At 47.8% G+C, this 57,671-nt stretch carries 45 protein-coding genes and 1 pseudogene (2 of these 46 cut by a window edge); 40 read left to right on the top strand and 6 right to left on the bottom strand.

The window, feature by feature from the left end; translation table 11 throughout:
- A protein-coding gene (locus OCV62_RS09580; protein ID WP_262586337.1) for an alkaline phosphatase family protein crosses the window boundary here: on the top strand, positions 1-774 show its 3' portion. The gene continues 522 nt to the left of window position 1, outside the view; the window shows 774 of its 1,296 coding nt (coding positions 523-1,296); its start codon lies off the left edge, out of view; its stop codon occupies positions 772-774.
- 6 nt (positions 775-780) lie between these two features.
- Here the strand turns inward: OCV62_RS09580 and OCV62_RS09585 are convergent, their stop codons facing one another.
- The 3 genes from OCV62_RS09585 to OCV62_RS09595 are packed head-to-tail and all read right to left on the bottom strand — an operon-like array spanning position 781 to position 3,380.
- Entirely contained in the window at positions 781-1,296 is a 516-nt protein-coding gene (locus OCV62_RS09585) for a DUF4364 family protein (RefSeq protein WP_021915133.1), read from the bottom strand.
- Entirely contained in the window at positions 1,268-2,254 is a 987-nt protein-coding gene (gene mnmL / locus OCV62_RS09590) for a tRNA modification radical SAM protein MnmL/YtqA (protein WP_262586339.1), read from the bottom strand. Before mnmL ends, OCV62_RS09585 begins: the two co-directional genes overlap by 29 nt.
- On the bottom strand, positions 2,229-3,380 hold the full coding sequence (locus OCV62_RS09595) for an NAD(P)-dependent malic enzyme (RefSeq protein WP_262586341.1): 1,152 nt from the start codon (positions 3,378-3,380) through the stop codon (positions 2,229-2,231). The genes mnmL and OCV62_RS09595 overlap by 26 nt, the downstream gene beginning before the upstream one ends.
- Positions 3,381-3,827: 447 nt before the next feature.
- Between OCV62_RS09595 and rho the strand changes: the two genes are divergently transcribed.
- The 15 genes and pseudogenes from rho to OCV62_RS09670 all read left to right on the top strand — a co-directional run bounded on the left by rho (position 3,828) and on the right by OCV62_RS09670 (position 23,351).
- A complete protein-coding gene (rho, locus tag OCV62_RS09600; RefSeq protein ID WP_330667351.1) occupies positions 3,828-5,657 on the top strand; it encodes a transcription termination factor Rho in 1,830 nt (609 codons plus the stop codon).
- Between the two features lie 260 nt (positions 5,658-5,917).
- Complete coding sequence (locus OCV62_RS09605) at positions 5,918-6,652, top strand: TrmB family transcriptional regulator (protein ID WP_262586343.1); 735 nt, start codon at positions 5,918-5,920, stop codon at positions 6,650-6,652.
- 57 nt (positions 6,653-6,709) lie between these two features.
- On the top strand, positions 6,710-8,458 hold the full coding sequence (locus OCV62_RS09610) for a glycoside hydrolase family 13 protein (RefSeq protein WP_412280162.1): 1,749 nt from the start codon (positions 6,710-6,712) through the stop codon (positions 8,456-8,458).
- Between the two features lie 406 nt (positions 8,459-8,864).
- On the top strand, positions 8,865-11,507 hold the full coding sequence (locus OCV62_RS09615; RefSeq protein WP_262586347.1) for a cation-translocating P-type ATPase: 2,643 nt from the start codon (positions 8,865-8,867) through the stop codon (positions 11,505-11,507).
- A 202-nt stretch (positions 11,508-11,709) separates the two neighbouring features.
- On the top strand, positions 11,710-12,780 hold the full coding sequence (gene trpS / locus OCV62_RS09620; protein WP_021915126.1) for a tryptophan--tRNA ligase: 1,071 nt from the start codon (positions 11,710-11,712) through the stop codon (positions 12,778-12,780).
- A 63-nt stretch (positions 12,781-12,843) separates the two neighbouring features.
- A complete protein-coding gene (locus tag OCV62_RS09625) occupies positions 12,844-13,032 on the top strand; it encodes a hypothetical protein (RefSeq protein ID WP_262586349.1) in 189 nt (62 codons plus the stop codon).
- 98 nt (positions 13,033-13,130) lie between these two features.
- Positions 13,131-14,864 (top strand): ASKHA domain-containing protein, encoded by a 1,734-nt coding sequence (locus OCV62_RS09630; protein WP_262586352.1) that lies wholly within the window; start codon positions 13,131-13,133, stop codon positions 14,862-14,864.
- 100 nt (positions 14,865-14,964) lie between these two features.
- Positions 14,965-15,148: pseudogene (locus OCV62_RS18795) on the top strand (AAA family ATPase); the annotation flags it as partial.
- Positions 15,149-15,585: 437 nt separating this feature from the next.
- Complete coding sequence (locus tag OCV62_RS09640) at positions 15,586-17,205, top strand: ABC transporter substrate-binding protein (RefSeq protein ID WP_262586354.1); 1,620 nt, start codon at positions 15,586-15,588, stop codon at positions 17,203-17,205.
- A gap of 63 nt (positions 17,206-17,268) precedes the next feature.
- The gene (locus tag OCV62_RS09645; protein WP_262586357.1) at positions 17,269-18,276 is read left to right on the top strand and encodes an ABC transporter ATP-binding protein; all 1,008 of its coding nucleotides are present in this window, start codon (positions 17,269-17,271) and stop codon (positions 18,274-18,276) included.
- On the top strand, positions 18,273-19,250 hold the full coding sequence (locus OCV62_RS09650; RefSeq protein WP_330667353.1) for an ABC transporter ATP-binding protein: 978 nt from the start codon (positions 18,273-18,275) through the stop codon (positions 19,248-19,250). The genes OCV62_RS09645 and OCV62_RS09650 overlap by 4 nt, the downstream gene beginning before the upstream one ends.
- On the top strand, positions 19,247-20,164 hold the full coding sequence (locus tag OCV62_RS09655) for an ABC transporter permease (RefSeq protein WP_021914288.1): 918 nt from the start codon (positions 19,247-19,249) through the stop codon (positions 20,162-20,164). Before OCV62_RS09650 ends, OCV62_RS09655 begins: the two co-directional genes overlap by 4 nt.
- Positions 20,165-20,244: 80 nt before the next feature.
- Complete coding sequence (locus OCV62_RS09660) at positions 20,245-21,060, top strand: ABC transporter permease (RefSeq protein ID WP_262586362.1); 816 nt, start codon at positions 20,245-20,247, stop codon at positions 21,058-21,060.
- A 22-nt stretch (positions 21,061-21,082) separates the two neighbouring features.
- Positions 21,083-21,940: a glycerophosphodiester phosphodiesterase gene (locus tag OCV62_RS09665; protein WP_262586364.1), complete on the top strand. Its 858-nt coding sequence runs from the start codon at positions 21,083-21,085 to the stop codon at positions 21,938-21,940.
- A gap of 100 nt (positions 21,941-22,040) precedes the next feature.
- Positions 22,041-23,351 carry an alpha-amylase family glycosyl hydrolase gene (locus tag OCV62_RS09670; protein WP_021914285.1) on the top strand — a complete coding sequence of 437 codons (1,311 nt, stop codon included), beginning with the start codon at positions 22,041-22,043 and terminating at the stop codon, positions 23,349-23,351.
- A gap of 127 nt (positions 23,352-23,478) precedes the next feature.
- On the opposite strand, the gene OCV62_RS09675 is transcribed toward OCV62_RS09670, so the two are convergent.
- Positions 23,479-24,246, bottom strand: a complete 768-nt coding sequence (locus tag OCV62_RS09675; protein WP_262586368.1) for a copper homeostasis protein CutC — start codon at positions 24,244-24,246, stop codon at positions 23,479-23,481.
- Positions 24,247-24,737: 491 nt separating this feature from the next.
- Here OCV62_RS09675 and OCV62_RS09680 point away from each other — a divergent pair, with 491 nt between their 5' ends.
- The 5 genes from OCV62_RS09680 to OCV62_RS09700 all read left to right on the top strand — a co-directional run bounded on the left by OCV62_RS09680 (position 24,738) and on the right by OCV62_RS09700 (position 28,580).
- The gene (locus tag OCV62_RS09680) at positions 24,738-25,025 is read left to right on the top strand and encodes a hypothetical protein (protein ID WP_262586369.1); all 288 of its coding nucleotides are present in this window, start codon (positions 24,738-24,740) and stop codon (positions 25,023-25,025) included.
- 268 nt (positions 25,026-25,293) lie between these two features.
- The gene (locus OCV62_RS09685; protein ID WP_262586370.1) at positions 25,294-25,875 is read left to right on the top strand and encodes a cysteine hydrolase family protein; all 582 of its coding nucleotides are present in this window, start codon (positions 25,294-25,296) and stop codon (positions 25,873-25,875) included.
- A 149-nt stretch (positions 25,876-26,024) separates the two neighbouring features.
- Positions 26,025-26,243, top strand: a complete 219-nt coding sequence (locus OCV62_RS09690; protein WP_021914281.1) for a cation transporter — start codon at positions 26,025-26,027, stop codon at positions 26,241-26,243.
- A 76-nt stretch (positions 26,244-26,319) separates the two neighbouring features.
- Entirely contained in the window at positions 26,320-28,191 is a 1,872-nt protein-coding gene (locus OCV62_RS09695; protein WP_262586371.1) for a heavy metal translocating P-type ATPase, read from the top strand.
- 5 nt (positions 28,192-28,196) lie between these two features.
- Positions 28,197-28,580, top strand: coding sequence for an ArsR/SmtB family transcription factor (locus OCV62_RS09700; protein ID WP_262586373.1), 384 nt, complete (start codon positions 28,197-28,199; stop codon positions 28,578-28,580).
- Positions 28,581-28,678: 98 nt separating this feature from the next.
- Here the strand turns inward: OCV62_RS09700 and OCV62_RS09705 are convergent, their stop codons facing one another.
- Positions 28,679-29,524 (bottom strand): DegV family protein, encoded by an 846-nt coding sequence (locus OCV62_RS09705; protein ID WP_262586376.1) that lies wholly within the window; start codon positions 29,522-29,524, stop codon positions 28,679-28,681.
- 114 nt (positions 29,525-29,638) lie between these two features.
- Positions 29,639-30,820: a GntR family transcriptional regulator gene (locus OCV62_RS09710; RefSeq protein ID WP_262586378.1), complete on the bottom strand. Its 1,182-nt coding sequence runs from the start codon at positions 30,818-30,820 to the stop codon at positions 29,639-29,641.
- 544 nt (positions 30,821-31,364) lie between these two features.
- Between OCV62_RS09710 and OCV62_RS09715 the strand changes: the two genes are divergently transcribed.
- The 19 genes from OCV62_RS09715 to OCV62_RS09805 form a co-directional block, all read left to right on the top strand.
- The gene (locus OCV62_RS09715) at positions 31,365-32,324 is read left to right on the top strand and encodes an ABC transporter permease (protein ID WP_262586380.1); all 960 of its coding nucleotides are present in this window, start codon (positions 31,365-31,367) and stop codon (positions 32,322-32,324) included.
- Between the two features lie 18 nt (positions 32,325-32,342).
- Positions 32,343-33,233 carry a carbohydrate ABC transporter permease gene (locus tag OCV62_RS09720; protein ID WP_262586382.1) on the top strand — a complete coding sequence of 297 codons (891 nt, stop codon included), beginning with the start codon at positions 32,343-32,345 and terminating at the stop codon, positions 33,231-33,233.
- A 146-nt stretch (positions 33,234-33,379) separates the two neighbouring features.
- Complete coding sequence (locus tag OCV62_RS09725) at positions 33,380-35,167, top strand: type 2 periplasmic-binding domain-containing protein (RefSeq protein WP_262586384.1); 1,788 nt, start codon at positions 33,380-33,382, stop codon at positions 35,165-35,167.
- A 347-nt stretch (positions 35,168-35,514) separates the two neighbouring features.
- A complete protein-coding gene (locus OCV62_RS09730; RefSeq protein WP_262586385.1) occupies positions 35,515-37,788 on the top strand; it encodes a hypothetical protein in 2,274 nt (757 codons plus the stop codon).
- Positions 37,779-38,651 (top strand): glycyl-radical enzyme activating protein, encoded by an 873-nt coding sequence (locus OCV62_RS09735; protein ID WP_262586387.1) that lies wholly within the window; start codon positions 37,779-37,781, stop codon positions 38,649-38,651. Before OCV62_RS09730 ends, OCV62_RS09735 begins: the two co-directional genes overlap by 10 nt.
- A gap of 21 nt (positions 38,652-38,672) precedes the next feature.
- The gene (locus OCV62_RS09740) at positions 38,673-40,859 is read left to right on the top strand and encodes a pyruvate formate lyase family protein (protein WP_262586389.1); all 2,187 of its coding nucleotides are present in this window, start codon (positions 38,673-38,675) and stop codon (positions 40,857-40,859) included.
- Positions 40,860-40,962: 103 nt separating this feature from the next.
- Positions 40,963-43,806, top strand: coding sequence for an alpha-mannosidase (locus tag OCV62_RS09745; RefSeq protein WP_262586390.1), 2,844 nt, complete (start codon positions 40,963-40,965; stop codon positions 43,804-43,806).
- Positions 43,807-43,925: 119 nt separating this feature from the next.
- Positions 43,926-44,654, top strand: coding sequence for a LytR/AlgR family response regulator transcription factor (locus OCV62_RS09750; RefSeq protein WP_262586392.1), 729 nt, complete (start codon positions 43,926-43,928; stop codon positions 44,652-44,654).
- A gap of 2 nt (positions 44,655-44,656) precedes the next feature.
- Positions 44,657-45,919 (top strand): sensor histidine kinase, encoded by a 1,263-nt coding sequence (locus OCV62_RS09755; RefSeq protein WP_262586395.1) that lies wholly within the window; start codon positions 44,657-44,659, stop codon positions 45,917-45,919.
- A gap of 191 nt (positions 45,920-46,110) precedes the next feature.
- Complete coding sequence (locus OCV62_RS09760) at positions 46,111-46,260, top strand: cyclic lactone autoinducer peptide (protein WP_262586397.1); 150 nt, start codon at positions 46,111-46,113, stop codon at positions 46,258-46,260.
- Between the two features lie 10 nt (positions 46,261-46,270).
- A complete protein-coding gene (locus tag OCV62_RS09765) occupies positions 46,271-47,374 on the top strand; it encodes an accessory gene regulator B family protein (protein ID WP_262586399.1) in 1,104 nt (367 codons plus the stop codon).
- A gap of 14 nt (positions 47,375-47,388) precedes the next feature.
- On the top strand, positions 47,389-48,417 hold the full coding sequence (locus OCV62_RS09770) for a hypothetical protein (protein ID WP_262586401.1): 1,029 nt from the start codon (positions 47,389-47,391) through the stop codon (positions 48,415-48,417).
- A gap of 101 nt (positions 48,418-48,518) precedes the next feature.
- The gene (locus OCV62_RS09775) at positions 48,519-50,264 is read left to right on the top strand and encodes an ABC transporter ATP-binding protein (RefSeq protein WP_262586402.1); all 1,746 of its coding nucleotides are present in this window, start codon (positions 48,519-48,521) and stop codon (positions 50,262-50,264) included.
- Positions 50,261-52,039 carry an ABC transporter ATP-binding protein gene (locus tag OCV62_RS09780; RefSeq protein WP_262586404.1) on the top strand — a complete coding sequence of 593 codons (1,779 nt, stop codon included), beginning with the start codon at positions 50,261-50,263 and terminating at the stop codon, positions 52,037-52,039. The genes OCV62_RS09775 and OCV62_RS09780 overlap by 4 nt, the downstream gene beginning before the upstream one ends.
- Positions 52,040-52,056: 17 nt before the next feature.
- A complete protein-coding gene (locus OCV62_RS09785) occupies positions 52,057-53,025 on the top strand; it encodes an ABC transporter ATP-binding protein (protein WP_262586406.1) in 969 nt (322 codons plus the stop codon).
- Entirely contained in the window at positions 53,015-53,749 is a 735-nt protein-coding gene (locus OCV62_RS09790; protein WP_262586408.1) for an ATP-binding cassette domain-containing protein, read from the top strand. Before OCV62_RS09785 ends, OCV62_RS09790 begins: the two co-directional genes overlap by 11 nt.
- Before the next feature lie 71 nt (positions 53,750-53,820).
- On the top strand, positions 53,821-55,533 hold the full coding sequence (locus tag OCV62_RS09795; protein ID WP_262586410.1) for an ATP-binding cassette domain-containing protein: 1,713 nt from the start codon (positions 53,821-53,823) through the stop codon (positions 55,531-55,533).
- Positions 55,534-55,572: 39 nt separating this feature from the next.
- Positions 55,573-57,357, top strand: coding sequence for an ABC transporter ATP-binding protein (locus OCV62_RS09800; protein WP_262586412.1), 1,785 nt, complete (start codon positions 55,573-55,575; stop codon positions 57,355-57,357).
- On the top strand, positions 57,354-57,671 hold the 5' portion of the coding sequence (locus tag OCV62_RS09805) for an ABC transporter ATP-binding protein (RefSeq protein ID WP_262586414.1). It continues 1,500 nt past the right edge of the window; 318 of the gene's 1,818 nt are visible here — the first part of the coding sequence; the start codon lies at positions 57,354-57,356; its stop codon lies off the right edge, out of view. The genes OCV62_RS09800 and OCV62_RS09805 overlap by 4 nt, the downstream gene beginning before the upstream one ends.

The raw sequence follows: 57,671 nt of genomic DNA on the forward strand, positions 1-57,671 counted from the left end.
TGCGCGCTGGATACGATCTACAAATACAATCCGCAGCTGTTTTTGCTGCATCTGACGGATGTGGATGCGAACAGACATCTCTATGGCGTGGAGAGTAAGGAGGCAAAAGAAGCTCTTAAGCGCCACGATAAGCGTCTGGGCGAGATTGTAAGGGCACTGGAGGAAACCGGAGAGATGGAAAGCACGACGGTCGTGCTTCTGGGGGATCATTATCAGAAGGATGTGGACAAGGTTGCCTTTGTCAATCATGCACTGTGGAAAGCCGGCTTGCTGACGGTCCGCAACGGCAGGATCAAAAGCTGGAAGGCCTATGCAAAAAACTGTGACGGAAGCTGCTATATCTATCTGCATCCGTCTGTAGAAAACAATGCAGAAGTGCAAAAGCGTACAAGAAAAGTGCTGGAGACGCTGAAAGGACGGGAGGATTTTGGAATCGAAAGGATTCTGACCCGGGAAGAGGCAGCAAATATGGGCGCAGACGAAAACTGCTTTCTGATGCTGGAAGCAAAGGAAGGATGGTTTTTTCTGGACGAATGGGAACAGCTGACGGCAACAGAAAAAGACTGCGCACATGGCATGAAGGGGACCCACGGGTATCTGCCGGGTGAGGCAGACTATCAGACCTTTTTTGCAATGTCGGGATGCAGTGTAAGAGCTGGTGCCCGGGTAGAAAAAAATATCGCGCTCTGGGATGAGGGCGCGACATTGGCAGCACTTTTGGAGATAGACCTCGGAAAAACAGATGGCAGTGTGATCCGGGAGATGTTGCAATAACATACTTTAAAACAGGGCGGTTGTCAGATACTGATAAATCTCCCTGTTATTTTTTTGCCAGTTTTCGCAAATGGAAATTGCGAGCTCTTCTGTAGGAACCGTAAGGCGGATGGTCACCAGGTTGACGTCCTTATCCACTGCAGTCAGCTCTGTTTCGAATTCCCCGTTGACAGCCTTATAGTAGTTGCTCTGAATCGAAGATTCGTTGCGCATTTCCAGTTCATTTTTTTTAAGATATTCGCCGATGTCTGTCTTGATCGCGTCACTGATGCGGTTCTCAAAATAGGAAAGGGTATTGCGGCCCTCCTCCGTGATCTGCAGATGGGTGCGGTTGACCAGTGTTTTGGCAGTGATCAGACCGGCCTGCGCCAGCTCATTGATAACCTGCTGCAGTGTCAGATAGCTGGTATATTCTTTTTCCAGAATGAGATCGCTGACCTGCGCCATTGTGAGTGGGAAGGATACCTTGTTGAGCAGATAAAGAACGATCAGTTTATAGAGTGTAAGAGGTTCCTGGTTCATAATTATCCCCTTGTCTGAGATTTCGTTGTTTCATAAGGGCATGCAGCCCGTTTAAGACGTTTCGTTTCGAAAGACTCCACTGGGGCGCGATCAGGAGCTTGCGGGGACCGTCTCCGGTGACCCGGTGGAGGCAGATATCCGGAGAAAGTGCAGCGATACAGCTTGTCAGCAGATCGAGATATTCTTCCTGTGTCAGTACAGGAAGCTTTCCGGCTTCATAAAGCAGGGCAAGATCTGTTCCCTTTAAAATATGGAGAAGCTGCAGCTTGACACCAAAGGGATGCACCTGATTGACGGCACGGATGCTTTCCAGCAGGTCAAGCCGGGTTTCCCCGGGGAGTCCGAGGATCAGATGGACGATAAAGGGAAGCCTTCTGGCATGGAGCTTTGCTGCAGCATCATAAAATACGGAGGTCGGATATCCCCGGCGGATCCTTGCTGCAGTGTGGTCATGAATGGACTGCAGACCAAGCTCGATCCAGATAAACCGGTCAGGATACAGTAACTGGAGGCGGTCAAGTCCCTCCAGAATGATATCGGAAAGGCAATCCGGGCGCGTCGCAATGGAAATTCCTGCGACCTCCGGAGAGGAAAGTGCTTCTTCATAACAGGAAAGCAGTCTGTCCGGATCGCCATACGTGTTGGTATATGCCTGAAAATAGGCGATCAGAGACGGTTTGCCGGGTTCCGGTATCCATTTGGAGGACAGAAGTGACTTTGCCTGAGTTAACTGGTCTGTTACAGAAAGCTGCCGGGAAGCAGCAAAATCGCCGCTTCCGCCTGCAGAGCAGAAAATGCAGCCTCTTGTATCGAGGGTGCCATCCCGGTTGGGACAGGTACAGCCGATATCAAGCGCAGCCTTGTAAAGCTTTCGTCCGTATGTATTTTTACACCAGGCGTCCAGCGAATAGTAGGGCTTCTGGTGCCAGAGATCAACGGATGTTTTTCTTGACTGCATCTGCAACAACGTCCGCAACTCTGGGATCGAATGCTTCTGGCATGATATTGTTTTCGTTTAATTCTTCGTCAGAAACGAGGGCTGCGATGGCATTAGCGGCAGCCAGCTTCATTTTATCGGTGATCTGTTTTGCATGTCCTTCCAGAGCACCGCGGAAGATGCCGGGGAATGCGACAACGTTGTTGACCTGGTTCGGGAAATCGCTGCGTCCGGTGCCGACAACGCGTGCCCCTGCTTTTTTTGCGAGATCAGGCATGATCTCAGGAACGGGGTTAGCCATTGCAAACAGAATAGCATCGGAATTCATGGAAGCCACCATCTCTTCCGTCACAATACCTGGAGCGGAAACGCCGACGAAAATATCAGCACCCTTTAAAGCATCTGCAAGGGAACCGGTTTCGTGAGCCAGATTGGTGCGTTTTACCATCTTTTCCTGCATCCAGTTTAAGCCCTCTGCGCCATCGCAGAGAATGCCGGATTTATCGCACATAATGATATTGGAAAAGCCGTAGGTTATCAGCAGGCGGGTAATGGCAACTCCTGCGCTTCCTGCGCCGTTTACAACAACGCGGCAGTCTTCCTTTTTCTTACCGACTACCTTTAGGGCATTGATGATGCCGGCGAGTACAACAATAGCAGTTCCGTGCTGGTCATCGTGGAAAACAGGGATATCCAGGGTCTCTTTTAAGCGCTCTTCGATTTCGAAGCAGCGGGGTGCACTGATATCTTCCAGATTGATGCCGCCAAAAGCGGGAGCAAGCCAGGTAACAGCTTTGATGATCTCTTCCGTGTCCTGAGTATCCAGGCAGATGGGAACTGCGTTGACACCGCCGAATTCTTTAAATAAGACAGCCTTGCCTTCCATAACGGGCATAGCGGCCTTCGGACCGATATTGCCGAGTCCCAGTACGGCGGAACCGTCGGAAACAACAGCTACAGTGTTTGCTTTCATCGTATAGGTGTAAGCGGCAGCCGGGTCTTTTGCAATGACCTTACAAGGCTCCGCAACGCCGGGAGTATAGACAAGTGCAAGGTCTTCACGGGTGCGGACGGGTGTTTTGGAAACGGTTTCAAGCTTTCCCTGCAGCTTCGCATGCAGTTCCAGCGCTTTCTCCTGATTTGTCATTTGATTTGCCTGCTTTCTTTTTTATTTAATAAGGAATGATGATGTCGGGGCATACGCGCCATTCGTAGCTCTCTGTATATCATCATATCTGATTTATTTGAGTGAATCAAGGAAAAAATCTTCCTATTCTGTTTTGAGTGTGGTACAATGAGCGAAACAGAAGGAGACGTTTGACTTGTGTCTCCGATGTGTAATAAAATTCATTAAAATGACAGGCACTTTTGATTTCTGACAAAAGACCGCTGTTTCCCGGATCGGGATGTTCTGGCGCATTTCAAAAAGATCGTTTCATGTAGAATTCCGTATGAAAATCAGGGACGAATCACGATGGCAGTAAAGGGAGTAAAGATTGAAAAATAAAAATTTTCAATCGCGAGATTTGTGTCTGCGCGCACTTGACACAAACTCGACATGCGCAAAAAGCGTGCGCAGAAATGAGAGGAAAAAATGATAAGAGAAAAATATGAATCTCTGGCAGTGCATGATCTGAAGGAGATTGCAAAAGCAAGGGGGATAAAAGGACTTTCTACAATGAAAAAGGCGGAAGTCATTGATGCGATGCTGAGGTTGGATGCCCAGGAGAATGCAGAAATCAAAACAGAACGCAGCGTCCCGGAGAACCGCCCGGCAGAGCGCAAGGATGCCCCGGAGAAGGACGCGGCAGAGCGGGAGGATGCTCTAAAGAGGGACGCAGCAGAGCGCAAGGATGCGCCGAAGAGGGGCGCGGCAGAGCGCAAGGATGCCCCGGAAAAGAGCGCAGCAGAGCGGGAGGATGCTCCGAAGAGGGATGCGGCAGAGCGCAAGGATACCCCGGAGAAGGGCGCAGTGGAAAAGCAGGATCCTCATGACGGTGGGACAGAACCGGAGAGCAAAGCAGGGGATCGGGAGGAAAGACGGCAGCAGAGAACAGGAAAGCGCTTCATCAGCAATGGTTCTTATCATAATGGACGGACAGGAAGCCGCGACAACAATGGTGCGCGGGAAAATACTGCAGCTGCAGTGCCCCGTACTGCTGCGCCTGTGGCAGAAGAGGCACAGAACCGTGTGAGCGCGCCTGCACCTCGTTATAATGAGCGCTACAACAGTCCGTATAATCGCGGAACTGCACCGATCCAGAGTCCAGAGGACGACAAGTTCCCGACAGAGCTGGACAGCGGCATTACGGTAAAGGGTATCCTGGAGGTCATGGCTGAGGGCTATGGCTTTATCCGCTCGGATAATTATATGCCGGGAGATAATGATATTTACGTGGCACCCAGCCAGATTCGTCGGTTCAATTTGCGGACAGGCGATATTTTAGAGGGAAATACCAGAGTGCGGACACAGAATGAAAAATTCTCTGCCCTGCTTTATGTCAAGACGATTAATGGTTATACCACAGAGGAAGCATCCAGACGAAGCAACTTTGAAGATATGACGCCGATCTTTCCGAACAGCAGACTGAAAATGGAACGCTTCGGCTGCCCGGTGGCGATGCGGGTCATGGATTTGTTAAGCCCCATCGGTAAAGGACAGAGAGGTATGATTGTGTCCCCGCCGAAGGCTGGTAAGACAACCCTATTAAAAGAAGTGGCCATGTCGGTAAAGAAAAATTATCCGAACCTGCATCTGATCATTCTCCTGATCGATGAACGTCCGGAGGAGGTAACGGACATGAAGGAGACGGTGGCAGGGCCGAATGTTGAAGTGATCTATTCCACGTTTGATGAATTACCGGAACATCATAAACGAGTTTCCGAAATGGTTATTGAGCGTGCAAAGCGTCTGGTCGAGCATAAACAAGACGTTATGATCCTGTTAGACAGTATTACCCGCCTGACCCGTGCCTACAACCTGGTGGTTCCGCCCAGCGGACGTACCCTGTCCGGTGGTATTGACCCGGCGGCATTGCATATGCCGAAGCGCTTTTTTGGTGCAGCCCGCAATATGCGCGAGGGCGGAAGCCTGACGATTCTGGCCACTGCACTGGTGGACACCGGATCCAGGATGGACGATGTCATTTACGAGGAATTTAAAGGAACCGGTAATATGGAGCTTGTGCTGGATCGAAAGCTGTCTGAACGCAGAATTTTCCCTGCCATCGACATCCCCAAAACCAGCACGAGAAGAGAAGATCTGCTGCTGAGTGCAGAGGAGATGGAAGCAATCAACGTGGTGCGCCGCGCGTTGAATGGTATGAAATCCGATGAAGCTGTGGATAAGGTGCTGGATCTGTTTGCAAAGACGAAAACCAATATAGAGTTTGTGCAGACGGTGAGAAAGATGAGATACCTGTAAAAATACAGCGCATGCAATAAAAGTTACAGTTCACACGCGCCATTCGCAATACAATAGAATGCTCGCTCTGCGAACATTCTATTGTCATGAACCGCGTCTTCGACGCTCTCCGCTGCTTCGCAGCTCATTTTTTATCCGTTCATTGAAAAATCAGCACCGAATGTTCTTCTTTTTCAAGGAAATCAAAAAAATACTTGCATAGGGCAAAAGTTTATGCTATATATAGTTGCATAAAATATACAACGAAAGGAAAGCGAACGATGAAGCTGCAGGAAACACTGGAACATCTGAATTTTTCAAGGCTGGAAGCACAGATTTATATGGCATTGATCGGTTCTGAGCCCATGTCTGCCTATCAGCTGGCAAAAAAAATCGCAATTGCACGCCCTTCTATTTACAATGCGCTGGAGCACATGCTGGATAAGGGGATGGTGGAGCTGGTTCCGGATCAGACAGCACTGTATGCCGCCCAGGAACCGGAGGTGCTTTTGGGGCGGATGCAGGCGGAAATGACAGCAAACCTTTCTCTCGCCAGGCAACAGCTGAAAGAATATGAGACGGCGAAGCAGCCGGAGGTGCATTTCGTATTCCGGGGCTTTGAAACGGCGATGGCAAGGGCAGGGAAGCTTCTGGAGGATGCCCGGGAGGAGGTTTATCTGAATGCGGATTTTGATCTTTCCCGTTTTGCAGAGACCTTCCATCGGCTAAAGAAAAAAGGCGTGCGGATCGTTGCGTTTTCCTTTTATGATCTTGGACTGAACCGGGAGGATGTGGAGTTTTATACCCACGGAGGAATGCTGACAGCACATCAGCCCTCCCGTCTGATGCTTGTGACAGATAGGCAGATGACGCTGACAGCGGACTGCGGTGCATTTGCCAACTGGAGCGGTACGGTCAGCAACAATGGGCTGATGGTGAAAATTTTGTCGGAGCATATTCAACACGACATCACCCTGTTGCAGCTGCAGGAAAAGTATGGACTGGAAATGCATTGAAATGAGATCGGCTGCAGTTTAAAAGGATGCAGCCTGGAAAACGGAGGTCTGAACATGATTCATTTAGAAGCGGTTTATCATAGAGCGTCACAGCAGTTTTGCTATGCATTGAATGAGGAAATTTTGATGGTAGGGCTGCAGACCGGAGAAGAAGTGGAACAGGTTTGGATTCATTATGGCGACCCGTTTTCTACTGGTATTCTGGGCGGAAACGAGGCTTGGGAAGGCAGTCGGGAGGAGATCGTGACAAAAATGCGTCTGCCCCAGCACCTCTGGTGGGAAATTCCCGTGCAGCCTCCCTATAAACGGTGCCGGTATTTCTTCGAGCTGCAGGCAGGAGCAGAACGGGTCTTTTATTTTGAGGATGGCTTTCATTCGCCGGAGGATGTGAAAAACGGACAGCTGGGACAGTGCTTTACGTTTCCGTGGATGAATTCGGTGGATATCAACGTGACGCCAAAGTGGGTGCGGGAGACGGTCTGGTATCAGATTTTTCCGGAGCGCTTTTGCAACGGCAACAAAGAAAATGATCCGGACTGGGTAAAGCCCTGGGGATACCATACCGTAAGTAATCTCGATTTTTATGGCGGCGATCTGGATGGGATCCGTCAAAAGCTTCCTTATTTACAGGAGCTTGGTATTACCGGATTGTACCTGACGCCGGTGTTTGAATCTCCCTCAAGTCATAAATATGATACGACAGATTACCGGAAAATCGATCCGGGCTTCGGAGATGAAAAGACTATGAAGCTGCTCGTTAAGGAGGCCCATGACAGAGGCATCCGAGTGATGTTGGATGGTGTATTCAACCATTGCGGCAGTAACTTTTTACCGTGGCGGGATGTGATGGAAAAGGGGCCTAAGTCCCCCTATTATGACTGGTTTATGATCAATCGCTGGCCCTGTCGGGAGCAGGAGGGCAGCACCCGGGATGGACGCTATTATTCCTTTGCCTTTGCGGAGCGGATGCCAAAGCTCAATACGAGTGAAAAAAAGGTGCGGGACTATTTTTTGGATACCGTTCGTTATTGGATTGAGACATTTGACATTGATGGACTTCGGTTAGATGTTGCAAACGAAATTTCCCATCTGTTCTGCCGTGAGCTGCGGCAGATGACAAAGCAGTTAAAACCGGATTTTTATCTGCTGGGGGAAATCTGGCATGACGCAATGCCGTGGCTTGGCGGGGACGAATTCGACGCCGTTATGAACTATCCCTTTGCTGCAGCCATCCGGGAGTTTTGGTATCAGCCGGAAAAGACGAAATCGGATCTGGAAGAGGCGATCCATGAAAATCTGGTGCGTTATATGCGTCAGACGACAGAGGTTTTGTTTAACCTTCTGGATTCCCATGATACAGATCGGCTGATCCATCAGACAGGTGGAAATCAGGATCTCTTTTTCCAGCAGCTTGCAATGCTCTTTACAATGCCTGGAAGTCCCTGTATCTATTATGGAACGGAAATCGCGATAGAGGGCGGCGCTGACCCGGATTGCAGACGCTGTATGCCCTGGGATCAGATCGAACAGGGAAACTATGCAGAGATTACGGAGCAGGTAAAGCAGCTGATAGCCCTTCGAAAAGAGCCTGCGGCCCGCAGCATGGAAATCACATTTGAAAATAATAACAGCTCTGACCGGGTGGTGGAATATGTCAAAACCGGGGCAGAGGGCAGCAGGCTTCGGGTTGTGTTGAACGCATCCGGAAAAGAGACCGATGTGGAGACAGAGGGCAGCGTGCTGTTTGCAAGAGGTTATGAGAATGGGGTGCTGCGCGCAGGCGGCGCATTGGTGGAACGGCTGTAAAACAAGGATTTCCGGTCAAACCGCAGCGAAAGAGGACAAAAAATTTCACCAAAACTTTACCGGCATGTATATTGACAGAAGACTTTGCATATGATAACCTTACTGCTAAACAAAATTCCCTGTGAGGGAGTAGCGAGCGCAGCAAGTGCAGCTGCTGGGATGGAACAGAGCCGGCGGATCGCCTTTGCATCAGCGTAACAAGTCAACAACCCCGATCCTATGCCGATCTGGCTTGTTTTAAATTGCGAGACTCAGATACTGTTTTCTTTTTGAAAAGCAGTATTTGGGTCTTTTGTGATTTAAGACAATAGAGGATCACGAAGTGAGAGGTCTAGTGTATAAGACAATAGAGCGATCACGAAGTGTGAGATCTATTGTACGAAAAACACCATCGGGAGGAAAAAGAATGAAGTATTATTGTGAAGACTCACAACAGGTACTGCAGGAGCTGAACAGCCAAAAAAGCGGCCTGACGGAAAAAGAAGCGGCAGAGCGGCTTTTGCAGAACGGAGCAAATGAGTTAAAAGCGGCGAAGGGAAAATCCCTGCTGCGCCGGTTTGCGGAACAGGTGGCAGATCCGATGATCGTGATCCTGCTGGCGGCAGCGGCCATCAGCGGTGTGCTTGCAGTCCTGGAAAATGACAGCTTTGCGGATGTCATCATTATCCTGGCAGTGGTCCTGATCAATGCCGTGCTGGGTGTGTATCAGGAAAGCAAGGCGGAAAAGGCGATCGAAGCGCTGCAGGACATGGCAGCGGCCACCTCAAAGGTTGTGCGGGACGGGAAAATGTCCTCGATTTTGAGCAAAGACCTTGTGGTGGGGGATATCATCTGTCTGGAAGCAGGGGATGCGGTTCCGGCGGATGCAAGGATTCTGGAAAGCGCAAGCCTGAAAGCAGAGGAAGCTGCACTGACAGGAGAATCCGTGCCGGTCACGAAGCTGATCGATCAGATCTTTTTGGCAGACGGGGAACGGGATGTGCCCCTTGGCGACCGTAAAAATATGGTCTATATGGGAAGCACGATCGTATATGGACGTGCTGTGGCAGTCGTAACGGCCACTGGTATGGATACGGAAATGGGAAAAATTGCGGATGCGCTGTCTCAGGCACAGGAAGGACAGACACCGCTGCAGAGAAAACTGACACAGCTTTCGAAGGTGTTGACAAAGCTGGTGATCGGAATCTGCGTACTGGTTTTTGCGATTCAGATGATTCGGGCAGGCAGCCTGAATTTTGAGGTTGCGTTGAACTCCTTTATGATTGCGGTTTCCCTTGCAGTGGCGGCGATCCCGGAAGGACTTGCGGCAGTTGTGACAGTGGTACTTTCCATCGGTGTAACGAACATGTCAAAACGAAACGCGATCATCCGCCGGCTGACTGCAGTGGAAACCCTTGGCTGTGCCCAGGTGATCTGCTCGGATAAGACCGGAACGCTGACGCAGAACCAGATGACAGTTGTAGATTCCTTCGGAGCAGAAGAGAAGGAGCTTTCGGCAGCAATGGCACTGTGCAGTGATGCAGAGCTGGATGCAGACGGTAGCGTGACAGGAGAACCGACTGAGGCTGCCCTGGTTGTCTGGGCGAACCGGATCGGGCAGGATAAGAATCTTTTAAAACAGAGTATGCCCCGTGTGATGGAGGCTCCCTTTGATTCCGGACGGAAAATGATGTCCACAGTCCATAAACGCAAGGACGATTACATTCAGTTTACAAAAGGGGCGCCGGATGTGGTTCTCACCCGTTGTGCATTTTATCTGGAGGATGGACAGCTTCTGCCCATGACAGAAGAATATCGGAAAAAGGTTTTGCAGGCAAATAAGTCCATGGCAGATCGGGCACTGCGTGTGCTGGCATGCGGACAGAGAGTCTGGACGAAAAAACCGGAAAGCGAGGATGCGGATCTGCTGGAGCAGGAGCTTTGCTTTTTGGGACTGTGCGGCATGATTGATCCGGTGCGTCCGGAGGTAAAGGCAGCAATTGACGAATGTCGGGAAGCGGGTATCCGACCGGTTATGATCACGGGCGACCATGTGGATACGGCAGCAGCGATTGCAAAAGAGCTTGGTATTTTGCAGGATGGCAGCCTGGCAGTGACCGGAGCAGAGCTGGAAAAAATGGACGATGCAGAATTTGCAGAGAAGTTCCGGAACATCAGCGTTTATGCCCGCGTACAGCCAGAGCACAAGACCCGTATCGTAAACGCCTGGAGAAATGCCGGCTATGTGACGGCAATGACCGGTGACGGCGTTAACGACGCGCCCTCCATCAAGGCTGCGGACATCGGCATCGGAATGGGCATCACAGGAACGGACGTTACCAAAAATGTGGCAGATATGGTGCTGGCGGACGATAATTTTGCAACGATTGTCGGCGCGGTGGAAGAGGGCCGCAGAATCTATGACAACATCCGGAAGGCAATCCAGTTTCTGTTAGGCTCCAATATGAGTGAAGTGCTGAGTATTTTCTTTGCGACACTTCTGGGCTTTACGATTCTGCAGCCGGTGCATCTTCTGTGGATCAATCTTGTAACGGATTGCTTCCCGGCGCTGGCGCTGGGTACGGAAAAGGCAGAGCCGAACATTATGAAGCGCAAACCCAGAGATGCGAAGGCCGGGATTTTTGCAGATGGAATGGGCTTTGATATTGCTTATCAGGGACTTTTGGTAACAGCACTTGTCATGGTTTCCTATTTTATCGGACATTTCATGGAAACCGGAGAATGGACCATCACAAACAGCGCCCATGGCACTACGATGGCGTTTGTCACAATGTCAATGGCGGAAATTTTCCACAGCATGAATATGCGTTCCCAGAGAGGAAGTATTTTCAAGCTTGGCTCGAAAAACTGGCTTCTGCTTGGAGCGGCAGTGGTTTCGCTGCTTGCAACCACTGCAGTGTGTGAGATCCCGTTGCTTGCCGGGGCATTTGGCTTTACGAGTGTGGAGCCTGCAGAGTATCTCGTTGCACTACTTTTGAGTGTGCTGGTAGTTCCCATCGTGGAGCTTGTAAAGTGGATCCAGCGGCGCAGTGCGAAACACGAGGGCTGATCGGCGCAGGTTGAATCACAGAACTGTAACCTGTTTAGAGTCAACAGATGCGAATATACGCAACTGTTGACTCTGTGCTTTTTACGGGATATAATTGGAAAGAGCTGCAGCTGTTGAAACCAACAGACTTGCAGGTTTATCAGGATGCGGCAGGCTGCAGAGAGCACTGTAGTATCCCAAGAGAAGCGAGAGGGACAGACATATGAGCAAAAAGATTATTTTAACGGGGGATCGCCCCACAGGACGTCTTCATGTGGGCCATTATGTAGGCTCTTTGAAGGAGCGTGTAAGACTGCAGAATTCCGGTCAGTTTGACGAGATTTATATTATGATTGCGGATGCACAGGCGTTGACAGACAATGCAGAGCATCCGGAAAAGGTACGTCAGAACATTTTACAGGTAGCGCTGGATTATCTGGCATGCGGCCTTGATCCGGAAAAGGCAACGATTTTCATTCAGTCGATGGTTCCGGAGCTGACAGAGCTGACCTTTTACTATATGAATCTGGTAACGGTTTCCAGAGTACAGAGAAACCCTACCGTTAAAGCAGAGATCCAGATGCGTAATTTCGAAGCAAGCATTCCGGTTGGATTTTTCTGCTATCCCATCAGCCAGGCTGCGGACATTACTGCATTCCGTGCAACTGCCGTTCCGGTTGGCGAAGACCAGCTGCCGATGCTGGAACAGTGTAAGGAAATCGTACATAAGTTCAACAGCGTTTACGGGGACACCCTGACAGAGCCCGAGATCATCCTGCCCTCCAATAAGGCATGCCTAAGACTGCCCGGCATCGACGGCAAGGCGAAGATGAGCAAATCCCTTGGCAACTGTATTTATCTGTCCGACACAGAAGCAGATGTGAAGAAAAAGGTTATGAGCATGTTCACAGATCCGAACCATTTGCGTGTGGAGGATCCCGGCAACGTAGACGGAAACCCTGTATTTATCTATCTGGATGCATTCTGCAGACCGGAGCATTTTGCAGAGTTTTTACCGGATTACCAGAATCTGGACGAATTGAAAGCACATTATCAGCGGGGCGGTCTGGGCGACGTCAAAGTGAAGAAGTTCTTAAACAACGTTATGCAGTCTGAGCTTGCGCCGATCCGTGAGAGAAGAAAATACTGGGAAGAGCATCTGACGGATGTTTACGACATTCTGAAAAAGGGCAGTGAGGTTGCAGAAGCAAAGGCTGCGGAAACCTTAAAGGATGTCAAGGCAGCGATGAAGATCAATTACTTCGAGGACAGCAGCCTGTTAAAGGGCGAATGAAAAATGTCTGCGTGTTTCGCGGAAAAATAAAGGATTATCGGAAATAATCAGGGCGTGTGAAGGATGAGAAATCATTTTTTGCACGCCCTGATTTTATTCTGCGGCAACACTGCGACTGAGATGACAAATCCGCTTGCATCCATCGGTGCGATGGGATATCATTTTGGAAATACAGTCAATAAGGAAGACCTCAGGATTGTGGGAGTGCGCAGCACGGAACAATCCGCAGGCATCAAGGTCGGGGGCTTTTGACCCCGACATCATATGAAGCAAAGGACAAATAGGAGACCGGATTGTTGGCTGGCAGAAAACAGACGGTTCGGAGCCTGTTTGACAGGACAGAATAAAAAATGACAGATAACAGCGAAAAAATCCGTTTTTGGATCAATGGAGAAGCTCTTTTCGCAGAGCTGGGAACAACAGTCAGCAGTTTGCTGAAAAAATCACACGGAGTGGAAATGCCATGTGGCGGACGGCATGCCTGTGGAAAATGTATGGTGTATGCGGAAGGAAGTTTTGCAGCTCCGTCTGAGACGGAAAAAAAACTTCTTGGAGCCGAGCGTCTTGCGCAGGGAATCCGGCTTGCCTGCTTTCTGAAAGCAGTGCCGGACGGGAAAATCGATGCGCTGCGGCAGGAAGCAGACGGGGAGGAGACCATTTGTGTAAGCACGCCGTCTGCGCCGTCAGTTTCCAGCGCCGTCAGCATGTCGCCTGCTCCGACGTCAGAGCGCGCCGTCGCAGCGCAGCCGTCAGAGCGCACCAGCGCTGCGCCGTCTGCAGAAGCTGCGCCCGGCGCGCGGCTCTACCGTCACCTCGGAGCGGCGGTGGATATCGGTACAACGACAATTGCAGCCGTCCTCTATCGGGAAGGCAGGGCTGTCGGAACGATGGGCGCATGGAATCCCCAGTCCGTGTTCGGAGCGGATGTCATCAGCCGGATGGAAGCTTCTCTGGAGGGAAAAGCGGGTAAACTTGCGGCAATCGTCCGGGAGGCAGTGTCGCGCCTGCTTACGGAGCTGGCAGAACACGCAGGAGAAAGTGCAGAGGCCATTGAGACAGTTATCATTACCGGAAATACGTCGATGCTGTATTTCCTGACGCAGAAGGATCCCAGATGCCTGTCAAGAGCGCCGTTTGAAGCGGACGAGCTGTTTGGCTGGTGGACGATAGGAGAAGCACTGGATTTGAGCTGCCGGAAAGCAGACGTATATCTTCCGCGCTGCATGTCTGCGTTTGTCGGTGCGGATATTACGACAGCGATTCTTGGATCGGGTCTTACAGAAACGAACCGCATACCCGGAGCGGACGGCAGCCACAAAGAAGCTGCGGCAGCAATTGACACGAATGTCAGCTGCGGAGAATTGAATGGCGTCTCAGCCTCGCGCGGCGGCAGATCCCGGCTGATGGTGGATGTGGGGACGAACGGAGAGATCGTCCTGTTTCATAAGGAACGCCTGATTTGCTGCGCGACAGCGGCGGGACCGGCTTTTGAGGGCGCTGGGCTTTCCTGCGGCATGCGAGGTGTGGCAGGTGCCATTGACCATGTAAACTGGGAAAACGGCAGCTGGAAGGTACATGTGATTGGCGACAGGGAGGCTTCTACAGCAGAGGGCATCTGCGGCAGCGGCGTGATCGACGGTGTGGCAGGATTGCTGGAAAGCGGATTGCTGGAGGATACCGGTTATCTGGAAGAGGATGTATGCTTTGCAGGAAATGTCGGTCTGACTGCAGAGGATATTCGTGAGGTTCAGCTTGCCAAGGGAGCGATCCGGGCAGGAATGGAGACACTTTTGGCGGAGGAAAAAATAGATGCTGCCGGGCTGGAAGGCCTGTATGTGGCAGGTGGCTTTGGCTCCTATATGTCGGCCAAAAGCGCGGAAAGAATCGGACTTTTTCCCAAAATTGACCTGTCCCGTATTAAAATCTGCGGAAACGCGGCACTGGCGGGTGCGGTAAGGATTCTGCATGACCGCAGGATGGAAAAAGAAGCAACAGCACTGGCAGAGCGGGCAAAGACCATCAATCTTGGATCGAGTGCGAAATTTCAGGAATTTTATATGGAATATATGATGTTTGATGAATAGAAAGGAAGAAAGCGTTCGGTCTTGGATTCGGAGCGATGTGCTCGATTCCCTATCTGTTTATCGGGGGAATCCATACTGCAGTTATGTGAGGAACGATTCTATGGAACGATTTGTCTTAAAAAATTGCTGGCTTGGAAGAATTCTCCCTACCGCAAGCCTTTAATCTTGAAGGGTGTACGTCAGGTGGGTAAGACTTGGATTCTGAAAGAGTTCGGCGGACGCTGTTATGAAAATACAGCTTACTTTAACTTTGATGAAATGAAGAATATAAGAAATTTTTTGAAGTCATGCCCCGTTATTGGAGTCAGAACAACCCGCCTTACGAAGTTGATTTCCTCATTCAGCGGGAGAACGACATCTTCCCAGTGGAGGTCAAATCCGAAGCTGGATGATGATGTGCTGAACATTCCGCTATTCATGGCAGATCAGGCGGATCGATTGATTGGGTTGGCATTGGAACCGGGTAACGCACAGTAATAGAAGTACAGAGCGGCAGTTTTCCAAATTGGATAATTTCATAAAATGCTTTTCTGATTTGCAGGATTTTCCGGAAAGGAAATCCTGCATTTTTTATATGCAGAACTTTTACAAACGATTTACGCATTCCTGATGGTGACAAATAGAAAAGAGACATAAGATGTTAACAGTTCTTTTGATGATGTGCACACAAAACTTAGAACTGCAGGAAAGAGAATAGAAAACACAACAAGAAGGAGAATGTATGAAAAAAAGGACTCGGTTGATTGCCGGAGTAATGGCAATGATGCTTACGCTTGGTGGCTGCGGCTCTGCTGCAAATACCGCAAATAAGAAAGAGGCGACTCAGACGACTGCTGAGCAGACTGCGTCTTCACAGGAGGATACAGCAGAAGCTGCAGCAAAAGAAACAGAATTGGATGTTTTGAAAATTGGTCTTGCTGCTTTGCCGACACAGTTAGATCCGGACAGATCCATCGGTATTGCCAGCATTAAGCTTTTTTATAATATTTTTGATACCCTGCTTTTCACGGATAAAGAAGGAAATATCACCGGACAGCTGGCAGATAGCTGGGAATGGCAGGATGATACAACATTAAATGTAAAAATCCGGGAAAATGTTACCTTCCAGAACGGCGAGGTATGTGATGCAGAGGATGTGAAATTTACATTTGATCGAATTTTAAGCGGCTATGGAGATGGAACCATTGCAGTATTATATGAAACACTGGATTCCGTCGAAAAGATAGATGATCTTACGGTACAGTTCAAGCTGAAAAAACCGGATGCTGCGTTTGAACAGAGACTGGGCTCTATCTGGGGAGCAAGCATTGTACCGAAGGATTATATTGAAGAAATCGGAGATGAAGCCTTTCAGACTGCTCCCATCGGTACCGGCCCGTATAAGCTGACACAGTACTCTCCTGAAAAATATGTGTTGGAGCGTTACGACGGCTTCTGGGGAGATAAGCCTGCTGCAAAGAGTATAGAATTTATTTCTTATCCGGAAGCATCTGCCCGTATGACCGCTTTGATCACAGGGGAAGTAGATATTATCAATGATGTGCCTTCTGATGCGGTAGATACGATCAATGGAACCTCCGGTGTGAGCGTGGTGGGAACCTCCATTAAAAATATCCATATATACACATTTAATACCAGAAATGAAGACAGCATTATGTCAAATCAGAAATTCAGACAGGCATTGACGATGGCAATAGACCGCCAGACACTGGTAGATACCCTTTGGTCCGGATATGCAAAGGTTCCGAATGGGCATCAGTTTGAAAGCTATGGAGATTTATATATTGAGGACTATCCCGGTGTACAGTATGATCCGGAAAAAGCTCGTGAATTAGTAAAAGAATCCGGATATGACGGGGAAGAGGTTATTTCCATCGAAATGGCGGACGGTTATTATACAAACGGCAATCAGGCAGGTGAGGCCATTGTCAGCATGCTTGCGGATATCGGCGTAAAAGCAGAAGTCGTATTTACAGACAAATTCTCCTTCAGTGCAGACATCCGGGCATGGTCCTCTGCTTCCCGGTTTGATAATCCCCTTGGTGCATTATGGCTCCTGTTTGGAACAGGCTCCGGACCGGCAAACCCGGAAACAGGAAGCTGGACACCTACAGAGGAATTTGTGGCAGCAGGAAATACACTGATCGACAGCAAGGATCTGGAAGAACAGCGGCAGGCAGCAAGAACCCTGATGGAAGTATTCGATACCTACTGCCCAGGCACTTATTTGTATCAGGCAGAAGATTTGTATGGTATCAGAGATGGTCTGGAATGGGATATGACATATTGTGAAAACCAGATCATGCCGTTCCGTGCAGGGGATCTGAAAGTTACAGAATAATGACAGGGCTGCTTCCCGGCAGATATCTGCCGGGAAGCAGATTTTGAAAGGAAGTATAGTTATTTGGAAGCTATTCTGAAAATAAAAGGGTTAAAAAGCTATTACTACTCGGGACAAAACGTAATTCCGGCAGTGGATGGAGTGGATCTTGATATTTATCCTGGTGAAATTGTCGGAATCGTAGGAGAATCCGGATGTGGAAAAAGCACGGTTGTGCGCAGCTTGATGGGATTGCTGGATCCTGTTTCCTCCAAAAGGGAGGGCGGACAGGCCATTTATCTGGGGAAGGATCTGTTTCAGATGAAGGAAAAAGAGCTTTGCCGGATAAGAGGAAAAGAAATTTCCATGATCTTTCAGAATCCCCTCTCCGCATTGGATCCGGTGTACACGATAGGAGATCAGATCGTAGAGATCATACGCATACATGAAAAAATCTCTAAAAAAGAAGCCTATGAAAAAGCTGTTTTTTTGTTAAAGCAGGTAAAAATCCCTTCACCGGAGGTGAGGATCCAACAATATCCTCACGAATTGTCCGGAGGTATGCAGCAAAGAGTTATGATCGCCATTGCATTGGCATGTAACCCGAAGGTACTGATCGCAGACGAACCGACAACGGCGTTGGATGTGACGATCCAGGCCCAGATCCTTTCCCTGCTGAAGGAGCTGCGGGATCAGCTGGGAATAGCAGTCATACTGATAACCCATAATATGGGAGTAGTGGCCGCTGTCTGTGACCGTATGCTGGTAATGTATGGCGGTGCAGTAGTAGAAGAAGGAAAATGTACAGAACTGTTCGAAAATCCATGCCACCCTTACACCAGAGGGCTTCTGGCAGCAATTCCCAGCATAAAAGAGAGAAAAGAAAAGCTGTATACAATCCCTGGTCAGGTTCCAAAGATGAAAGTACCGGTACAGTACTGTCGGTTTTGCAGCCGCTGCAGCTATGCACAGGAGGTATGCCATGAGAAAGAGCCGGGTATGCAGGGGGAAAACGGACATTTATACAAATGCTTCTATACTCCGCAGCAGCAGGAAAAAGAAAAATGCGGGCCTGGAGGGGTTGCCTTGTGAAAGAGAAAATATTAGAAGTCGTTGATCTATGTAAAGAATATCCGGTAAAAAGAGGAGCACTGCTTCCAAAAGAAATTGGAAGGGTACATGCCGTGAATCATGTTTCCTTTACCCTGTATCAGGGCGAAACACTGGGGATCATCGGGGAATCAGGGTGTGGAAAAACAACCCTGATCCGCATGCTGATGGGGTTGGAGGAAGCGACTGGCGGTTATGTGCAGTTCGGGGACAAAAAAATACACAGACATATGCCTCCTTTGGTTAGAAAAAATATACAGATGGTATTTCAGGATCCCTATGCATCTCTGGATCCCCGCATGAGCATTCAGCGAATTCTGGAAGAGCCGTTACGGATCCATGAGCGGATGAGTGCAGAGGAAAAGAAATCGAGAATCCTCCCTTTGTTGGAGCAGGTGGGATTATCCAGAGACTCTCTGAAAAAATATCCCCATGAATTTTCAGGAGGACAGAGACAGAGGATTGCCATTGCCAGAGCTTTGGTGACGGATCCGCAGCTTTTATTGTGTGACGAACCAGTTTCTGCGTTGGATGTTTCTATTCAGGCGCAGATATTAAACCTTTTGAAGGATCTGCAGGAGAAAAAGAAGCTGACCTATGTTTTCGTTTCACATGACATGAGCGTTATAAGCCATATCAGTGACAGAGTGCTTGTAATGTATCTCGGGCAGGCAGTAGAACTGGCGGAGAAAGAAGATCTGTTTGAGCATCCGCTTCATCCCTACACCCAGGCCCTTATGCAGGCAGTACCGATACCGGATCCCAGAGAACAGGATCAATGCAAAGTACTGGAGGGAGAGATCCCCAGTCCCATGGATTTGCCCCCTGGATGTCCGTTCTGCGCGCGTTGTAAAAAGGCACTTGCTATTTGTAAAGAGATCAGACCGCAGATGGCAGAAACGGCAGATGGACATCAGGTTGCCTGTCATTTATACACGGATGGAGGAAAGCAATGAAACGTTATATTATATTGCGTGTAGGAAAGGCGGTACTGACGATATGGGCAGTTTACACTCTGGTTTTTTTCCTTACCAGAGTAACGGGAGATCCGATTGAATGGCTGACATTGGCCGGAGCCAGTGATTCTGCAAAAGAAATCCTGCGGACAAATCTGGGACTGGATATGCCGCTGTGGCAGCAGTACATAAAATCATTTGTCGGGCTCTTTACGGGGGATACCGGAATGAGCTATTACTATGCACGTTCTGTTTCCGATCTCTTCGCAGAGCGTATGATTCCGACAATTTCATTGGGAAGCATTGTATTGGGACTTACCATTGTGATCGGAATCCCCTTGGGAGTTCTGGCAGCGGTGAAGCACAATACCCTGTTAGATCGGATCACCATGAGCAGTGCGGTGGTAGGCAGTACTCTGCCTAATTTTATATTGGGAATCCTGTTGATCTTTATTTTTTCTCTGAAACTCAGGATTTTGCCAAGCGGCGGTATCGGAACTCCACAGCACTTTCTCATGCCGGTAATCGCGTTGTCAGTAGGTCCCATTGCCAATGTTGCAAGACTTACCCGCAGCTCGCTTCTGGATGTGATCGGACAGGAGCATTTGGATTGTGCCAGAGCAAAGGGCATGCGGGAATGGAAGGTGGTCTTAAAGCATGGCCTCAGGAATGCGCTGATCCCGGTCATTACGATTTTGGGAGCACAGTTAAGTGCTATGATCGGAGGATCTGTTGTTGTGGAAACGGTATTCGCGTGGCCCGGGATCGGAACCTTAATTGTTTCCAGTGCACAGCAGCGAGATTTTCCTGTGGTAGTATTTGGCGTTCTGGTGATATCGGCTTCCGTAACATTTGTGAATCTTTTGGTAGACCTTTCTTATGGTTTGCTGGATCCGCGAATACGCGATCATTAAAGGATTTCAGATAAAATACAGAAATGAGGATAAGTATGCGGAACAGAAAGCTCGGTAGAAAAAGATGGATCATTCCACCGATGATAATTTTTTTAATGGTGACACTGGCAGTAATCGTTATAACGGCGCTGCTTGCACCGGTGATTGCACCGATCGATCTGGGGGCAAGTGATCTTACACAAAGATTAAAAATGCCAAAATTTAAGAATCCCACATCCCCCTATTTATTTGGAACGGATAATCTGGGCAGAGATGTTGCGATCAGATTGCTTTATGCCACAAGATCCACCATCATGATTTCCTTTACCGGCATGATCATTGCGACGGTAACTGGAACTGCATTGGGGATTCTTTCCGGACTGGGCGGAAAATGGATAGACGCGGTATTGTCTTTCTTTACAGATGTACGTTTATCTATACCAACCACATTTATCGGTATTATTTTTGCTTGTATTCTGGGGGCAAAGCCGGTTACGACAATTCTCGTTATGGCAATCACAGGATGGTCTTCCTATTGCCGTCTGGTAAGAAGCCAGATTTTTCAGCTGAAAAATGCGAAGTTTATCGAAGCGAGCCGTTCTATGGGGGCAAGCGGAGTAAGAATTGTGTTTGAGCATATTCTGGTAAATATTGCATCGCCCCTGATCGTGCAGACTACCATGGAGCTGGGGGGATTTATTTTGCTCGAAAGCACCTTGTCTTTTTTGGGACTTGGAATAGAGCCTCCCGGCACATCTCTTGGCGTGATGGTCAGTCTGGGCAGAGATTATATGCTGACGCATTGGTGGCTGGCGGTACTGCCCAGTATTATCATAGTGGTACTGATCTTAGATATTTCCCTGATCGGAGACTGGCTGAGAGATAGATTGGATCCTAAATTAAAAAATGCTTCCTGAAAAAAGAAAGGAAATGGATAAAATGTCAAAAAGAAAATTTTGCTCACACAGAGGATTTAATGCCGTTGCGCCGGAAAATACACTGCCGGCATTTGCGGCTGCGGTGGCATTAGGAGCGGATGAGATAGAATTTGATTTATGGCCGACGGCGGATGGACAGCTGGCAGTGTGTCATGATCCGTCGGTAGACAGGACGACAGACGGCAAAGGCACAATCTGTGATATGACATGGGAACAGATGAAAAACCTGGATGCAGGAAAGAAATTTCATTCGGAATATGAAGGAGTACGTATTCCTTTATTTGAAGAGGTGCTGCGGCAGTTTGCCGGTAAGGTAGTTATGAATATTCATATCAAATCCATTGGCGCTTCGGTTCTTAAAAATCGGATCATGGAGGGAAGAGGACAGGAGCTGATGGAAATATATACAGAAAATAAGCCGCTGCCGATGCCTCTTAGGGAGCCGGAGCCGATGGTGCTGAAGGATCTGGAAGACAGAGAAATTCCGGCTTATGATGAGAATACCTTTCAAAAAATCCTGCAGCTGCTGGATAAATACCAATGCAGAGACATGGTTTATATTACCGGGGAGAAGGATGTTTTGGAAACGGCATTAAAAATGGCGCCGGATATCAAAAGATGCTGTCTGGAGGGACATATGAATTACAGCATTGTGGAAAATGCCATTCGGTATCAGTGCAGCCGGGTACAATTCTGCAAATTATTTCTGACCCGGAGCATGATCGACAAGGCTCATGCAAAGGGGATGATCTGTAATTTATTTTGGTCGGATGATGCAGAAGAAGCAAAAGCCTTCTTTGATATGGGGATCGATGTCATATTAACGAATCATTTTTTAAAAACATCAGGGATTGATTGATTCTATTGGAAAAGTGCAGGATTCTGATATTGAGCAGTCCGGAGGAAAATGGTAAAATAGACAGGTCAGCAAATATACTGGCAGGAAAGAGGAATTTACTATGTGGGCATATGAAAGTGTATTTTATCAGATTTATCCCCTTGGTTTTGTCGGAGCACCGTTTGAAAATGACGGGGTGGAGACACATCGGATTTTGAAGGTGCTGGACTGGACAGATCATATCAAAAAGCTGGGGGCAAATGCGATTTATTTTTCACCGGTCTTTGAATCGGATACCCATGGGTACAATACAAGGGACTATCGTAAAATCGATTGCCGCCTCGGTTCGAATGAAGACTTTAAGCAGGTTTGCGATAAGCTTCACAGCGAAGGCATCCGGGTTGTGCTGGATGGCGTGTTCAATCATGCAGGACGCGGCTTCTGGGCATTTCAGGATGTTTTGAAAAACAGGGAAAATTCCCCCTATTTAAACTGGTTTCATATCAATCTTGGCGGCAACTCCAATTACAATGACGGTCTGTGGTACGAGGGCTGGGAAGGCAATTACGATCTTGTCAAGCTGAATTTACAGAACGAGGAGGTTGTCCAGTATCTCCTGGAAAGCGTAAGAGGCTGGGTTGACGAGTTTGACATTGACGGTCTGCGGCTGGATGTCGCTTATTGTCTGGACGAAAATTTCGTCCGCCGTTTGAGAAGCTTCTGCGACAGCCTAAAGCCGGATTTCTTTCTCGTCGGAGAAATGCTGCATGGGGATTACAACCGGTTGATGAATGATTCCATGCTGCATTCTGCCACCAACTATGAATGCTATAAGGGACTGTATTCCAGCTTCAACAGTATGAATATGTTTGAAATTGTCCACTCTCTGCTGCGCCAGTTCGGCCCGGAAAACTGGACCCTTTATAAAGGAAAGCATCTGCTTAGCTTTGTGGACAACCATGATGTGACGCGAGTGGCAAGCATCCTTACCAATGAAAAGCATCTGCCGCTTATTTATGCGCTGATGTTTGGTATGCCCGGAATCCCCTGCGTTTATTATGGAAGTGAATGGGGCGCAAAGGGAGAGAAAAGCCAGGGAGATCCTGCACTGCGTGCATGCTTCGATGGGCCTCAGACAAACGGGCTGACAGAGTGGATCGCAAAGCTTGCAGAAGCTAAAAAACACTCCAATGCCCTCAATTATGGCGCATTCCGCAGTGTTGTGCTGACGAACCGCCAGTGCATTTTTGAACGCGCCGTAGATGGAGAACGGGTTTTGGTTGCGATCAATGCAGAGGAGCAGCCCTATACAGCCCACTTCGATGCAGGCTGTGGTCGTGCGGTGGATCTGATCACCGGACAGGAGCATGATTTTGGCGGCGGAAGTGAGCTGCCGGGATATAGTGCTTACTTCTGGAAATGTGAGAGATAATAGTCGAAAAGAAAAGACGTTCCCGAAACAAATCTGTTCGGGAACGTCTTTATTCAATCAGTGATCGGCATTGCGCTGTGCCGCATGTTGGCATCTCCCTTACACAGCAGCTCGCATTCTTGCGCATTTACGCTTCTTCATCTGCCGCGCGGTCGAGCATCGTGCGCACAGCTGCGACAGCCTCTGGATCAGTCTGCCAGATCTCATATTCGCTCATACCGGGAATTCCCATAAAAACCTCCGGGTTGCGGTAGACCATCTCACTGTTTTTAATGGTCTTGCCGGACATATGGAATTGGGTCAGGGACGTTTTTTCAAGGAGAGCAGGAACCGTTTTGGCAGAGACGCCTGCGCCTGCAAGGAGATGGATTCTGCCATCAGCTGCCTGATGGAGTTTATTGAGCAGATCGACGCCGTGCAGACAGTCGGGAGCCTGACCGGAGGTCAGAATGGTCTGAATATCCAAGGAAATCGCTTCCTCAAGGGCCGCAAAGGGATCGCGGCACATATCAAATGCACGGTGCAGCGTGACGGACATATCCCGGGCATGTTCGCGGAAGCGTTTCATCTGTTCGGTACACAGGGAACCGTCCGGAGAAAGACTTCCGATTACAACGCCGTCGGCTCCGGCTGCCCGAAACGCGTCGATTTCTTTACAGATGAGGGCTGTCTCATCCTCCGAGTACAGGAAATCGCCGAAGCGGGGGCGGATCAGAACATGGATGCGGATGTCGGTCTGGTTTCTGATCTGTTCATAAAGGGCGATGGTGGGCGTCGTACCGCCGATGACAAGATTAGAGCAAAGCTCGAGGCGGTCTGCACCTCCTTTTTTGGCCATACGGGCAGAATATGCGGAATCGACGCAGCATTCTAACAGGTAATTGGATGATTTCATGAATTGCTTCTCCATTTTGCAGGATTTCCCGGGAAGGAAATGCTGCATTTCTTTGTGCGGTTGTTAATGTTTTTTCGATGCCCCTGGGCAGGATGCCAGCAGGATTGTTCCGTGCTGCGCACTCCCACAATCCTGCTCGATAGTCGCATATCGTGGGATTAGCATCCCACTTTTATGCTCCTATCTTGGCGGGTCAAGAAGTCAAAACGCCTTCTGCAAGCAAGCTTGCGTCGGCTTTTTTGACTTTTTGACCCTGGCATCCTATATGATACAGGATTTTTTCGTATTTACAAATGCAAAATCGGCGTAAAAAGGAAGAAAAAATTGAAATATGTACGAAATGTGAACAAAACCTTATAAAATTCATAAAATGTTTTAAAATTAGAAAAAAACTATTTACAAACCAAAAAAAAGGTGGTATCCTCACTTTCGTATTAAAGAAACGGCATAGTTTTAAAATGCCTGGTTTTGATTTAGGAGGAGAAATTATTATGAAAAAGAATTTAGTAGCAGTTTTAGCAGCAGTAGTTATGACAGCATCCATGGTAGCTTGCGGCAGCGCAGCAGCTACAGAGACAACTGTTGAGACCGCAACCGTTGCAGAAGAGAGCACAGTAGCAGTTGAGTCTACTGTAGAAGAGACCACTGTAGAAGCTACAACTGTAGAAGCTACCACAGAAGAAGCTGCAACTGAGACAGCTACCACAGAAGAAGCTACAACCGAAGCAGCTACCACAGAAGCTGCAACTGAGACAGCTACCGAGACTGTTGCTGAGTAATTATACCCAGACAGCTTTGGTATGATGTGTTTTTCAGGCATTTGATCAGTCCTCATGTGGAAGGCACATCGGATAAAGGAAACGAAAAAGGCACCCTTTTGTATGGAAACATGCAGAAGGGTGTTTTTTTGTCTTTTCTTTTCAGGTATAATAAGAAAAAAACGTTTTCACACAGCTATTTGTGCCGCAGGCGTCACAAAGTAGCCAGGATCGCAGAGCCGAACTGGAGGTTCGCCTCGCGGTTCCTTCGGCGCAAAGGGCCTGCGGAATGGAGGATTTTATGAAGCTTTTGATTGTAGTAGACATGCAGAACGATTTTGTTACAGGGAGCCTTGGAACAAAGGAGGCTCAGGCGATTGTGGAAAACGTCGTCTGCAAAATCAAAGAAACCCCGGCAGAACAGATCTATGTGACACAGGACACGCATCCGGAACAGTACCTGCAGACAAAAGAAGGACTGCATCTTCCGGTTGCACATTGCATCGAGGGAACGAATGGACATTGCCTGTGCCCGGCAGTAGAGCAGGCGCTGAAAGAAAAACAGGTGGATGCAGCGAGAAAAATTCAAAAGCCCACCTTTGGCTCCATGGAGTTGATTGAAAAACTGCGCTCGGACGAGAAAATCGTTGCGGATTCGAACCTGCAGATCGAGCTGGTCGGACTCTGCACCGGAATCTGTATGCTCTCCAACGCGATTTTGTGTAAGGCTGCATTTCCTGAGGCAGATGTGATCGTTGATGCGGCAGCGTGTGCCTGCGTGACGCCTGCTTCTCATGATACTGCGCTGGCGGCAATGAAGCTGTGCCAGATCGAAGTAGAGAAGGAAGGGAAAGAACCCTGGAGAAATTAAACATAGGATCCTGACATTTTTGTTGACAGAATCGAAAATGGTGCTATAATGAAATCAAACATATGAATAGTTGTTCATATGAAAGAAAAAGCAATGGGGAACAGAAGCACCCATAGATGCTGCAAGACAGGAAGAGAGAGGATTTTATCATGAAAAAAACCTACAAAATCGACGTTGACTGCGCAAACTGTGCAAACAAGATGGAAGACGCTGCAAAGAAGACGGCAGGCGTTAAGGACGCAACGGTAAACTTCATGACCCTGAAAATGTCCGTGGAATTTGAAGAGGGTGCAGATGTAAAGACCGTTATGCAGGAGGTATACAAGAACTGCAAAAAGGTAGAGGATGACTGCGAGATCTTCCTGTAAAAGAAGACAAATCTGCAGGCTGTACCCATCATGGACAGTCTGCAGATTTGATGTTTTTACCGAAAGGGGTGAAGGCATGAATAAGAAACAGAAAAAAGTATTTACCAGAATTATCGTGGCAGCAGTGCTGATGGTTGTACTGAGCCTGCTTCCGATAGATGGCTGGCTGAAATTTGTGCTGTTTATGATTCCGTATCTGGTGATCGGCCATGATATTTTGTTAAAGGCCTGGAAAGGTATTTTAAACAGACAGGTTTTTGATGAAAACTTTCTGATGGCGGTTGCGACCATCGGCGCGATCCTTCTGGGGGATTATAAAGAGGGCGTTGCGGTTATGCTCTTTTACCAGATCGGTGAGCTGTTCCAGAGCTATGCGGTGGGTAAGAGCCGAAGAAACATCAGTGAGCTGATGGATATCCGTCCGGATTATGCGAATATCGAAAAAGAAGACGGAACACTGGAGCAGGTTGATCCGGATGAGGTTGAAATCGGCAGCGTGATCGTTGTACAGCCCGGAGAAAAGGTGCCGATTGACGGCGTGATCGAAGAGGGACGCACAAGCTTAAACACCAGCGCCCTGACCGGTGAGAGCCTTCCGAGGGAAGCCGGCGTTGGGGACGAAGTCATCAGCGGCTGTATCAACATGTCCGGCGTGCTGAAAATCCGGACGACAAAGGAGTTTGGCGAATCGACGGTATCGAAGATCCTGGATATGGTAGAAAATGCAAGCTCCAAAAAATCCAGATCCGAGAATTTTATTTCCAAATTTGCAAAATACTATACGCCTGCGGTCTGCTACGGCGCCCTGGCGTTGGCAATTTTACCTCCCCTTGTGCGGCTGCTGTTTCTTGGAATGACACCGGAATGGGGCGACTGGGTTATGAGGGCGCTGACCTTCCTGGTAATCAGCTGTCCGTGCGCGCTGGTCATCAGTATTCCTCTGAGCTTCTTTGCCGGAATCGGCGGTGCGAGCAACGCAGGTGTTCTGGTAAAAGGCTCCAACTATCTGGAAACGCTTTCCGAAACCAAATATGTTGTATTTGATAAGACAGGAACCATGACACAGGGCGTGTTCGAAGTAAGCGGTGTGCATCATTCTTCCATGGATACAGAGAAGCTGTTGGAATACGCAGCGCTGGCGGAATGCCATTCCTCCCATCCGATCAGCAAGAGCCTTAAGAAGGCATACGGCAAGCCCCTGGATCCGAGCCGTGTAACGGATGTCGAAGAGATCAGCGGCAACGGTGTGACTGCAAAGGTGGATGGCGTGAGAGTTGCTGCAGGCAACAGCAAGCTGATGGAAAAGCTCGGTGTGGATTGTATGGAATGTCACAGCGTCGGAACCGTTGTTCACATGGCGGTGAATGGCAAATATGCCGGACATATCCTGATTTCGGATCAGATCAAGCCTCATGCAAAGGAAGCCATCGCGGCATTGAAAAAATGCGGCGTGAAAAAGACGATCATGTTGACCGGAGACCGCCGGGAGGCAGCACGTCAGGTTGCGGAAGAGCTCGGTATTGATGAGGTACACAGCGAGCTTCTGCCCGGCGACAAGGTAGCACAGGTAGAAAAGCTTCTGGATGAAAAAGGGGAAAAGGAAAAGCTTGCCTTTGTGGGAGACGGCATCAACGATGCGCCGGTGCTTTCCCGTGCGGATATCGGCATCGCAATGGGAGCACTGGGCTCGGATGCAGCGATCGAGGCGGCGGATATTGTTCTGATGGATGATGATCCGTTAAAGATTTCCAAGGCCATCAGAATTTCCAGAAAGTGCCTGAGAATCGTTTATGAAAATATTTATTTTGCAATCGGTGTTAAAGCGGTCTGCCTGATCCTCGGCGCACTCGGCATTGCGAATATGTGGGCGGCGATCTTTGCGGATGTGGGCGTTATGATTATCGCCGTGCTCAATGCGATCCGCGCCCTGAATGTGAAAAAGCTGTAAAGAAAATGGAGAGAACCATGCAGGAAAAAGAAGAACTGGAAATGGATCACTGTGAAGAAACGGAGGTTCATGAAGAACTGCTCAGGATCGTACAGGAAAAGCTTCCAAAAGAAGAAGAGCTTTATGATCTGGCGGAGCTTTATAAGGTATTTGGAGATTCTACCCGTATCCGGATTCTGTTTGTTTTGTTTGAAGCGGAGGTCTGTGTCTGCGATCTTGCAGCAGCCCTGCAGATGACGCAGTCGGCGATTTCCCATCAGCTGCGCATTTTAAAACAGAATAAACTGGTTAAAAGCAGAAGAGAAGGCAAATCCATCTTTTATTCCCTGGCGGACGGACATGTCCGCACGATCATCAATCAGGGACTGGAGCATATCGAGGAGGATTGAACCGATCCTGTTGTCAGAAAGAAAGCACCTCAACCGATCTAAGAAAGGTTGAGGTGCTTTTGCTTTTTCTGGAGGAAGATCCCCCTTAAGTTCAAAGATTATTTTTCTGTAAAAAACGCCACCGCGATGGCTCCGGGACCGACATGGGTTCCGATGGCGCCTCCAATGGTTCCGATGGGCAGATGCTCAACATGCTCCTTCCAGATCTCTGCGCTGTCGGAAATGTATTTCTGCAGCAGCGCGTCGCTTAACCCGGTGTAGCCCAGGAAAAACGGCCGGGAAAAATCAATGCCGTCCTTCTGAATCTGCTGGATCAGGAAGTTGTTGCCCTGGCGGGAGCCCCGTGCCTTACCCAGCAGTGCAACCTCACCATCCACAACGGAGACCACCGGCTTGATGGAAAGCAGGCTTCCGGCGATGGCAACGGTTTTGGAAATTCTGCCGCCTTTTTGCAGATATTCCAGGGTATCCAAAAGAGCGATCACTCGCAGATTTTCTTTTTCATGATTCAGGGTCTCTACGATGGTGTGGATATCTGTGCCGGCATCCTTCATGCGCAATGCATATTCCACGATGGCCTTTTCCCCGACGGCAACGTTTAAGCTGTCTACGATATAAACCTCTCCGCCGGTTTCGGCTGCGGCGATGTTGGCACTCTGCCAGGTTCCGGAGAGCTTGGAGGAGATCGTAATGATCAGTGCAATGTCGCCCTGTTCATGGATTTTTCTGATTGCAGCCTCGAAGGCATAGGGGGAAGGCTGGCTGGTGGTCGGCAGCACCTGTGTTTCGATCATCTTTTCATAAAACTGTCTGTGGGTTAAGTTGACGCCGTCCAAATATTCTTCATCGCCAAAACGGATGGTCATCGGAAGGACGGTCAGGTCTGTGCGGGAGCAATCGACGATATCCGATCCCGCGTCTGTAATAATCTGTATCTGATTCATGTGATTCGTTACCTCCATTCCGCAGGCCCATTGGGCTGCGTGGCCGATCGATTTCCCAAGTCGGCCTGGAAAGCATAACATATATTTGTTGATGTGTCAACAAAGATAGAAAAGCTACAGCACAATCGCCCTTGTGGATTTGCGAACCTCCAGAAGAGGCGACATCACACGGTGTGTCACCTGCGGATCACGGGTTTCGATCTGATGTTTCAGAATCGTGCCGGCTTCTTTTCCCATCAGATATTCGGACTGACTGATGTGGGTAAAGAAATCGGGACGCTGGGATTCTACCAGCGGTTTATCAAAGGACATCAGGGAGATATCCTCAGGAACCCGGAGGTTCATTGTGGCAAACAGGCTGTAGAGATAGGCGCAGGTAGTGGATTCTGCTGCAATAAAGGCAGTGATGCGCTCCTCCCGGATCAGCTTCATCATTTGCTTCTGATAGTGAACGTAGGGCTGATGCTTGTTGAAGAAATCCCAGATCGTAATGGAGGATTCCGGAATATTGCGTACCTCCGCTTCTTGCAAAATGCCGTCGATACGGGAGCGAACCGTGAAGGTATTCCGCCGGGCAGAAGAGACGAAGCAGATGCGCTGATGTCCGAGGGCGTGGAGATGACGCAGACAGAGTGCACCGCCGGTTTTATTGTCCCCAATGACATAGCTGGTATCCAGACGCGGAAGATTCCGGTCGATGAGGACCAGGGGATATTTCTGCAGCAGCAGATAAAGCAGCTGCTCGCTGAAAAATGGCTGATCCTGAGGAAACAGAACGATTCCGCTGATGCCGGTGTCGATACATTTTTGCAGCAGCCGGTTTTCCAGAGAAGGATTGAAGCTCTGGAAAAGGTGACAGATATAGGAATCTATGGGAAATGCAGAAAGTATGCCATTTACCATGGATAACGAAAACTGATCGGAGAAGGACGGCAGGATGCAGGCAATCTCGGTAAAAGCAGTATCGGAGGTACTGCCTTCCTGGACAGCAGGAAGCTGCGCGGAGGCAGAAGCCGGCATCAGGACACTGGGAGCTTCCAGCGGGACCTGAGCCGCAGCAGCAAGGGGAGAAGCACTTCTGGCGACAAAGGAGCCTTTATTTGGAAAGCGGGTAATCAGACCCTCTGCCTTTAATTCGTTCAGGGCCTTGGAAACCGTAATCCGGCTGACATTGTATTTTTGCATGAATTCCCGCTCTGTCGGCAGCTTGTCGCCCGGAAGCAGCAGGCTGTTTTCGATCTGGGAACGAACATCCTCCATGAGCTGCTGATAAAGGGGTTGATTTGTCTTTTCCATATAAAATCCTCATTTCCGAAGTAATCCTTCTATATAACTTCTATATAACTTCTATTTTACTTTGCTATGTATGCTATGCTGCGGTATGCGAAAAAATCTGATAATAATAAAAAATATCCTGAAATATTTTCCTAATAGTCTGTAAAATACTATAGAAAAATGATAATTCTAACAAAAACAATACTCTTTTCAGCACTACCTATAAAAACTATACCATGATTTGATTAGAAAGTCAAATTATGTTTTGCTATATTTGCTATGTTGATATCGACATAATTCACGTAGCGAAGTTATTCATAATTCACAAAATGGACATAATTTATTAAAAAAGGCTTGCAAAGTGAACAAAAAGTGGTAACATAGTATTCACAAGGGGCAAGACAAAATAAGCAAGCCTGAGATACGAATGAGATGACTGAGTACTATTTGTCATGTTTGTATTGAACGGCTGGTCTTGCAAGGGAGCGCACTCTGCATGATGGGGAAAGGACAGAGCTGCGATCGGGGAGTGATCCACCTTACGCTATAAAAAGGAGAGGAAAACATGGCAAAAGCAATTGCAAAGCCTGCCATCAGCGCAGAGCAGAAACAGAAAAACAAGAAACAACTAAGGATACAAATAAAACGGCACTGGATGCTCTATTTGTTCCTCCTTCCCTGCATCGTCTGGCTGCTTGTATTCTGCTATGCGCCGATGGCAGGCATTGTTCTTGCTTTTAAGAACTATCGGTTTGACCTCGGAATCTTCGGAAGCGAATGGGCTGGACTCAAGCATTTCAGGAAGTTCGTTACATCACCGGAGTTCTGGATGACCATTAAGAACACTCTGGTAATCACCAGCCTGAAGCTGGTCGTCTGCTTCCCGGCACCGATCATCCTGGCGCTTCTGTTAAATGAAGTAAAAGCAGAACGATTCAAAAAGACCGTTCAGACCCTGAGCTACCTGCCCAACTTCGTATCCTGGGTCGTAGTAGTACAGTTGATGACGACGATCTTCACACCCTACGGCGGTATCTTCAATGACATCCGTCAGATGATGGGAAAAGAAGCGATCTTCGTAATGGGTGAGAAAAATGCATTCCTTCCGCTGGTTATTTTCTCAGACCTCTGGAAGAACGTAGGCTGGGGCTCTATTGTATATCTGGCAGCCATCACCGGTGTGGATCAGGAATTGTATGAAGCAGCATCCATTGACGGCGCAGGCCGCTGGAAATGTACCTTGCATATCACGATCCCGGAAATTTCCGTTACCATCGGCATTATGTTTATTATGGCAGTAGGCGGCATGTTAAACGCAGGCTATGATCAGATCCTTCTGCTGCAGCAGCCGGCAAATAATCAGATCTCTCAGGTACTTGATACATACATCATTCAAACCGGTATCCGATATGGCAAGTTTGAATACGCGACGGCCATCGGCTTGTTTAAATCCGTGTTCTCTCTGATCATGGTGGCAGGTACGAACTACCTGACCCAGAAATACGCCGAAGTAGGCTTGTGGTAAAAGGAGGAGGGGAAACACATGAAAATCAAAGAGTCAAGAGGCCGTAAAATATTTAAAGCTTTTAACTACACATTCCTGGCCCTGCTGGGAATTGCAACCTTCTATCCCTTCTGGTATGTGCTGATCGCTTCCTTTAATACAGGACGTGACTTCATGCGAGGCGGCGTGTGGATCTGGCCGAGAGCCTTCACACTGGAGAACTACCAGATGGCATTTGAGGATCCGACCATCGGAACCTCCCTGCTGATCTCTGTTTCGGCAACCATCTTATCGATCGTTTTAGGATTGATCGTTACCGCACTTGCTGCCTATGCGCTGAGCATCAAGACGCTGCCAGGAAAAACCTTCATGAACTTCTTCTGGTACTTTACAACGATCTTTGGCGGCGGCATGGTTCCTTACTACATGGTGCTGCGTGACCTGAAACTGACCAGCAGCTTCTGGCTGTATGTCATTCCTGGATTATATAGCTTTTACAACTTTGTTTTGCTGAGAAGTAACTTTGCAACGATTCCGGGAGAATTAAGAGAATCCGCACAGTTGGACGGTGCAAATGACTGGACCATCCTGAGCAGGATTTATCTTCCTCTTTCCAAGCCGATCCTGGCAACTCTGACATTGTTCATCGGTGTCGGCAAGTGGAATGACTGGTTCACAGGTGCTTACTATCAGAGTAAAGCAGCTCTGTATCCGGCAGCTACCGTATTACAGAAGATTTTAAGCGAAGCAACTGCTTCCAGCCAGATCAAGGCAGGACAGGAAACACAGCTTGGTAATGTAACAAGCTTTACCTCCCAGTCTCTGCAGATGGCATTCGTAATGATCCTGACGATGCCCATCGTTGTGATCTATCCGTTCTTACAGAAATATTATGTAAAGGGCGTTATGGTAGGATCCGTCAAGGGCTGATGCCTGAGACAAAAACGGCGACAGCTGTTATTCATGACAATGGAATGCTTGCAGAGCGTACATTCTATTGTTACAACTTGAAACATACGGCAATGCAGGACGGGGGTTCATGCAGCCGTTTGTCAATAAAAAAGGAGGACATAAGTATGAAGAGAAAGGCATTAGCACTGGTGCTGACCGCAGCAATGGCGGCTACAGCATTGGCAGGCTGCGGAAGCAGCGCAGACACTGGTTCTGCATCCACAACACCCGCTGCATCGGAGGATACAGCAAAGGATGACACAGCTGCGGCTGACACCGAAGAAGACGGTGACTATTACGTAGACGAGGACGGAAACAAGTATAAGAAGTTTGACGATGTTCAGCTGAAGATGCTGGTATGCTGGAACGGCGGCTTCAACACTGCTGACGATCAGTATAACAACGAGGTTGCAGCTGCAATTCGTGACAAGATCGGCGTTACCGTAGAATTTGAAGGAATCATGATGAGTGAAGATGAGAAGCTGAACATGATGTTCGCTTCCGGCGATATGCCCGATATGATCAATGCGCCTTACTGGGGGGGCAGCTCCGGTTCGACTGGGATCATCAAAAAGGCTGGCGCAGAAGGCCGTCTGATTGATATCAAAGACATGCTTCCCAACTATCCTAATATCTCTGATGCATGGGATGTAGGTGTTATCAGCCAGAAATATCTGGAAAATGATATCGACGATCCTTCCTTCAATGGTGCAAGATACGTTCTGCCTACCGAGGTTGCAGGTGATGTAGAAGATATCGCAATGTGGAACTACGGTGTATTCGTTCGTGGCGACGTTCCGGAAGCTCTGGGTATCGATCCTACTTCCATCAAGACCACGGAAGAGCTGCTGGACTTCATGCAGAAAGCAAAGGACTATGGCTTTAAGGATGTAAACGGCAACGATTGTATCGTTGCTACCACCTTCCATAACGGCTGGTCCTATGATAACTACTTACAGAGCTACAATGAGAAGAAGCTGACTGGCTACTCACTGGATGCTGACGGAAACGTAACTTATGATAAGTTAAGCGAAAACTATGTAAACAAGAATCTGGTTGTATGGAAGATGGTTCATGACGGACTGTTGGACAAAGAGTGCTTCACAACAACGGATGATGCTGCAAAAGAAAAAGTCGGCAACGGTACTGCACTGTTTACCTGCGCACAGTATGGTGTAACCATCGATGCAACCAAGCAGAGCGGTCTGTATGACAGCAATCCTGAAATGCGCTACACATGGGTTGGACCTCTGAACTACTCTGACGGTTCTGCACAGGTTCAGGTTGAATCCGAAGGTAGAAGCGGATCTCCTGCTATCATCTTCCCTACCACCTGCACCAACATCGATGCTGCTATGACATGGCTGGACTATGTAAACAGCAAAGAAGGCACAAAGCTGATCTGCTACGGCTTCGAAGGCGATACCTACGAGCTGAATGCAGATGGACAGCCTCGTATGACTGCTGAACTGGCCGAGCGTTATGCAACCGATTCTGATTCTGTTACCAAAGAACTGCGTCAGAGAGGTATCGGCTACATGGCAGGCAGAAGCTATGTTGCAAAGAAGAACGCCAAGTGGTTTGGCGAGTCCGCTCCTTTCGAAGCTGATGCTGAGAACGAGTACATCACCGCTTATAAGAAAGTTCATCCTGTAGAAATCCTTAAGGGTTATGCTATCGATGCTATGGCTCCTGGATATGAGAACTACTCCGACTTCTCCGAATGGGCATTCGATGATGTAAAAGAAAAAGAATACACTGAGCGTGCATTCTTCGCTGATACCGAAGAAGAAGCAAGACAGATCATTCTTGACTATCAGGAATACTTAAAGACAAACAATGGCGGTGAGATGGAGAAATTCCTGGACTACATGACCGAACAGTCTAAGACCAGAGATGACTTCGCTTACTAAGGCAGAATTCAACTTATCAATGGAGACAGATTACAATATAAAATACAGAGTATAACAGGTAACGTTCTCTGAGAAATAAGGGATCAGGGCGGGAAACGGAACTTAATGCAAGGAAGGATTTCATTGGATTAAGGGAAGCTTCCCGCCCTTTTTTTTCATCGTATAGGAAACTTCGTTTCCATACGATAAAAACGCTCCGCGAGGATGCGCACTCGGCGCAAGGGTAGATGGTTGCTGAAGCAACCGCGCCTCGGCGCGAGAATGTGCCAAGGCACATTCTTTTTATTCATACAGATCATACAGAATCACATTCCGGCTGGGGACCGGATAAATGGGAGGGTATATAAATGGCTTATATCAGATCGAAAAAAGAGGAATTGACAGGCTATCAGGCAAGCGGGGAGATCCGGCCTTCGGTAGACCTTGGCTGTGACTTTATCATGGTGTACGGAATCGATCCGACAATGCCGGAGAGAATCCGTCAGTACAGAGAAAAGGGCTATGTCATCCATCTGATGACCGGTATCGCATGGGGCGAATATCAGGAATATCTGGACGGCAAGTGGGATGGCAGAAAGCACTGGGATGAAGGTCAGGTGGACAGAAACGGCAAAGACGTGATCCATAACCCGACGGTACCCTATATGGTTCCGACGGTTTCCTTTTCGGAATATCTGACAGATCGTCTGAAGGTTGCCGTAGATGCCGGCGTGGAAGCAATCCATGTGGAAGAGCCGGAGTTCTGGGATAAGAGCGGTTACTCAGAAGCGTTCAAGAGAGAATATGAAATTTATTACAAAGAACCCTGGAAGCCTCAGCATGAAAGTCTGGATGCACAGTATAAGTGTGCAAGATTGAAGGCTTATTTATATAAGAGAACCATCGACCGCGTGAGTGCGGCGCTGAAGGAATACGCAAAGGTAACCTATCAGAAGGATCTGCGCTTCTATGTTCCAACGCACAGTCTGTTAAACTACACTCAGTGGAAGATCATGAGCCCGGAGGCTGAGCTGATCAGTATTCCGACGGTAGATGGCTACATCGCGCAGATCTGGACCGGTACGAGCCGTGAAGCGAACGTTTACGAGGGTGTATACAAAGAGCGTACCTTTGAAACGGCATATCTGGAGTATGGTGTGATGCAGGAGCTGGTAAAGGGCACCGGCCGCCGGATGTGGTTTTTAAATGACCCCATCGAAGACCTTCCCTCCTATACCTGGGAGAATTACGAATACAACTACAGAAGAACCGCAGTGGCATCCCTGCTGCATCCGCATATCTGGCATTATGAGATCTGCCCGTGGCCTCACCGCGTATTTGACGGACGTTACCCAAGATTCCAGCCCAGAATTGCAGAAAAGATTGAAACAAGCTTCGAGACCGACCAGTCCAAGCCGATCCCTCAGAGCTATTCCACGCTGCTGTCCGGCATGTTCCAGCTTTTCGGTGACATGGAGCAGAGCGATATCCTCTTTGAGGGAGGTACAGACGGGGTAGGCGTATTTATGTCCGACAGCGGACTGTTTCAGAGAACCTTCCCGGACGGTATCGTGGACGGCGAAGAGCTGGGCGACCGTTTCAGAGCTGCAATGCACAAAAACTCCGGTAATCCTGTGGATGAAGAAGCAGCTGCCAGGCTGATGAAGGAGATCGGGGAAAAGGATTCCCTGATGTACGACTTTATTCAGAGCGCAGCATTCCCGAACTTTTTCGGCGTGGCAATGCCCCTTGTAAAATACGGTCTGCCGATCCATCCGGTTCAGTTGGACAACGTGCGTCGTTTTGCCGGATATCTGGAGGATTACAAGTGTCTCGTACTGAGCTATGAATATATGAAACCCGATGCACCGGACGTAAACGCAGCCGTTGTTTCCTGGATCAGAGAGGGCGGCACGCTGATCTATGTCGGCGATGGCAGTGACCCGTTCCATAAGATCGACGCATGGTGGGGACAGAGAGGCTATGCAAATCCTGCAGAGCATCTGTTCGAGCTGGCTGGACTGGGGAGAGATCCCAAGGAAGGCGTACATGAAGTTGGCGCCGGCAAGATCGTTGTCTGGAAGGAGCTTCCTGCAAGAATCTGCTTAAGTAAAGAGCTGGCAGATCAGTACCGCAGCCTGGTTCAGAAGACGCTGGCAGATACCGGCATCACCTGGACCTACAGAAACGACCTGACCCTCCATCGCGGACCTTATGTGATTTCTTCCGTTATGGCAGAGAGCGTAAGCGACGAGAAGAAGGTATTTACAGGCGTTTATGCGGATCTGATGACAAACGATTATGCAATTATCCATGAAAAAGATGTTGCACCGGATGATGTAACCCTGCTGTTTGATTTTTCCAAAATCGAAGGCGAAGATTTCCGTATTGTCGGAACCTCTGCCCGCGTAGAAGAAGGCGAGACAACAGAAAACGGTGTAATGCTGAGACTCAAAACCGCAGATAAGATCAAGGCATTCACCAGAGTGCGCCTGCCCAAGCAGCCCACAGACATCAAGGCAATTGACGAAGACGGCGAAGCTGTTGTTCTGGAAAGCTCCTGGGATGAGGAGACAAAGACTCTGCTTGTATCTTATCAGAGCGTATCCAAGGAAGTGTGTGTAACAGGAAAATGGGCATAAAAGCGAATATTTTTAATATTCAGCATCTCAGCGTCCATGACGGGCCCGGCGTGCGGACTGTAGTTTTTTTCAAGGGCTGCAGCCTGCACTGCCGTTGGTGCCACAATCCGGAATCCATCCATGCCGCAAAGGAAATTTTACTCTATCCGGACCGCTGCATTGGCTGTATGGCATGCCGGGAGGTCTGTCCGGTGGGGGCGCAGGTCTTTGACGAGACGGGACACTGGATCGACAGAAGCAAATGTATCCATTGCTTCAAATGCTGTGAGGAATGCTATGCGGATGCATTGGTCAGCGTCGGAGAATGGCGGGATACGGACAGTATCTTAAAAGAGATTCTCGAAAATAAGGGATATTTCGACCAGTCAAAGGGCGGCGTGACATTTTCCGGGGGAGAATGTATGCTGCAGCCGGATGCCCTGACGGAGCTGTTAAAGGGCTGTCAGGCGGCAGGCGTACACACCGCGGTGGATACTGCCGGAAATGTCCCATGGGAATCCTTTGAACAGGTGCTGCCCTATACGGATCTGTTTTTATACGACATCAAGGCAATGGATGCCGATGTCCACAAAGCCTGTACCGGAGTGGAGAACGGACGGATTCTGGAAAACTTTACAAGGCTTGCCGACCGGGGCGAAAACATCTTCGTCCGTTATCCCTACATTCCGGGTATGAACGATGATCAGGTGGAAAAGATCGCAGAGTTTTTACACCGGTGGCAGCAGATCGAAGCAGAGCTTCTGCCGTACCACAAGCTGGGAAATTCCAAGTACAGGGCACTGGAGGCACAGAACGTGTTTGAGGGGACCGTTCCGCTAAAGGACGAGGTGGAAATGCTGAAAAAGAAGTATGGATTCCAGTGATTCGATTAGAAAGGGAAGTATATGAATACGGAGAAGACGAAGGTATCGCCGTTATACCTGCAGCTGATTGAGGGAATGCATCGGGATAAGCTAAAGATCAACGATGCAAAGCTTGCACGGCATGGGTCGATTGATATCGATGACCACGGATTTATTGATTTTCCGGAATTTACTTTTGAGCCGGAAACCTGCGAGGACGGTCTGGTACACGGTTGTGTATGTATCGGGCGAAATTTCAGACGTTTCTTAAATGAAATGCCGAAATATATCAATCCCAACAGCGCGCTGGCATGCTGCTGGGTGGGCACATTCGACCGGTTTGCACCGTTTGGAATTGCGGATGAGGACAAACCCCACGAGCTGGATGAGACCATCAAAAAGTACCGCATCACACAGGCGGGCTTCGGCGGTATGAACCATCTGTGCCCGGACATGGAGATCGGTTTAAGAGAGGGCTGGAAGGGACTTCTGGAAAAGATTCGTTATTACAGAAAGAAAAACAATCCGCCGGATCCTGATTTTTATGAGGGAGAGGAGCAGCTTGTGCTGGGGATCCTGGAGTGGGTAAAGGCGCATCAGGTTTATGCGCAGGAGCTGGCTGCAAAGGAAAGTGATCCGTTTTTGAGAGACAATTATCTGGCGATTGCAAAGGTAAACGGTGAGCTGTGCGAGCACGAGCCCCGCACCTTCCGGGAAGCAGTGCAGTTTTTAGCACATTTCCAGGCGGTGGATCGCACGTTTTATGCAGGCGGTGCGCTGGGGGCACTGGATACGCTTCTGGAAGAATATTTTGAACGGGATATCGAAAGCGGTATCCTGACGGAAGAAGAGGCAGTCTGGATGATTGCCAGCCTGTTCTTTAACGATACGCATTACACCCAGATCGGCGGACTGACGCCGGCAGGAGACCGGGAAGTGACGAGCCGCCTGTCGTTCCTGATTCTGGATGCAATGCACCTGTTAAAGATCCCGACCAACTTAGGTATTCGCGTCCATGCGCCCATTGCAGGACAGGGACCGGAGCCGGAAATTCTGTTAAAAAGGTCGGTAGAATATACGATAGAGGATGGCTACGGTGTATGCTACTCGCTGGAAAAAGGCATCAGCGAGGGGTTTTCCAAAAACGGCTTTCCAGTAGAGCTGGGACGGATGCGTGTCAAATGCGGCTGCAACTGGGTGGCGATCCCCGGACGGGAATATCCGCTGCAGGATGTAACCCGCGTGAACATGGCGGTTGCCCTGCACTATGGGTTAAAGGATCTGCAGGCGCAGGAAACACGCGACCTGGATCTGCTCTGGGAGCGCTTCACTTATCATTTGCAAGCGATGGTGGAATGTGTCAAGGCTGGCTATGACAAGCATTATGAAGTCATGCAGAGAAACCGCCCGGAAATCGTGCTGAATCTGTCCATGCACGGCCCGATCGAACGGGGCTTAAACTGCTCCAACGGCGGCGTGGACATTCTGGATCTGAATATCGACGGCATTGCGTTGGCCACCGTAGCGGATTCGTTTGCGGCGATCGAACAGCGTGTTGTAGAAGAAAAGAAGCTAACCTGGGATCGACTCTTCGAACTGCTGGATACCAACTATGAGGGCGCAGAGAGAGAACGCCTGATGCTCAAAAACATCCGCCGTTTCGGTTCTCCCGGCTCCCGCGCCCAGGACTGGGCAGTACGCATCCGGGACTATTATGTAGCACTGTGCAAGGGCTCTCCGACCAGGAAGCATCATCTGATGATCGTTCCCGGACTGTTCTCCCACGGCGATGTTTATGCCTATGGAAAGACGCTGGAGGCAACGCCCAACGGCCGCTTTGCCGGAGATGCGATTTCCCATTCTTCCGAACCGGACCCCGGATTTGCAAGAGGTGTGGATACGTTCTCCCCTGTTTTAAAGGCAAATGCGGTAGCACTGACACAGGCGGGCTACGGCAACTCTGCTCCGCTGCATCTGGATATCGACACCGGACTGATTCAGCATTCCGGCGGTGTGGACGCCCTCGTTGCACTGATCCATGCGCATGAGCAGGCAGGCGGTACGCTGATCAATATGAACTGCGTATCCAAAGAAAAACTGTTAAAAGCACACGAAGACCCGAAAGCTTATCCGGATCTGGTTGTGCGTGTCACAGGATATTCGGCATTCTTCGCGTCGCTGTCCAAAGAATACAGGCAGCAGATCGTAGACCGTTTCCTGGACGAATAAAATCAGGAACTGCCGGGCGGCGGAAATTTCGCATCCGCCGTCCGGATATCCATAGAACAACAGAATGCTATCTGTTGTCATAAAAAAGAGGAGGATACAAGTTATGACACTCGCAGAAAAATTTACCCGGCTCAAGACCTCCGTTGGCGGCAACCGGGAAAAAATGCACTTTGAGGACACCTTCGGCATGCCGAAGGAGGAGCAGGCGCACATCACCCGCCCCGGCCGCGCGAACGCAAGAATCCTTGCAGAGCTGGAATTTGCCCTTCATTTATCCGAGGCAGAAAACGGCAAATACGACGCTGCTTTGGAGGAAGCGCTGGATTATCTGCTGGAAAAACAGCAGACCGAGGGCGTACTGACCGATCAGGCCTGTGAAGAGGCAGAGGAAATCCTTGAGCCGATCGCAGAGGAAGCAAAATCCTATGAGCTGATCCTGGCAGCCCATGCGCATATTGACATGAACTGGATGTGGAGCTTCAACGAAACCGTTTCCATCGTTCTTGCAACCTTCCGTTCGATTTTAAATATCATGGATCAGTATCCGGAGTTCTGCTTCTCCCAGTCCCAGGCTTCTGTATACAAAATCGTGGAAGAATATGATCCGGAGCTGATGGAGCGCATCAAAGCCCGCATTGCAGAGGGACGCTGGGAAGTAACCGCCTCTGCATGGGTAGAGACAGACAAGAACATGCCCTCCGGCGAGTCTCTGCTGCGTCATATCCAGTACACGAGAGAATATCTGTCCAAGGTTTGGGGCGTAAAGGATTTTGATCTGGATTTCTCCCCCGATACCTTCGGGCACAGCGCAAACGTGCCGGAAATCGATCAGTTCGGCGGCGTAAAATATTTCTACCATTGCAGAGGAAATGCCCGCCGTGACGTGCTGTACCGTTATCAGGCTCCATCCGGAAAAGAAGTCCTTACCTACCGCGAGCCCAACTGGTATAACGGAGCGATCACACCGCAGATTGGTGCAGGATTTATGGAAATCGTGAAAAAGAGCAGCGGCTTAAAGACCGGTCTGGTGGTGTACGGTGTGGGTGACCATGGCGGCGGACCTACCAGACGCGACGTAGAGCGTGCACTGGAAATGCAGACCTGGAAAATTTATCCGAAGATCCGTTTCGGCACCTTCCGCGACTACTTCCATGAAGCAGAAAAAATCCGGGAAAAGCTGCCTGTTGTAAACGAAGAACTAAACTACTTTGCAAACGGCTGCTACACCACCCAGAGCCGCATCAAGAGAGGCAATCGCCGTTTGGAGGCTGCGTTCTACGATGCAGAAGCGATGAGCGCACTGGCTGGACAGAAGGTTGCCTTCCCGTATGCGAAGGAAAAGCTGACCAAGGCATGGGAGGATGTATTATTTACCCATTTCCACGACATCCTGACCGGCTCCTGCGTACAGGATTCCAGAGAGCATGCAATGGGACTGTTCCAGACCTCTATGGCAACTGCCAACACCCAGATCACAAACGCAATGCGCGTGATCGCAGAAAAGATCGATACATCCTCGATTCCGGTCGATATCGATGCATACAACAGCCAGTCTGAAGGCGCAGGCGTAGGCTACGGCATTGAAAACTTTGTGGGGGTGCCCAGCACCGAAAGAGGCAGCGGCAGAACCCGTATTTTCCATCTGTTCAACAGCCTGTCCCATGCACGCCGTGAGGTTGCAGAGCTGACCGTTTGGGACTGGACCGGAGATCTGCGCCGACTGGCAATGCGCGATGCAGACGGAAACGACATTCCGTTCCAGCTGGTTGACCACGAGCTGCAGCAGTACTGGGATCACAAATATATCCGCGTTTTAGTAGATCAGGAGGTTCCTGCCCTCGGCTATACCACTGTTGTGCTGTATGAAAAGGGATTGGATTCCTATCCGGTTTACTTACAGACAAATGAGCAGGTAACCCGCTGCTATGACGATGTTGTTCTGGAAAATGAGCAGACCATCGTTACCATCAGCGCAGAGACCGGACGCATCAAATCCCTGGTGGATAAGACGACCGGACAGGAGCTGATCGGCGAAGGAAAAGAAGCCGGACTTGTGTATCAGGAAACAGAATGCAAGACCTCCAGCGCATGGAACATCGGCAGAGCGATCAAAAACGTGCCGGTGGATCGTTGCGTAGAACTGAGCAGAGCTGTGATCGGAGAACTCAGAAGCAGTGTAACCGCACACTTTACCGTAGAAAATTCTACCGCAGAGGTGACCTATGTTCTGGAAAAAGACCAGCCGCTGGTTCGCGTAGAGCTGAAGGTAGACTGGAAAGAAATCGGCAAAGACATCATTCCGGTTCTGACCTGGCAGACGCCTCTGTCCTATCAGACCGATGCCTTCCGTTATGACGTGCCCGCAGGCAGCACTGTCCGCAGAGGTATCAACAACGATGTTCCCGGACTGCGCTATGGCATGGCGCTTCGCATGGACGGCAGCTCCGCAATCCTCGTTTCCGACAGCAAATACGGCTATCGCGGACAGAAGGAGAGCCTGAACCTGACACTGATCAACAGCTCCGTAAGCCCCGATCCTTATCCGGAACGCGGCATCCACACCATTACCCTTTGGGTTGGCGCAGCGAGCGGAGATGCGAAGGAAGCGGAAGATATCGCAACCGGCTGCAACCATAAGATCTTCTACCAGCCCACCAACTGCCACCACGGCGAGCTGCCTCTGGAGGACAGCCTGGTATCCGTTGCTTCCGACAGCGCGGTGATCACAGCAGTACAGCCTACCACAGACGGCTGCGTTCTGGTTCGCGGCTGCGAGACCTCCGGTGAGCGTTCTGCAGTGAAGTTAAGCTTCGGTACAGAAGTCAAAGCAGCACAGGCAGTTGACCTGTTCGAGGAAACAAAAGACAATGCCGTAGAAACAGACGGCAGCACCGTAACCGTGGAAGTAGATGGCAACGCACTGTTTGCGGTGAAGGTTCGGTTGTAAAAATATATAAAGGATTATCTGCGGCAATATTAATTTATTGCCGCAGGAAATAAATTTTAATTCATGACAATAGAATGCTCGCAAATTTTGCAAAAGTGCATTTGGGGGGAGAAAAAAATATGTACAGAATAGCGATTTGTGACGACGACCTGGTATTTGGAAGTCTGCTGGAGCAGTATTTACAGAATTTTGCAAAGACCCGTAGGATTCCAATAGATGTTTTAGTGTTTGCACGAGGGGAAGAATATCTGGAGTTCCTGATTGAAGAATTTCCAGTTGATCTGATATTTTTAGATATTCAATTTGAAAAGGGGCTAGATGGGGTACAAATCGGAAAAGAGTTACGCGCTGATATTAAAAATGAAATGACACAAATTATTTATATTTCAGGAATAGAAAGCTATGCAATGCAGTTGTTTCAGAATAGACCAATGGATTTTTTGGTAAAGCCAGTGAAGCAGGAACGGGTTGATCATATCATGGAAGAATATCTTCGGCTTTTTGGCAATAGAAACAAACAGTATTTTGATTATAATGTAGGAAAAACTCATTATAGACTTTTAGAAGATGAAATTATTTATTTCCAATGTATGGGACGGAAAATTCAGATGTTTACAAAAAATGAGGAGGAAGTAGAATTTTATGGACAAATAAATGAGGTGAAAAGGCAGATAAGTGAAGATAAATTTTGGCATATACATAAATCCTATTTAGTCAACAAAAATTATATTGCTTTTTTCCAAGCATCTCAAATGTATTTAACGAATGGAGTCGAATTGCCGATCAGCAGGAGTTACAAGGAGGAAGTACAAAAAAGATTGTTAAATGAAAAGCCTGGGAAAAGATAATAATGGAAATTTACGAAACAATATTCAGATTTTTATACAATATATTGAGTGTGTATGTTGGATATCGTACGATAGAGTTATTTCTTGTAAGCAAAAAAATAAAATGGGGAAAAAAGTTTTGTCTCTATTTCATCGTATGGTTGATAAATTCATTGTTGTATGTATTCTCTACAGGAATTATTGTTGTTAGAATCTCGATTATAATAGGATATCTTTGCTTTGCCTTTATATTATATGAAGGAAGTTGGAAAATGAAAATTCTTGCAACAGTTGGAGCATTTGCGCTTGGTCTTATTTCCGAAGATGTTGTATGGATATTTTCCAATCTGATCGGAAAGCCAATTGAAGAAGAAGCTATGGGGTGTTTGTGCTCTGGAATATTTGCGTTACTTCTACTTTTATTACTTGAAAGATTAAAAGTTTTTACAAAGAGAGCGAGTATTCCTGCTAGTGGATGTTGGAATCTGATTTTGTTGTTTTTGGGAAGTGTTTTTTTGGCAGAGATTGTAACAGAAAGAATTGAATCGTATGAGTGGACGATGATATCCTTGGAACTTATTTGTATGATTAATCTTGGAACTTATCATATTTATCACAAAGTAGTGGAAAATTATGAAGAACGAATTGAAAAAGCGGAAATTTTACAGGAAAACAGGATGTATTTGAAGCAGTTAGAAATACTACAGCAGTCACGACAGAATATTAGAATTTTAAGACATGATTTAAAAAATCATTTGCAATTGATTTCTTCCTATCTTGAAAAAGGTGAGTACGAAAAAGCAGCTGATTATATCGAGAGCATGGAAGAACTCCAGAGCGTAAAGGGCGAGTACGTTAAGACCGGTAATGTAGCTGTTGACAGTATCTTAAATTATAAATTGGAGGTAATAGAAAAGCAAACAGGATGTAAGCCGCAACTTCAAATTGATATTCCATGTGAGTCTATGATATCAGAGGCTGATTTAAATATTGTTCTTGGAAACCTTTTGGATAATGCAGGGGAGGCATTGCAGAAATCTGACGAAAAACATTTGGATATACGTTTAAAATATGAACGAGGAATTTTATATTTAAGCATATATAATAGTTTTGATGGAGTTGTATATAAAAGTTCAAATAGTAAGTTTAAGACAAGAAAGCGGGATGATGTAAAACATGGATATGGACTGCAGAGCGTAGAAAGGGTTGTGAAAAAATATAGTGGGATAATGAGAATAACATGCAATGAACATTTGTTCTGTGTAGATTTGTTTTTTTATGTATAAAGATATAAAATGCCGTCAGGATATAGATTCTGTTATATCCTGGCGGTATTTGTGTTTGTGAAAATATTATACGATATACAAAATAACCAGTTTTTACATGAAACTGGTTATTTTTTACATGTTGAAAAAATAAGAGAAAATAAGTGATATAATGCAAAATAGATAAAAAAAGAAAGAAGAGGATAGAAAAAATGAACAAATTTGAAAAATATATTTGTAAATATTTTTATAAAATTGTATTATTCGCTGCAATTGTATCTGCGAATGTTACATGTCTTGGCAGATATTATCAGGAGGAAGTGGATGAACAACTAGATGGGCTTCGTAGATACAAAGATTGAAGAAGTATGCGTGAGAGAACTTGATCGATTTGGTTATGTTACTTCATCGAATCATAAAATTATTGAAAGTGGCGTTAAACGCGTTATACATTTAATAGAAGATTTTTCTTTAGTACTGGTTGTTGGATTTTTGATGAAAAGTGTAGTGGCTGGAATAATAATGGAGATTGTATATTTTCCATTGCGTATTTATGCAGGCGGATATCATGCGAGTCGAGAGGCGGTTTGCAAAATCTTAACTTACGGGAGTATTGTTATAGGTTTAGGAATTATAAGTTATGTTTATATTCCTAAAAAGGAGGAAAATATGGCGTATAATACGATAAATTTACGGCATGAGGCAACATTTAAGACATGTATATATAAAAACGTATATTGGGTGCCTTTTCATACTTTGGGGGAAAGTAGGTATCAAAATGAAGAATTGGAAGAAATGAATGAAAAGACCCCTTTTATATTTGGTACTGAAATTCATTTAAATGTATATGAAGCAATTCAACTATATCAAATGGTACGGCATTTTGAAGAATCTAATGATATTATAATTAAAGAATTTGAGCAAGTGCCATGGCAATTACATAAATCTGGAAAATATGCATACGAAACAAATCATGGATGTTGTGCAAGTTCAGCCGCGTGGTTAAATTATGTGGTAGGAGATTTGTATTCTGAGAAGGGATATTTTCAATGGATTCGACCGGATGGAAGTGGTCATGTCATAAATTATTTTTATGTAAACGATCAATATTATTTGGTTGATATGTCAGCTTTAACGGAAAAAAATGCGAAATATTCACCTATAGAAACGGGGAAAAAAGCGGATTATGTTAATTCGAAGTTTAGTTCAGGGGCTTGCATACAGGTAAAAGAGTTAGAAGATTTTATAAATTATCACAGAAAAATTTTTTTGTGGAAAGGGTATGAATTTAATTATTTAAAAAAGAAGAATATGAATACAATACCGCCGTGTTATTCATATCATGAAAAGAATTTATTAATTTATTTAGAACTTGGAAATAGTCAAGTTTTAACAATGAAAGATTTTAGTTACGAAAGTAGAAAATATAAAAAGCAAATGCGAATACCTATCGAATATACAGATGAATATAATTAGAAAGGTGTAATAATATGATAAATATAAAAACTAAAGAATCTCAGTTGGAATTGGATATTGGATTTTATGATCATTATTTCCATGCGGACGAGTTATCGTGTATTGATCAGCCGATAGCAGCTTGTGCGGATTTATTTTTTAAATCGGCTTATTTTTTTTATAGTTTATACATTATCTGGTCAGAAAATTGGTATTATCCGCTAAAAACGGAGTTTTTGGAAAGCCGTCAACAAATTCTTTCTAAAATAGGACTAAAAATTGATTTTAAAATGTTAAAAGAGTCAGAAAATTTTTTGTTTTTAAAAACTATAAAAAAATATATTGATTTAAGAAAACCAGTAATATTATATTTACATAGAGCATCCATAATTTATGATCAAGTATATGGTGATATCGCTTATGATTCAATACATGGAATAATGGTAACAGGATATAATATGGATCATCCAACGATCTGTCTTAGAGATGCTGCACATATAGAAAATAGTGGAGCAAAATATGAAGGAAGTGGATATGGATTGTTTCGAATATGGTTAAAAGAGGAATTGCTTAAAAATATGTGGATGGATTCTTATAATTTATATCCGGAGGATGAGTTTACGGGTAAAATTGTAACGATAAATAAGATAGATAATAGTCTTTGTAATATAAATCTAAAATCAGGATTTCAAGATATTATAGAAAATGGTTCGATTCGTCGGGATAAATTTCTTGAATGGATGAAAAATAATGAAGATGCTATTTATTTATTAGGAGAAGATGATGTTTCCAGACAAATAAGAAGAAATTATATTTTGCCGAGAGAGGCTTTTTTTAAGATTTTGAATAAATGTTGTAATGAAATTGGGAAATATGATGAAGAATGCAAAAAGATTGAAAACGATTACATAATATCATTGGAAACGGTATTTAATAGATTATGTATTAATGCTAAAAAAGGGAAGATAAATGAAAAAGGTACATTAAAAACCTATATTGAAAAGATAGAGCAAATGAATTATCAGTTAGAACAATTTATAAAAAAAGTTGTTTACTCTTTTTAAAATTGCATTTTAATTTATATTTAGCAGGTAAAGTATGTTATAATTTAGATAACAAAACAGGAGGGTATAAATTACCTGTTTTAGTAAGGGGGACTGCACAAATGAAACAAGGGGAAACTGGCATGTCGTTTCGGCATGCTCCGGGGAAGCTTCTGGTAATTGGAAGATTCCTTGAAAAAATCGTATCCGCATTGCTGCCGTTTCTGACAATGCTGGTCAGCGCGCGGTTTATCGACCTGGTGTTAAATCAGCGGATGGAGGAGGCGATCCGCGACGCCTGCCTGTTGGGAGCTTTGATCCTGTGCCAGCGGCTGGGCGGAAATCTGGATACCTGGATGCGGATTCACCAGCGGAAAGTGCTCTTTCCGTATCTGGACGAGCGGATGATCGGGAAAATTTCGCGGATTCCGTATGGATTTCTGGAGAATACGGAGATTCAGGACGCGCTGGAGCGGGTATCGAAGGACCCGGAGGAAGTGCTAAACGGAGTCCTGGAAAGCGGTTTTTCGATGGTCTGCTTCCTGATTTCCAACGGCTGTCTGGTCGTGTGGCTGATTACGCAGGCTCCGGTCTGGATTTCGCCGGTCATCGTGGTGCTGCTGGTCGGCTTCGGGTTCTTTGCAGTAAAAGGCGGGCAGAAGCAGTATGAGGCGAAAAAAGAGGTCACGCTTGGAAAGCGGAAAGCGGCTTACGCGGAAGAAATTCTGGGGAACCGCGACGCGGCAAATGAACGAGTTCTGTTCGGGTTTGGCGATTGGGTCAATGGGATTTTCTTAAAAGAAAGACAGATCGCAAGGCTGCGGGAGCGGAAAGCGAGACGCTGGTGGTTCATCGGCATGAACATGGGCGGATTTCTGGCGATCGCGCTGTCGATTCTGGTGATCTTTGCGCTGATTTTCCCGGTTGTGCAGGGCAATACTTCCGTCGGTGTTTTCGTTTCGCTGGTGGCGTCCTTTATGGCAATGGCGCAGAACCTGACCTGGCAGTTGCCGGGAATGCTCAAGGAGATGGAGCAGGGCAGACAGCTGTTGGGCGACATGAAACGTATTTTGGAGCTGCCGGAATATGAGGAAAAACCGGACAGTAGCGCAGCGCTTTCGTTTGAGTCGCTGGAATTTTCCCACGTTTCGTTCCACTATCCGAACACCGAAGCGATGGTGTTAAAGGATATGTGCTTTCGGATCGAAAAGGGACACCATTACGCGTTCGTTGGGCGCAACGGCTGTGGCAAATCGACGATTGTAAAGCTGATTTTACGGTTGTATGAGCCGGATTCCGGAGAAATTTTGTTAAACGGGGAAAAGATCGAGACATTCTCAAGGGAACAGGTCTGGAAGCTGTTCGGCGTGCTGTTTCAGGATTATGCGAAGTATCCGGTCTCGGTAGCGGATAATATCGCGCCCGGCGCGGATGCAGGGCAGCGGGCAAAAATTGCCAAAGCGGCGGAAACCTCCGAGCTGGACAATGTGCTGGAAAAGCTGCCGCAGGGCATGGACACGGTACTCGGGAAAATCGCGGAGGATGGCGTGGATGTGTCCGGCGGCGAGTGGCAGCGGATTGCGATGGCGCGCCTGTATTATCAGGATGCAGAGCTGAAAATCCTGGACGAGCCAACCGCGGCGATCGATCCGGTACGGGAGCAGCAGATTTACCAGAAGTTTTTGAAGCTGTATCAGTATACAACAACGATTATGATTACGCACCGATTGGGCGCCACATCTTTGTGCGACTGGATTATTGCGATTGAGGACGGAAAGGCGATGGAGCAGGGATCCCATGAAGACCTGATGGCACAAAACGGCATCTATTGCGAAATGTACGAAACGCAGAGGAGGTGGTATCTGTGAAAAAAAGAAGCTTTTTTCATACCGTGCGCGTCATGTTCCCGATGGCGTTCCATGCAGCGCCGCTGCGGTTTATTCTGATCAATGTGCTGGGCATTTCGCAGTCAGTCGTGATGGGCGCAAATACCTTGCTGCTTTCGAATTTTGTGAATGAGCTGATCGCTTCTGTTGGAAAGGGACGGTTTGAGGCAGCGCTGATCGCCGCGACAGCTTTTTATGTGTGTGGGATTATCGGCTACCAGCTGTTGAATACGCTGTTTAACTATGCGCTGACGGAATTTCTGGAAATCTGTGACGAGACGTATCGTTATGAATTTAACGAGAAAATTTCGAAGCTTTTCCCGCTGGCATTCGAGCAGAACGAGTCGCTGGATGAAATCCAGAAGGCGCAGGCTGGGCGGGACGATGCGAATGTTTTCATGTTCCATATGATCGGCATCATCGACATGGTTCCGCCGTATCTGGTATTTTTTGCGATTTATGCGGCATCCCTGAACCCGGTGCTGCTGTTATGTATCGTGATTTCGTTTGTGCCGTCCATCGTGACACTGTACATGCAGAGAAATATTTTTTATAGCTATGAAGATACGGCAGCGCCGGTCAGACGGAAATATCAGGGCTACCGGAAGTGCCTGACAGACCTTGCATTTATCAAGGAGACGAGGGTGCTGCGCGCTGTGCCGTTTTTCTTTGGAAAGATGAAAACCGAACAGAAGCAGCTGTGTGGAAAAGAGGCGGCAGTCCGTACAAAGGCGAACGGGCTGGATGCCATCAACCAGACGGTCGGGATGATTGGGTATCTGGGCGCGGTGCTGATTTTAGTGGTGAGCGTTTTAAAGGGAAGCATCTCGGTCGGTGCATTTGCGGCAGTATACTATGCGTTAAATTCGTTATTTGACATGGTATTTGCACTGGTCTGTGGATTTCTTGGAAGTGCAGTAGGCAGTCTGCCGGCGGTGGAGAACTATGTGGCATTCCTGGAAAAAGATCCGGACAGGAGTTGGAAGGACGTGCCGCGGATGGGGAAGGCGATGCAGTTTTCGGATGTTTCGTTTACCTATCCCAGCGCAAAGGAGCCTTCGATTGAGCATTTGAACCTGACGATTCCGGAAAAAGAGCACCTGGCGATTGTCGGGGAGAACGGAGCGGGAAAATCGACGTTGGCAAAACTGATTCTGGGGCTGTACCCACCGACACAAGGGGCTGTGACAGTGGAGGATGGAGCAGTGACGCAGCCGTGCGGCGCGGAACAGGGAACCACGCAGGACGGCTGTATCGGGCGCTCTGCCGTGTTCCAGAATTACATGAGATACCAGATGACGCTGCAGGACAATGTGACGATCAGCGACCCGAAAAAGAATGCGCCGGTAAAACCGCTGCTGGAGCGAACGGGCTTAAAGCCGGAAGCAGTTGCGCAGTGCAGCGAACTGATGCTGTCGCGGGAGTTTGAGGGAATCGACCTGTCCGGAGGGCTCTGGCAGCAGGTGGCGATTGCGAGGGGACAGTACCGGGAGCATGACCTGATTGTGCTGGACGAACCGACTGCGGCGATCGACCCGGTGGAAGAAAGCGCTGTGTATGAGAAATTTTTACAGATGGTAAAGGGAAAAACAGCGGTGATCGTAACACACCGGCTCGCTTCTGCACGCCTGGCTGACCGGATTTTGGTGATGGAAAAAGGACGGATTGCCGAAGCCGGAACGCATGAAGAGTTGCTTGCGGCAGGCGGACTTTACAGCCGGATGTGGAAAGCACAGGCGGAGAATTACGTTGTTTAACAGAGGGGGAAGGTATCATGAAGCAGTTTTCCTACATGCTCCATACGATATTTCACTACGCGCCAGGGGAGTCGGCGGCGTATCTTGCGGTGGAAATTATGTCCTGTCTGATCTCGTTTCTGCAGCTGATTTTGCTGCAGAGCGTGGTGGACAGCTTTTTACAGAACAGCCTTGGCAGTGGAATCTGGCAAGGCGTTTTGTTCCTGGGAATTTATTTTCTTTTTCAGGTGTTGATTCAGAACGGAAAAGAACGGCTGCAGTTTGGTCTTGAGAAAAAAGTGACGCTTGCGCTGGGAACGCATATCGCTGAGACGGTTCATTCATTGGATTATCCGCATTTTGAGAGTGAGACGATGTACGATCTCGTGGAGAAAATCTCGGACAAGCCTTATGAGCATTTCTGGAAGGCGTTTTATTCGTTTTCGAAAGTCATTGGAATTTTGCTGCAGCTGATTGCCGTATTCGGATATTTGTTGTATCTGTCCGGTGGCGGTGTAGGCGTTAGCGTCGTTTTGATCGTGTTGATTTTCTATTTTGACTACAAAATCATGGTAACGAGCGACGCGCTGGAAAATGAGCGGATTCCGGAAGAGAGACGAATGAAATATTACCTGAATCTCTTTTATGATAAAAAGTATCTGTATGAAATCAAAATCATGCAGACAAAGAATTTCTTTATGAAACGGATCGAACAGCACATGGATAAGGTGTATAAAAAAAGGCTCGAAATCAGTCTGCACACGCAGAAGTATTATGGGATTTCCTGCCTGTTTCTGAGCCTCTGGACGATCTGGATTTTTGCCTTTACAGGCTTACAGGTGTATCAGGGCGCGCTGTCGGCAGGCGTATTTTTGGCATGCGTGAAGATGATTGATATGGTGAGCGGACTGTCCGGCGATTTTTCGGAGGAATACGTCGAATGCGGAGAAGAGGTTCAGAAGCTTGGCTATCTGAAAAAGCTGGAGGGAATGCAGCATGGAGAATGAAATTTTGTTTGAAAATGTCTCTTTTTCATATGATGGAAAAGAGGTGTTTCGCAATCTGAATGTGCGGATTCCGTCCGACCGGCATGTGGCGCTGGTGGGCGAAAACGGCGCGGGAAAGTCAACGTTTATCAAGCTGCTTTTGGGACTTTATGAGCCGAAACAGGGAAGCATTCTTGTCGATGGAAGGCCCGTAAAAGACAGAACGCCGAAGGAAAGAAAACGGCTGTTTGCGGCGGCATTTCAGGATTTTTACCGTTATCCGTTATCGGTAAAAGAGAATCTTTCCATGTGCCAGAACGGCGAAAAGACGACGGCAGATTATATCGCTGCGCTGGAAATGGTCGGTCTGGAAACTCTGAAAGATAAACTGGATTATAAAATTGGAAAATACGGGGAAAATTCCACGGATTTATCGGATGGACAATGGCAGAAAATCGCGTTGGCGAGAGTGCTTCTGTCCGATGCAAAAATGTTTCTTCTGGACGAGCCGACGGCGTCGATGGACCCGATCGGGGAATCGAAGCTGTACGAGGATATGATGAATGTCATGAAGGATCGCGGCGTCATTATCGTAACGCACCGGCTGGCGCTGGCAAAGACCGTCGATCTGATTGCGGTCATGCGGGATGGGGGAATCGTCGGGCTTGGAAGCCACGAAGAGCTGATGGAAAACAATGCATATTACAGGCAGCTGTACGATGCGCAGAGTGAGTGGTATCGGTAAATCTACGTTGGGCGCACACCGGGAAAGCTAAGATATGTCGAAAAGTGCATGCCTGAAAAAGGGTTATAGATATGGAAAAGAAAAATAAATTCAGGGACTACCGCATGGTCGGTCTGTCTGTCAAAGCGGTCGTAAGCGCTGTGCCGGTTGCGGCGGTTTATGTGATGGCGTACCTGTTTTTGTCCTCGTTATCGGGAGCTGTTACGGGACTTTTGCTGGAAAAGCTGACCAATGCGGTTTTGTTAAAAGAACAAGTTTATATTGTATACATTGTAGTGTATGTCAGTTTTTTTGTGTTGCTGCAGCTGGCAGGCTTCGCGTATGCGATTGCGATGAACACTTTTGTATTTGAAAAGGTTTCGGACGAGCTAAACCGCAGGCTGGCGGATGCGATGGTTCGGATCGAATATTTTGATCTGGAAAAGAAGGAAAAGCTGGACGCAATTTATCGGGCACGGGAGTGTATCGAGGATGAGCGGATTCCTGGCTGTTTTATGCAGACAGTGATGCTTGCAGGCACGATCGTCGCGCTGGTCAGCTCGTTTTTTGTTGCTGGCAGCTGGAACATGATGATTCCGGTGATTCTGGTGCTGTTTTTCCTTCCGGAAATGCTGATTCGGAAAAAAGCGGTGAAAGCGGAACAGACGGAAAAAGAGAAAACCGTGACGCTGGAGCGGGAAAAAGAGGATTTGTGGGCATCATTTTTCCGAAAAGAGGCGGCAAAGGAAATCAAGGTGTTCCAGACCGGCAATTGGCTCATTGAGCTCTGGCGGGAAAAGAGCGTGCACCTGCTTTTTCGGGAATGGCGCATCAAAAAGACGGCGATCGATCGTCTGATGTGGGCGCAGCTTTTGCGTGTCGTAGGGCTGCTTGCATGCTTTGGACTGCTCTCGGCGGCATGTCTGGAGCAGAAAATCCTGGCGGGCGCACTGGCAGGTGCGCTGTCGCTGCTCCCGGCGATTCAGGAAACGCTGTCGGAGCTTGGGGAACGCAGCTGGAATCTGCAGAAAAGTCTGCCGTATACGGAGTGCTACTTCAACATCACAGAGGGCAGCAGGAAGAAAAAGAGTGCGGTGCTGACACTCAATGACCGGATTGTGGGAACGGATGTGGTGTTTACTTACGATGGGGAGCAGGGACGCAACGTTTTAGATGGCGTATCCTTCGAAATTCGCCGTGGGCAAAAAGTCGCTCTGGTTGGTGAAAACGGCGCCGGCAAGACCACTCTCATAAAATGCCTGCTGGGTCTGTATCCTTTAAAGAGCGGCAGCATTAGCTACGACAAAGTTTTGGTGAGCGCGGAGCGAGACTGCGACTACAGCAATATTTCCGTGATGCCGCACGAGTTTGGGCGATACTGCCTGACGGTTGCGGAGAACATCGGCTTTGACGATGCAGACAGTGTGCACCCGGAGAAACTTTCGCTGGAAAACTGGTTCCTCGGAAAAGAATATGGCGGGCAGGAGCTGTCTGGCGGACAATGGCAGCGCGTAGCATTATATCGTTGTTTGCATAAGGACGCGGAATTCTATGTGCTGGATGAACCGACCGCGTATCTTGACCCATCCCACGAGGCAGAGGCAGTGGCTGAAATCCTGGAACAATTGAAGGATAAAACCGTGTTGATTATTACGCACCGAATCGGAATCTGCCGCCTGATGGATCAGGTCATCGTCATGGACAAAAATCATAAAATTGCCGGAACAGGAAGTCATGAAGAACTGTCCCAAACGTGCCCGGTGTATCAGAAGCTGTACGAAAGCCAGGCAGAGCGGTATCGTTAAAGTGGAAAGAATTTACCGATATAAAAGGGGGAGTATAGAATGATAAAAAATATTTCTTTTGTATTTCAGAAAATCTGGCAAAAGCATCGGGGGTTGCTTTGCTACCTGATTTTATGTGTTCTGTCGTCTTTGGGAATTTCTGTGGTCGCTGTCTGGTTTCCGGCGTTTGTGGTTTCCAGAATTTCCACCGGAAAGGCAGATGCAGCGCAGCTGGCGGCGGCAGGGCTTGTTGCAGTCTGTGTTTATGGACTGCAGCAGATGGCGTCTTCCGGGAGGGGAATGCGGCAGCTGTTTTTGTGCCGGGATTTTCTGTATGAAATCTTTTTAAAACGTTTTGATAAAGCCTGCGCTTACGCAGAGAGCACAGAGGGACAGAAAGCATACGGAATGGCGCGGCAGACTGCCCTGTGGGGAAGTGATTTTCGCATATTTCTGGAAGGCATTCTGGATCTGTGCGTGTGTATTGGCTCCTTCGTGTTGTTCGGAGGGGCAATCTTTGGTCTGCAGCCGGGACTGTTTTTCGTGTTGCTTTTGTTATCCGCAGCAGGATATGTTGTCTGTCATAAAAATGAAAAAGCGTACCAGAGACTTCTGGAGGAGCAGGCTGGGGAAAACCGACGCTTTTTCTATTTTATCGGGGCTGCGCAGAATGAAAAATACGGTAAAGATATGCGCCTGTATCAGTTGTCAGAGGTTGTTTCCGGGAAAATAGACGGGTGTCTGAAAAGCCTGGTACAGCTGCAGAAAAAATACTTTTCTGTACTTGCGCGTTCCGGAATGCTGGAGGGCGCGATCGCCTGTGTACGGGATATTGTGGTATTTCTGTATCTGATTCAAAAGTGCGCTGCGCAGGAAATTTCGGCGGCTGAATTTGTCCTGTATTATGGTATTGCGATGCAGTTTTCCAATTTTGTTACGGTATTTGTACATAGCTATAGTCAGCTGCAGACCGGAAGCAAGGGAATCGAAAAAATCCGGACATACATGCAGGAGGGCGAAGCGCCTGCTGGACAGCAGAAAACGGAATGTACGCAAAAAGTGGAATGCGCGCGGGCAGCGGAGGAGATCTCCTTTCAGGATGTGTCGTTTGGGTATAATGCAGGCAGGTTCGTAATTGACGGACTGAATCTGAACATCCGGAAAGGGGAAAAGCTTGCGCTGATCGGGGAAAATGGGGCTGGCAAAACAACGCTGGTCAAGCTTCTATGCGGTCTGTATCCGGTTTCGTCCGGGAAAATTACCATACAGGGGACGGAGGTTTCCAGAGGACAGGCAGATTTTATCCGGGATCAGGTTGCTGTATTGTTTCAGGATGCGCTGGTTCTTCCATATACCGTAGCGGAGAATGTTTCGTTGAAACCGTTGGAAGAGACGGATCAGAATCAGGTCTGGGCAGCTCTGGAACAGGCGGGACTTTCGGAGCGGATAAAGCAGGAGCCAAACGGAATTCTGACCCAGATGACAAAGGCGGTATCCGGGGATGGAATTTCCCTGTCCGGTGGAGAAGCGCAGAAACTTCTGATGGCGAGGATGCTGTATCATAAATCGGCACAGATCTGGATTCTGGACGAGCCGACAGCAGCGCTGGATGCAATTGCGGAGAGTGAAGTTTATGAAAAATTCCGGGAACTTGGAAAAGAGAAAACCTGTATCTATATTTCCCACAGGCTTGCGAGCACACAATTTATGGATCGTATCATTCTGCTAAAAGACGGGAAAATACAGGAAAGCGGAACCCATAAAGAACTGATGGCGCAAAACAGAATGTATGCGCGTCTCTATGAAATTCAGAGCCGGTATTACAGGGAGGAGGAACAGCAATGAAAGAAAAACGAAAAGTTCCTGTTCGGGATACAATAAAATTGCTTTGGGCGATGGATCGGAAGTTCCCTGTAATTGTGATTCTTCAGGGAGGATTGAATGCCCTGCTTTTTTATCTGCCGGTACTTTTGGTTGCCAGAATTCTGGATTTGCTGGTTTACAGGGAAAATTCTGCAGATCCGGTTTCTATAGCAGTTGTTGGACTGGTCGGAATCTGGCTTTTGAAAGGTGTAAAAGCGCTTCTGGAAAAGGAGATGAAAACCAGAAGCTATCAGATTGCCATGCGTTTTGAGACGCTTGTTCCGGTAAATACCCTG

Source organism: Gallintestinimicrobium propionicum (assembly GCF_025567525.1).
In the GTDB taxonomy this organism is placed as follows: Bacteria; Bacillota; Clostridia; order Lachnospirales; family Lachnospiraceae; genus Gallintestinimicrobium; species Gallintestinimicrobium propionicum.

What these genes read in the sequence shown, in the direction of transcription:
- OCV62_RS09740 (WP_262586389.1), top strand. Translation starts at nt 38,673, where the DNA reads ATGAATACGGAGAAGACGAAGGTATCGCCGTTATACCTGCAGCTGATT.
- trpS (WP_021915126.1), top strand. Translation starts at nt 11,710, where the DNA reads ATGAGCAAAAAGATTATTTTAACGGGGGATCGCCCCACAGGACGTCTT.
- OCV62_RS09605 (WP_262586343.1), top strand. Translation starts at nt 5,918, where the DNA reads ATGAAGCTGCAGGAAACACTGGAACATCTGAATTTTTCAAGGCTGGAA.
- OCV62_RS09700 (WP_262586373.1), top strand. Translation starts at nt 28,197, where the DNA reads ATGGAGAGAACCATGCAGGAAAAAGAAGAACTGGAAATGGATCACTGT.
- OCV62_RS09660 (WP_262586362.1), top strand. Translation starts at nt 20,245, where the DNA reads ATGATAATTTTTTTAATGGTGACACTGGCAGTAATCGTTATAACGGCG.
- OCV62_RS09745 (WP_262586390.1), top strand. Translation starts at nt 40,963, where the DNA reads ATGACACTCGCAGAAAAATTTACCCGGCTCAAGACCTCCGTTGGCGGC.
- OCV62_RS09735 (WP_262586387.1), top strand. Translation starts at nt 37,779, where the DNA reads ATGGGCATAAAAGCGAATATTTTTAATATTCAGCATCTCAGCGTCCAT.
- OCV62_RS09685 (WP_262586370.1), top strand. Translation starts at nt 25,294, where the DNA reads ATGGAGGATTTTATGAAGCTTTTGATTGTAGTAGACATGCAGAACGAT.
- OCV62_RS09755 (WP_262586395.1), top strand. Translation starts at nt 44,657, where the DNA reads ATGGAAATTTACGAAACAATATTCAGATTTTTATACAATATATTGAGT.
- OCV62_RS09595 (WP_262586341.1), bottom strand. Translation starts at nt 3,380, where the DNA reads ATGACAAATCAGGAGAAAGCGCTGGAACTGCATGCGAAGCTGCAGGGA.
- OCV62_RS09750 (WP_262586392.1), top strand. Translation starts at nt 43,926, where the DNA reads ATGTACAGAATAGCGATTTGTGACGACGACCTGGTATTTGGAAGTCTG.
- OCV62_RS09630 (WP_262586352.1), top strand. Translation starts at nt 13,131, where the DNA reads ATGACAGATAACAGCGAAAAAATCCGTTTTTGGATCAATGGAGAAGCT.
- OCV62_RS09655 (WP_021914288.1), top strand. Translation starts at nt 19,247, where the DNA reads ATGAAACGTTATATTATATTGCGTGTAGGAAAGGCGGTACTGACGATA.
- OCV62_RS09585 (WP_021915133.1), bottom strand. Translation starts at nt 1,296, where the DNA reads ATGAACCAGGAACCTCTTACACTCTATAAACTGATCGTTCTTTATCTG.
- OCV62_RS09775 (WP_262586402.1), top strand. Translation starts at nt 48,519, where the DNA reads ATGAAACAAGGGGAAACTGGCATGTCGTTTCGGCATGCTCCGGGGAAG.
- OCV62_RS09800 (WP_262586412.1), top strand. Translation starts at nt 55,573, where the DNA reads ATGATAAAAAATATTTCTTTTGTATTTCAGAAAATCTGGCAAAAGCAT.
- OCV62_RS09760 (WP_262586397.1), top strand. Translation starts at nt 46,111, where the DNA reads ATGAACAAATTTGAAAAATATATTTGTAAATATTTTTATAAAATTGTA.
- OCV62_RS09690 (WP_021914281.1), top strand. Translation starts at nt 26,025, where the DNA reads ATGAAAAAAACCTACAAAATCGACGTTGACTGCGCAAACTGTGCAAAC.
- OCV62_RS09675 (WP_262586368.1), bottom strand. Translation starts at nt 24,246, where the DNA reads ATGAAATCATCCAATTACCTGTTAGAATGCTGCGTCGATTCCGCATAT.
- OCV62_RS09785 (WP_262586406.1), top strand. Translation starts at nt 52,057, where the DNA reads ATGAAGCAGTTTTCCTACATGCTCCATACGATATTTCACTACGCGCCA.
- OCV62_RS09770 (WP_262586401.1), top strand. Translation starts at nt 47,389, where the DNA reads ATGATAAATATAAAAACTAAAGAATCTCAGTTGGAATTGGATATTGGA.
- OCV62_RS09790 (WP_262586408.1), top strand. Translation starts at nt 53,015, where the DNA reads ATGGAGAATGAAATTTTGTTTGAAAATGTCTCTTTTTCATATGATGGA.
- mnmL (WP_262586339.1), bottom strand. Translation starts at nt 2,254, where the DNA reads ATGCAGTCAAGAAAAACATCCGTTGATCTCTGGCACCAGAAGCCCTAC.
- OCV62_RS09795 (WP_262586410.1), top strand. Translation starts at nt 53,821, where the DNA reads ATGGAAAAGAAAAATAAATTCAGGGACTACCGCATGGTCGGTCTGTCT.
- OCV62_RS09670 (WP_021914285.1), top strand. Translation starts at nt 22,041, where the DNA reads ATGTGGGCATATGAAAGTGTATTTTATCAGATTTATCCCCTTGGTTTT.
- OCV62_RS09720 (WP_262586382.1), top strand. Translation starts at nt 32,343, where the DNA reads ATGAAAATCAAAGAGTCAAGAGGCCGTAAAATATTTAAAGCTTTTAAC.
- OCV62_RS09665 (WP_262586364.1), top strand. Translation starts at nt 21,083, where the DNA reads ATGTCAAAAAGAAAATTTTGCTCACACAGAGGATTTAATGCCGTTGCG.
- OCV62_RS09715 (WP_262586380.1), top strand. Translation starts at nt 31,365, where the DNA reads ATGGCAAAAGCAATTGCAAAGCCTGCCATCAGCGCAGAGCAGAAACAG.
- OCV62_RS09705 (WP_262586376.1), bottom strand. Translation starts at nt 29,524, where the DNA reads ATGAATCAGATACAGATTATTACAGACGCGGGATCGGATATCGTCGAT.
- OCV62_RS09640 (WP_262586354.1), top strand. Translation starts at nt 15,586, where the DNA reads ATGAAAAAAAGGACTCGGTTGATTGCCGGAGTAATGGCAATGATGCTT.
- OCV62_RS09680 (WP_262586369.1), top strand. Translation starts at nt 24,738, where the DNA reads ATGAAAAAGAATTTAGTAGCAGTTTTAGCAGCAGTAGTTATGACAGCA.
- OCV62_RS09725 (WP_262586384.1), top strand. Translation starts at nt 33,380, where the DNA reads ATGAAGAGAAAGGCATTAGCACTGGTGCTGACCGCAGCAATGGCGGCT.
- OCV62_RS09710 (WP_262586378.1), bottom strand. Translation starts at nt 30,820, where the DNA reads ATGGAAAAGACAAATCAACCCCTTTATCAGCAGCTCATGGAGGATGTT.
- OCV62_RS09730 (WP_262586385.1), top strand. Translation starts at nt 35,515, where the DNA reads ATGGCTTATATCAGATCGAAAAAAGAGGAATTGACAGGCTATCAGGCA.
- rho (WP_330667351.1), top strand. Translation starts at nt 3,828, where the DNA reads ATGATAAGAGAAAAATATGAATCTCTGGCAGTGCATGATCTGAAGGAG.
- OCV62_RS09625 (WP_262586349.1), top strand. Translation starts at nt 12,844, where the DNA reads ATGAGAAATCATTTTTTGCACGCCCTGATTTTATTCTGCGGCAACACT.
- OCV62_RS09695 (WP_262586371.1), top strand. Translation starts at nt 26,320, where the DNA reads ATGAATAAGAAACAGAAAAAAGTATTTACCAGAATTATCGTGGCAGCA.
- OCV62_RS09615 (WP_262586347.1), top strand. Translation starts at nt 8,865, where the DNA reads ATGAAGTATTATTGTGAAGACTCACAACAGGTACTGCAGGAGCTGAAC.